We start from the raw sequence: 55265 nt of genomic DNA, 5'->3' as shown, positions 1-55265 counted from the left end.
ACCAGGTTGTGCATCATCTGCGTTGAATGAAGGCGGATATCCTCTGTCCGCCTGAACGTCAAAACCGACTCAAACTCTCCATCGCCACAGCCTTAAACGCCGCAAAATTCTCGCACTGGCACAGGCGCGCCATCGCGCGTTCACGCAGGAAAGTGACAAAGATGTCGTAAATCGCCATTGCCTCTTCGTACTCGCTTTTGCTGATGGCGAGCAGGAAGATGACATGGGCGGTTTCATCTCCCCACTGAATGCCCTGCGGCGCCAGCACGGTGTAGACCACCGTTTTTTGCGCCAGCAGGCCGAGGGAGTGCGGCAGCGCAATGCCGTCGCCGAGCATGGTGCTGACGATGGCTTCACGCTCGATAACCGAATCCAGAAACTCCGCACCGACAAAGCCCTCTGCTTCAAGCTGTTCACACAGCTCGCGGAACAGCGTTTGCTGGTCGACAGGCTTGTCGATAATGCGGAAATGGGCCGCGTCGAAGTATTTTTCCAGCATCCACGGCCGGGTGCGGTCCACCAGCACCAGCTTGCCGATCTGCTCTAACTGATAATCGGTCGGGAACGGGGCGATCATCACCACCGGTTTGGATTTTTCGCTCACGCGGGCGGTGGAGATCACAAAGTCTTCGCCAATGGCATCGGCAAGCTCGTACTCGCGAAGGGTGAGCGTGCGCGTCACCTCAATCTGCGGGTATTTACGCTGAAGTACCGCCTCGATCATGCGCACCATCGCGTTACCTGCGTCGCATACCAGCAGCACCCGCGGCTGGCGCTGGTAGCCGATGTTGTAGTGGCGCTCCAGCCCGACGCCGATATGCAGCACCAGAAAACCAATTTCGTTTTCGCTGATCACATACGGGGTGTATTTTCCCCAGCTCGACACCGCCGCGAGGGTCATATCCCACGCCATCGGGTAGTGCTGCTTGATGTTATCCAGCAGCGGATTGGGGATCATGATTTGATACCGCACGCGGGTAATCATGGTTTTGATGTGCGTGAGCAGATCTGCATGCAGTTGCTCGTCGCTCAACAGGTTGTAGTTATAGTGGGTGTTGATGTAGCGCAGAATGTAGTTGACCAGGGCTTCGTCGTCGTCAGCGTTAATGGCGCTCGGGGCGATCTCCTGGATCTGCCGCGCCGCAATGTGCACGCACAGCCAGCTCTCTTCTGACGGCGACAGCGCTTTGCCCGCCAGCTCCTGGATAGCCACCGCGATATCTTTCGCCGCCTCATGCACGTTCTCTTCCACGTCCTCCGCGTGGAATTCCGGCAGCGGATACCCTTCGCTGATGCGCCGCACCGACACCGCGCAGTACAGGCGCAGGAACAGCTCGCCTTCGTCGGTCAGGCGAATGTGATGGCGCGTCAGCGCATCGTGCAGCACCGGCACCATCTTTTCCGCCACGCCCGCGTTCAGCGCCACGTCGGTCACCAGCGGGTTCAGGCTGTCCTGCTGCGCCAGCTCCCACAGGAGGTCGGTCAGGCAGGCGCGGATCGCCATCTCGCTGCCAAACAGCTTCATGCCGTGGCGAGGGCGGGTTTCCAGCGTCAGGTTGTAACGGTGAAACCACTCGCGCACTTCCACCATGTCGCTCTGCAACGTGGCCCGGCTGACGAACCACTCATCGGCCAGATCCTCCAGCTTGATGGAAAAGGCTGACGTCAGAAAACGCACCACCAGATAGTGCACGCGCTCAGGTCCGGTTCGCGGAATACGCAGCGCGCGCGGGTGGGACGCCTGCAATTGCTGATAGCGCGCCACATCATTAATTTTGAGCTGATAGCCGTTGCCCCGGCTCAAAATGAACTGCGCGCCGTGGCTGGCCAGCAGCGCGTTCAGGGCGGTGATATCCGCCCGGACGGTTCGCGTGGAAACCGACAGCCGCTGCGCCAGCTCGTCCTGCGGCAGCGTCTCGTTTTGCAACAGATCGAAAAGTTGCGCTAAACGTTGGTTCGGAAATCGCACGTCGTTGTCCTCTTACGGCTTAAGGTGAAATGACCATCTGGGATGGGCTGCCGACCGGGGTATAGTCTGGCTCGGCGCTCAGCTTGCCGTCCGGCGCCACGCGGAAACGGGTAATGTTGTCGCTGCGCTGGTTCATGACGTACAGCCAGCGACCCTGCTTATCGAGCGTCAGGGTGCGCGGATAGTCGCCGCGCGTCCAGACATCATCCTGATGCGTCAGCGTACCCTCTGCCGTTACGGTAAAGTGCCCGATGCTGTTATGCAAACGGTTAGCGACATACAGCTGTTTCCCGTCGGCACTTAGCGCCAGCCCGGCAGCAAAACTGGTGCCTTTATAACCGTCCGGCAAGGCTGAAACCGTTTTACCCTCTTTCAGCCTGCCATTACTGTCCAGCGCATAATGGGTGAGCGTAGACGCCTCTTCGTTAATCAGCCACAGGGCATCGCCTTTCGGCGTAAAGACGAAGTGGCGCGGCCCGGCCCCTTTTGAGGAGGCGCTGATAAATGGCGGATCGTTCGGCGTCAGCTTCCCGGTTTGATCGTCAAAACGGTACTGATAGATGCGATCCAGCCCCAGATCGGTGGAAAAAACGTATTTCCCGCTCGGATCGGCGGCGATCATGTGCGCATGCGGGCCGTTATGATCGCTGATGGCGAAACTGCCCTCGACGGCAGCTTCCGGCTTCGCCGCGCCCGGTTCGCCTTTGTCCTGATGGGTGTCCGTAGCATCGCTCAGGCTGCCGTCTGCGTTAACGGGCAGCACCGCGACAGTTCCGCTGATGTAGTTTGCCACCAGCAGATGTTTACCGTTCGGCGTCAGGGAAAGATATACAGGCCCCGCGCCGCCGGAGGCCACCTGATTCAGCTCGCTCAGCGTGCCGTTATCGCCGATGCGCAGCGCCTGCACCACGCCCTGCTCCACTTCGCTTGCCAGATAGAGCGTTTTGCCGTCGTGTGAGACGGTTAACTGCGCGGCGTTCGGCAGCTTGCTCACCAGCGTTTTATCGTTCAGCGCACCGGTTTGCGGGTCGACGGTAAAGCGGTACAGCCCTTCGCCGTTGGGGTTGTAGGTGCCCACCCAGGCGTACTGGTTTTGAGCAATAGCAGAGGTAGCAAGTAAAGAGAGTGAAGCGACAAGCAGGGTACGGGTGTGCATGGTGGCTCCTTCGGGTGTGTGCGGTTTGTTTCCCCTCACCCTAACCCTCTCCCCAAAGGGGAGAGGGGACGATTACACCCTCTCCCCTTTGGGGAGAGGGCTGGGGTGAGGGGCAGGTTTTACTTCACCAGCTTCTTCGTCATCGCCAGCAGCGTGCGCACATCTTCTGGGCGCGTATCACCGCTGGCTTTATCGATAATCGAGCTGTAGATATGCGGGATGATTTTGCTCACGCCCGCATCCAGGGCGATCTGCAAGATCGCCTCGAAGTTCTCCAGATCGATTCCCCCGGTCGGCTCCAGCCAGAAGTCGTGACGGGCGCAAGCTTCCGCCACCGCCTGGTATTCGTCACGGCACTTCAGGCCGCCCATCGGAAAGTACTTGATGGAGCTGCCGCCGAAATCTTTCAGCAGGGCAATCGCCGTTTCAACCGGCACGATGGCGTCCGGCGCGTTGCTGCTCAGCGGGCCGGTGGAGATTTTCACCATCCCGACGGTACCGGTCGGAGAGACCAGACCGTTGACCACGGAGTCATTTTGCCCCAGCAGCGCGCGGCTGGTGGCCACGCCGGTAAAGACCTGGTTAACGTGCTGCGGCTGCACCTGGCGGGAGATTTCACTCACCATCGCCGACTGGTTCGGATCGCCCGCGCCCAGGCCAACGGAGAGCGCGTTATCAATCAGCTTCGCGTATTCACGCATATCCGCGACCGCGCTCGCCACGTCCGGGTAATTTTTGGAGAGCACGCCCACCAGCACGTGGCCTTCCGCCGCCTCATAGATGGCGCTGGCGTTGGCCTTTGAGCCAGCCAGCACGTTCAGACAGACGCGGTCACGGTAAAAGTTGGGGGTCAGTTTCATGCGTTTTTCTCCTGTCCTAATACTTCACTAATGCGGCGGTACACAATGTTCAGCTGGTCAGCGTTTACGCTGCGCACGTCCGCCTCAATAATCCCTTCGTTGGCCTTGTAGCCACGGAAATAGATGGCGTATTCGCCCTGCTTGAGCGCATTCACCAGGTCACCCGTGCCGACGCCCGTGGTGGCTTCGTCGAACTTAATTTCGGTGCGGGCGATGTCGCGTCCGGCGCTGTCCCAGACCACGCGCGCGGTCACACCGTTAAGGGTGTTGAGCGCCTCGATAAACGGCGTCATTTTCGCCACCATCTCGGCGCCGCTCTCCTTGGTGGCCGTCAGGTAGTGTTCGATGGCGCAGGTCAGGCCAAGAATGCCCTCTTTGCCCACCTTCATCGCGCGGCCAATGCCCGCCGTCTGGCGCTTCACCCACTCAACGTACTGGGTTTTGCCAATCACCAGGCCGCTGGTTGGGCCTTCGATCGCCTTCGCGCCGCTGTAGATCACCAGATCGGCGCCGGATCGGTAATAGGTATGCAGATCTTCTTCCGCCGCGGCATCAACGATCAGCGGCAAGTCGTGTTTACGCGCGACAACCGCCGCCTGCTCGACGCTGAGCATGCTTTTCTGCACGCAGTGGTGCGATTTAATGTAGAGGATAGCCGCCGTGCGCGGGGTGATCGCCGCCGCCAGCTGATCGGCGGAACATTCGTTGGCGTAGCCCGCTTCCACCAGCTTGCCGCCGCCAAGCGCCACCATGGTGCCCACCGGCGCGCCAAAATTCACGTTGTGGCCTTTCGGCAGGACGATCTCGTTATTTTCAATCGGTGTGACGTGCAGGTTTTCCAGCAGCCAGTCGCTGTCTTTCACCAGCACAGCCGCCACGGACTGGGCAATGCCCGCCGACGCGCAGGAGACCACCGTCGCCCCTTCCACCTCCAGCAGCTTCGCGATGTATTCCCCGGTTTTATTGACCAGATCCTTCATCTCGAAATAGTGATTCATGCCGTCCATCGCCGCCTGCACCACTTCCGGGCGCGGCGTGGAGACGCCCAGCGCCGTCATGCGGCCAGAGGTGTTGATCACCTGCTTTAAGTTGTACTTCTCATAAATCGAAGGCATGTTCCGTGCTCCCTTGTTCGGTCATGTAGCCCTTGCCCGCGCGGATCGCGGCAAGCGGCACCAGAATGTGTTCAGCCTGTAGGCTGTCGTTTTCGGCATCCGTCAGCACCGTCGGCTGGCGCTTGAGGGTAAACAGCGTCAGATCGGCGTCGAGGCCAGGCTGAATGCGGCCTTTGCGCGTCAGGCGCAGGCCATCGGCGGCGTTGGCGGTGACGCAGTCAATCACCTGCGGCAATGACATGCCGATGGCGAGGAATTTCGACATCACGCTTGCCAGCGAGCCGACCGGACCGTTGATGCGGTTGCGGCAGTAAATATCCGAGCTGATGGTGTGCGGCAGAATGCCCATCGCAATAGCGCGCTTCGCCACTTCAAAGCTGAAGCTCGCCGTACCGTGGCCAACGTCCAGACGCACGCCGCGCTTCAGGGCGGAGGTAATGGAGGCACGCAGCTCGCCGGAGGGCGTCAGGATGCGGTTTGGCTTGCCGTTGTAGCAGTGGGTAATGATGTCGCCGGAGCTCAGCAGCTCGGCGATTTCGTCGAGGTTCGGCGGGTTGTTGCCAATGTGCACCATCAGCGGCAGGTCGCCGTTCTCTTTCTGGATCGCTTTCGCGCGCGCCAGCGGGGTGATGCCGTTGTCACCGACCACGCTGCTGCTCATGCGCGCCTTCAGGCCGACGATAAAATCAGGATGGCGTTTCACCGCCTCTTTCACCGCGTCGGCGTCAATATTGGCCATATTGACCAGCTCGTTCTGGGCGATCAGCCCCACGCGGGAGATGTTCAGCAGGGCAAACACCTCGGTGGAGGCTTTGCGGGTGATGGCGTAGAAATCGTCCACGTCGTCGGCCCCGGTGCTGCCCGCGTCCACCACGGTGGTGACGCCGGTGGCAATGCCCACGCTGTCCGGCTCGTCGTGGTAAATCGGGGAGTTCGGGTAGCAGTGGACGTGGGAGTCAATCCAGCCCGCGCTGACGAACACATCATCGTTAAGCTCAACCGTTTTGCGGGCGGGAGCGTTAATGTCGCCTGTCGCGGCGATCTTCCCGTCCTGAATGGCGATATCGGTCAGGGTATCGTCGGCGAGGCGCGCACGGCGCAGGAGTAGATCAAACATGGGGTTCTCCTGATAAGGCGGGCACCGAAGCGCCCGCGGGTATTAAAGGGCGACCGGGAACAGCCAGCCCAAAATCATTGCGCCGAGGATGGCGCCACCGGTTATCGGCTTCTGCCAGATGTAGAACAGCAACGCGCCTACCAGGGAACCGACGCCGATTGGAATGGAAGCGGTCATGGCGCTGAGGATAATCAACGGCCCGAGGAAGCGGCCGGAGGCGTTACCCGCGCCCATCATCACGTCTGCGCCGTAGGTGGAGTTGCTCTGGTTGATGGTGAACTTACGCGCCAGGATGATGACGTAGCCAATCGCCAGACCAATCACCAGGCCGGTAATCAGCGAGGCAATGAAGTTGGTCACCGGGAACATGATCCCCGCGCCCAGCAGCAGCGCCGGTACGCCGAGGCCCACGCCGGTCTGGATCGCCCCGCCGATATCAAGAATACCTACCAGCGACCCTTCGATAATTCGGGCGAACAGGAAGCTCGCGCCAAATGCCGCCACCGCGCCGTAAACGCCGGTATCAATGCCCGCTTTCAGCATCGCCACGAAGGCCACTTCGTTAAACGCGCCGATGCCGTAGAGGTAGTACATGTGCGTCCCGGCAAACACGCCGGAGGAGAGCAGGCCAACGAAGATCGGGAACGACCAGTCGGCATACCAAAAACCTTTATTCTGTTCCATTTAGAGGCTCCTGTTATTTACCGCTGAGCGAGTTGTGGATCATGTCGAGCCAGTTCGGCACGGTCAGATGGAAGGATTCGATCATCTTCATGTCGAAGCCGCGGAAGAAGCCGCTCAGCACGAAGAGCAGAACGATCGCCGCCATCATCACTTTGGTGACGTGGTTCCAGCCGCTCTCCTCCACGCCTTTACCGATCAGAATACCCAGTACCAGACCCGGTACGGCGTTACCCATGATCAGCTGTGCCGCGCCGCCAAAGATGGTGGCCCAGAAGCCCGATTTTTTACCCGCGTCGATGGCCGCCAGCCAGAAGATCACCGGCATCACGGTGTTGACCAGCAGGTTCGCGGCAGGCACCAGCACCTTCACGGCGGTGACCTGAAGCGCTGCGGGCACGGAGGAGGCGGTCAGGTTAAGGAAGGTCACGACAATCATGCCGATGATGCCGCAGGCAATCGCCATTTTGCGCGGGTCATGCAGCGTTTCACCGACGTTACGGTTTTTGATCATCAGCGCGGCAGCACCCCAGTTTGGGATGATGCGGTGGTCAACGTCCTGTGTGAAGGCACCTGCGGCCACGGAAGAGGCCCAGGCGTTAAAGAAGAAACCTAACCCAAAGGAGAAGTGGGACGCCGGATCCCCTTCGCAGGAGTTCAGTTCCCCCAACGTACGAAACGCGCCCATACCCTGAGTGGTAGGCGCATGAAACATGCGTGCAGCCCCGGCCCCGACACCGACGCCTACCAGGCCGCCGATGATGAGCGATTTTATTAATATAATTAAGAACATCAGTCTGCCCTTTTATGAATAATCAGCGTTGCGTGACGAAATCCACCTGGTCGAGATTGATGGCTGTCACGTTGACGGTCACATCCAGCTCCACGCTGTAGGTGCGTCTTTCCCGGCGCAGAAAGAAGAACAGAAACGCTTCTTTTCGCACCGCTTCTTGCGCCTGAACGACCTGCACATCCTGTGGCTCAATACGCAGTAAGATATGCGGTGAGGCTTTCATCACCGCGGCCTGAACGTGGTTGAGCGCGTCGGCAAAGGCGCGCGCTTTGGCGTCGCCCTTCCCCTTCACTCTCACCGTGGTTGTGAACTGTTCTTTCATGCTTACGCGCCGTATTTCTTCTGCCACGCCTGTACCAGACGCTCGCCCAGCTCTTCTTTATCCATAAAGCCAAAGCCCAGCACGTTGCAGCCTTCGTTGATGGCGGTCACACCCTCATCCACGGAGCGCATTCCGTATTTGGCCTTGTAGCCATATTTGGTCTGAGCGGTGATGGCGCCCGCGCCGCCGCTGCCGCAGAAGGAGATGCCGAAGGTGGCGTTTTCCGCTTTCATCACGTCACCGAGCTTCATATCCGCTGCCATGCCCGGTACGACAACCGCGCGTCCGCCGGCTTTTTCCACACCCGCAGCCACTTTCTGACCTTTACCCAGGCGATCGCCAATCACGACTGTAATCTGTTCCATGTGTTGCTCCTTAAAGGTTGTCTTTCGCGACTTCGAAGTGAACGGAGAGCAGCCAGGCCTCTTCATCAGGAAGGTTGCCGAACTGCGCTACCACTTCACGGGCAAGTTGCATTGAATCTGGTGAAATTTCGTCGAACAGCTCTGCTTCAACCTCCGGCAGCGGCTCGCCGGTCACGGACCGGTGCGCCATTGCGCGAACGTGGGAGGTCAGCATCTGCTCCTGTACCGCGTTGGGGATGATGTTGTGCCGGGCCAGCAGGGCGTAGACCTGCTGAAGCATGGTGTTCGCGAGCTGTTCTGTTTGCACCGCCTGTTCCCCAACGTCGTTCATTACCGCTCCGTTAATCACTCGTCTTACCCCGTTAATGGCTCTGGAATAAAACTAACGTTGGGGGGGAATTGTTTGTAGCGAGTTGTTTTCCACTTCGAAGTGGAAAGGCGAGCAGCGGCAGTGATCTGTGCCACATAAATGCGGTGAATCTGTATAAATCGCTGGATTTACGTGATGAATATCACGCTATTACGCGGTATTAGACTGAAAAGCGGAGTGGAAAAGATTACGAGCAGGCTCGTAGAAATGTGACGTGGATAAGGTTTTCTTATGGAGATTCGCTAGAGTGGCGGCGGGTGCTTGAGACTGACCGTCTCAGGCATGGGACGGAAAGTGGAAAGCCCCGCCTGATAAAAAATCAGGGCGGGGGCTCGAAACGACACGTCACACCGTGGAGTTCGCTACCTCGCCCGCTTTAAAGCAAGGAGGCATCCATGAAACGCAGAAACCCAAGTATCGGGGTTTTGATGATTATTTCTTTGACAATAATCATCTTAACGCTGGTGACGAGGAAAACACTGTGCGAGATCCGTTTTCGTAATGGCTCGCTTGAAGTGACAGCGCGGATGGATTGTCGCTCCGGCAAGTAGGGAGCAACGATGCGGGGGCGCATCATGCGCCTCCGCATACGGAGAGAGGACGTACAGCTCAGGCACCCAATTAACGATACTTTTTGTGATACGCGTTGCGGGTCGCCGCAAACTGATCGGCTGCCGCCTGGGCTTCCTTCACTTTGCCTTCGTTCGCCAGCTTCAGCGCGCCGTCAATCTGGCCGACCAGCACGTCAAAGCCGTGGCGGTAGTCTTTCATCTCGGCGCTGTCTGCCGCTTTGCTTTCCAGCTTCGGCGGCGTCGCTTTTTGCGCATCCAGCGCAGCTTCACGCATCTTCGTCAGTGCGTCTTTCATTTCCGCCGCATTGTCGGTTTTCTGCACCACCTTCAGATTTTGACTGAGGATGTCCATGTTGTCTTCGAGATCGGCAGCAAACGCAGATGAGCCAAGAACCAGCGTTGAAGCCGCGACGCTCGCTAACAGGTGTTTACGCATTGCTCACTTCCTTTTTTATTATTAATCACGCTTTTAAGGGGATTATTGCCCGGCGATTTTCATCTCCGGCAGTAATACAGAACCACACTGAATATTGCTGCGTTTTTCAATATCGTTACCGACCGTAACAATATTGCGCCACATGTCCTTGAGGTTGCCGGCGATGGTGATTTCGCTCACCGGATACTGAATTTCACCGTTTTCGACCCAGAAGCCCGCTGCACCGCGAGAGTAATCGCCGGTGATACCGCTCACGCCCTGCCCCATCAGCTCGGTGACCACCAGGCCGGTGCCCATCTCTTTCAGCATCTGCTCAAAGTTGAGGCCCTGCCCGGCAATGCGCCAGTTGTGAATGCCGCCCGCGTGCCCGGTGCTTTTCAGCCCCAGCTTGCGCGCGGAGTAGTTGGTCAGCAGCCACTGGGTCAGAATGCCGTCTTTCACGATGTCACGACGCTCGGTGCGCACGCCTTCGCTGTCGAACGGCGTGGAGGCCAGCCCTTTCAGCAGGTGCGGATGCTCTTCGATGGTGAGCCATTCCGGCAGGATCTGCTTGCCCAGCGAGTCGAGCAGGAAGGTCGATTTACGGTAAACGGAGCCGCCCGCGATAGCGCCCACCAGATGGCCAAACAGGCCGGTCGCCACTTCGTTGGCAAAAATCACCGGGGCTTTCATGGTGGAGAGCTTGCGCGGCGACAGGCGAGACAGCGTGCGTTCGGCGCACGCTTTACCCACCCACTCCGGAGACTGCAAATCCCCCAGCGCGCGGCCAATGGTATAGGCGTAATCGCGCTCCATGTCGCCGTTTTCTTCGGCGATGACGCAACTGGAAAGCGAGTGGCGGGTTGAGCAGTACCCCTGCAACATTCCATGGGAGTTACCAAACACTTTAATGCCGTAGTGGCTGTTAAAGCTGCCGCCTTCGGTATTGGTGATGCGTTTGTCAGCCTGCAAAGAGGCCTGCTCGGCACGCGCGGCCAGCTCAATGGCTTCATCCGGCGTCACTTCCGCGGGATGGAACAGATCGAGATCCGGCGCGTCAAACGCCAGCAGCTCTTTATCAGCCACGCCAGCGTAAGGATCCGGGGAGGTGTAACGCGCGATATCCAGCGCCGCCTGCACCGTTCGGGCGATGGCATCCGGGCTGAGATCGGTAGACGACGCGCTGCCTTTGCGATTCTGGTGATACACGGTGATCCCCAGCGCGCCATCGCTATTAAATTCTACATTCTCCACTTCGCCATAGCGGGTGCTCACGCTAATGCCGGTGGTTTTGCTGACCGCCACTTCGGCGCCATCTGATTTACCTGAAGCGAGCGTCAGCGCGGTGGAGACGGCTTCTTCCAGAATCTTACGCTGCGCTTCAACTTGTGAGGTTACTTTCATCGCAAATGCCATACTGTAAGAGAGAGTTAAGTGAAGTCTAACAGAGAACCGTTTTTCAGTGCGCGTCTTAACTGGTAACATTAGCCTCTTTTTTTAAGGAGCCTGACATGACTAAGCAGCCCGAAGACTGGCTCGACGACGTTCCCGGTGATGACATCGAAGACGAAGATGATGAGATCATCTGGGTCAGTAAAAGTGAAATTAAACGTGACGCCGAAGAGTTAAAACAGCTTGGCGCAGAAATGGTAGAACTGGGTAAAAACGCGCTGGATAAGATCCCGCTCGACCAGGATCTGCGTGATGCCATTGAACTGGCACAGAAAATCAAGAAAGAAGGGCGTCGCCGCCAGCTTCAGCTTATCGGGAAACTGCTGCGTCAGCGCGACGTGGAGCCGATCCGTCAGGCGCTGGACAAACTGAAAAACCGCCACAACCAGCAGGTTGCGCTGTTCCATAAGCTGGAGCAGATCCGCGATCGTCTGATCGAGCAAGGTGATGACGCGGTACCTGAAGTGCTGAACCTGTGGCCGAATGCCGACCGCCAGCAGCTGCGTTCTTTGATCCGTAACGCGAAGAAAGAGAAAGAAGGGAATAAGCCGCCGAAGTCAGCGCGTCTGATTTTCCAGTATCTGCGCGAGCTGTCTGAGAACGAAGAGTAAACCCCTCACCCCAGCCCTCTCTCCAAAGGGGAGAGGGAGAAGAGATAATGTAGGCCCGGTAAGCGCTAGCGCCACCGGGTCTTTTTTTACTCTGCGGCCGCGGCTTTCTTCGCCAGACCGTCCAGCAGCTTCTGATGGATACCACCAAACCCGCCGTTGCTCATCACCAGAATGTGATCGCCAGGCTGTGCGGCTTTCACCACCATATCCGCTAAGACATCCACGTCCGCACTCCAGTGCGCTGGCTGAATGCAGGCGTCGGCCACTTCGGCCACCTGCCACGGAATATGCTGCGGTTGCAGCAGGAAGACTTCGTCGGCACGCCCTAAGGACGGCGCGAGATCGTCTTTGCAGATGCCCATTTTCATGGTGTTCGAACGCGGTTCCAGTACGGCCAGAATGCGCGCGGTGCCGCCAACTTTGCCACGCAATGCGGCAAGCGTCGCCAGAATGGCCGTTGGGTGGTGCGCGAAATCGTCATACACCGTCACACCGTGGGCTTCGCCACGCAGCTCCAGACGGCGACGGGCGTTGATAAACGTGCCAAGCGCATTGGCGGCATCCGCAGGCAGTACGCCAACGTGACGCGCCGCGGCGATCGCCATCAGGCCGTTGTGCATGTTGTGCTCGCCCACCAGGCCCCACTTCACCTCGCCCACTTTCTCACCGTCGAGCAGCACTTCCCATTCGGAGGCATCCGCGTTGAGCTTTTTCGCCTGCCAGTGCCCCTGCTCGCCAACCAGCTCCTGCTCGCTCCAGCACCCCATTGCCAGGGTCTGCTTCAGGTTGATGTCGTTCTCCGGCAGGATAATGCGGCCCTGACCCGGAACAATGCGCACCAGATGGTGGAACTGTTTCTGAATCGCTTTCAGGTCGTCAAAGATATCCGCGTGATCGAACTCAAGGTTGTTGAGGATCAGCGTGCGTGGGCAGTAATGCACGAATTTAGATCGCTTGTCGAAGAACGCGCAGTCGTATTCATCTGCTTCAATCACAAAGAACGGGCTGTCGCCCAGACGCGCGGAGATGTCGAAATTCCCCGGTACGCCGCCGATCACGAAGCCCGGCTTGTAGCCGCAGGCTTCGAGGATCCAGGTCGCCATACCGGCGGTGGTGGTTTTGCCGTGCGTCCCGGCAACGGCGACAACCCAGCGGTCGCGCAGGACAAAATCATGCAGCCACTGCGGGCCAGACATGTACGGGATATTGCGCTCCAGCACCGCTTCAACGCATGGATTCCCACGGGTCATGGCGTTACCCACGATCACCAGATCCGGCTGCGGCTCCAGCTGGCTGGCGTCATATCCCTGAATCAGAGAAATTCCCTGCTTCTCGAGCAGCGTGCTCATCGGCGGATACACATTGGCGTCCGAACCTGTCACTTCATGGCCCAGCGAGCGCGCCAGCATTGCCAGTCCGCCCATGAAAGTGCCACAAATCCCCAATATATGAATGCGCATACGTCACTATCCTTCTTCAATGTGGCGCACATTTTACTCACATGTCAGCGGCTGTGAAACGCATTTCAGGTAAATCCGTATTTTGCTGGCGCGATTCACCTCTGCGCTAATATTTGAATGTTTGTTAAGATTGTTGGACATCAACCGCTTTACTCAACATAAGATGCAGGGAAAGTGTTATGAAAACGTTAGGTGAATTTATTGTCGAAAAGCAGCACGAGTTCTCTCATGCTACGGGTGAGCTCACTGCTTTGCTGTCGGCAATAAAGCTGGGCGCTAAGATCATCCACCGCGATATCAACAAGGCCGGTCTGGTCGATATCCTGGGTGCCAGCGGTGCCGAGAACGTTCAGGGTGAGGTTCAGCAGAAACTCGACCTGTTCGCCAATGAAAAACTGAAAGCAGCACTGCGCGCGCGCGACATCGTTGCGGGTATCGCCTCTGAAGAAGAAGATGAGATCGTCGTATTCGAAGGGTGTGAACACGCGAAATACGTTGTTCTGATGGATCCGCTGGACGGCTCCTCCAACATCGACGTTAACGTTTCTGTCGGTACCATTTTCTCCATCTACCGTCGCGTAACGCCGGTTGGCACGCCGGTGACGGAAGAAGACTTCCTGCAACCGGGCAGTAAACAGGTTGCTGCCGGTTATGTGGTGTATGGCTCGTCCACCATGCTGGTGTACACCACCGGCTGCGGCGTACACGCCTTTACCTACGATCCGTCCCTGGGCGTGTTCTGCCTGTGCCAGGAGCGTATGCGCTTCCCGGAGAAGGGTAACACCTACTCCATCAACGAAGGCAACTACATCAAATTCCCGAACGGCGTGAAGAAGTACATCAAATTCTGCCAGGAAGAGGATAAAGCCACCCAGCGCCCGTACACCTCACGCTATATCGGCTCGCTGGTGGCGGATTTCCACCGTAACCTGCTGAAGGGCGGTATTTACCTCTACCCAAGCACCGCCAGCCACCCGGACGGAAAACTGCGTCTGCTGTACGAGTGCAACCCAATGGCATTCCTGGCCGAACAGGCAGGCGGCAAGGCGAGCGACGGTAAAGAGCGTATTCTGGATATCGTGCCAGAAAGCCTGCACCAGCGCCGTTCGTTCTTCGTCGGCAACCGCCATATGGTGGATGACGTTGAACGCATGATCCGCGAATTCCCGGACGCGTAACGCACGAAAAGGGGAGCCCGTCAGGCTCCCCTTTTTTTCGTCATGCCGTTTGCGTCGTCAATTTGAAGGAGGCCATCGCTTCCATCAGCTCGCGAGACTGCTCCTCCAGGGAACGTGTTGCCGCAGATGATTGCTGGACCAGCGCCGCATTTTGCTGCGCCGTTTCATCCATCTGATTGACGGCGATATTCACCTGCTCAATACCGCGGCTTTGCTCCTGAGAGGCCGTCGCAATTTCACGCATCAGTTTGGTCATACGCAGTACTTCGGTGGCGATCTCGTCCATCGTCTCACCGGCCTGCTGCGCCAGCTCGCTGCCCTCGTTCACGTGGGTTTGCGAATCGCTGATAAGCGAGCGGATCTCTTTCGCCGCATCAGCACTGCGGCTGGCGAGATTACGCACCTCACCCGCCACGACCGCAAAACCTCGCCCCTGCTCACCCGCACGCGCCGCTTCAACGGAGGCGTTCAGCGCCAGAATATTGGTCTGGAAGGCAATGCCGTCGATGACGCTCAGGATATCGGCGATGCGTGCCGAGCTGCCGGAGATGTCGCGCATCTTCTCAATGACATAGCAGACCATTTCGCTGCCGTGATCGGCGGTATCGGAGACCGACTTCGCCAGCTGGTGCGCCTGCTCGGCGTTATCGGCGTTAAGTTTCACCGTGGCGGTGATCTCTTCCATGCTGGCGGCCGTCTGCTCCAGCGAGGTGGCGGTGGATTCCGTGCGCTGAGCCAGGTTCATATTCCCGGCCGTCAGCTCGCGGCTGCCGGTATCAATCTGCGAGCTGGCGTCACGCACCCGCAGAACGGAGTCCATCAGCGACTGGCGCATCCCTTCGATCGCCGCGTTAAGGCGATTAAATTCCTGGCTCGCCGGCGCGTTCAGGGTATGGGTTAAATCCCCGGCCGCCACATGTTCCAGCTGGGCAATCGAGGCTGAAAGCGGCTTGAGCAGCATATGGCGCAGAACCAGCCAGGCCAGCACGATAATGCCAGCCGTCAGCAGCGCCGCGACGATAATCAGGATCAGCACGCGGGTTTTACTCGCCTGCACGGCGCTCACCTCCGCTTTGCCGCGCGCCTCGCTCCATGCCTGGAACGCCTGCATATCGTTATCAAACTGCTTCGCCACCGGGACCAGCTTGTTTTCCAGCAGATCGTAATAGCTGTCCGCGCTTTGCTCGTTCAGGGCTTTCAGCATCGGGCTGATACCCTGCTGGTTGTACACCGCCAGGCTCGCGGCGACGTTATCCAGCAGCTTTTGCCCCTGCTCATCCGCCACGCCGCTGCCGATCACGCCCTTCAGCGTTTTCTGTGCCAGCGCCACTTCCTGGTTAATGGTTTTGACCGCCCTGGCCGCATCGTCCAGCAGGCCGACCTCCATCATGCGGACGGCCTGCCCCGCTTCGTTACGCGCGCGCAGGATCAGCGTATAGCCGGCATTCAGCTGCACCATCTGTTCACCCTGAAGATGATTGATGCGCTGGAGAGAAGCGGAACTTTGTGTAAGGGCATAAATGCCGATGCCGCTGACAATCAGCAGCAGAAGGGTCATAACGGCCAGTAAAGAGAGCAAGCCGGTACGAATCGATAGCGTTTTAAGCATGATGTTATTTCCGGTAGCGAGATATTTCTGGGCATAAAAAAAGAGTATCGGCCGCTACCGGAAAATGTTTAGAGTTTAAGCAATTTCAGCATGTTATCGCCCTGTTACAGAGGTATTCACCCGGGTAACAGGCGAGCTCTGGCGGTTCTCCCACAGCACCGTCAGGCCGCGCTGGAGCGCGATAAAAATAAACAGCAGAATGCCGATGGCGATTTTGGTCCACCAGGAGCTGAGCGTGCCGTCGAAGTTGATATAGGTCTGAATCAGCCCCTGGATCGCCACGCCAAACAGCGTGCCGAGCACCGTCCCCACCCCGCCGCTGAGCAGCGTACCGCCAATCACCACCGAGGCAATGGCGTCCAGCTCAACGCCCACCCCCGCCAGCGCATAGCCTGCCTGGGTATAAACCGAGAATACAATCCCCGCGAGCGTGGCCAGCCCGGTCGAAAGCATGTAGATGCGGATAGTCGTGCTGCGCGTGGAAATTCCCATCAGGTTCGCGGACGTGGCGCTGCCGCCAATGGCATAAACCTGGTTACCAAACCGGGTACGGTGGGCGAGGAAGATCCCGATCACCACCACGCCCAGCATCAGCAGCCCCATTGCGCTCAGGCGCCCCCCGCCGGGGATTTTCCACGCCAGGCTGGAGAGCGTGTCGTAGATCGGGTGGTTAATGGGAATTGACTCCTCCGACACCAGATAGCTCACGCCGCGCAGGAAGAACATCCCGGCGAGGGTGATAATAAAGGCCGGGATTTTCAGCGCATCGATCAAAAGCCCCATAAAGGCGCCGAACGCGCAGCCCATGACCAGCACCAGCGGAAAAGCCAGCAGCGGCGAAATGCCCCAAAAGCCAATCGCCTTGGCAAGAAACACGCCGGTAAAGGCGATCACCGACCCAACGGAGAGATCGATCCCGCCGGAGAGGATCACAAACGTCATGCCGACGGCGATAATGCCTAAAAAGGCATTGTCGGTCAGGATGTTGCAAATCACCCGCGTGGAGGCGAAGCCCGGGAACTGGGTCAGGCAATAGAGGTACCCCAGCACGAACACGCCCAGCGTGATCATTAACGGCAAATTACGTTTTATCATGACCGCGGTTCCCCTTAATGAGAGTGATAAAGCGCGGCGACTGCACGATAAGCACGATAAGCACCACGACCGCTTTGACGACCTGATTCAGCTCCGGCTGGAACCCGGAGAGCAAAATACCGGTATTCATACCCTGAATAATCAACGCCCCCACCACCGAGAGCAGCAGATTAAAACGTCCGCCCATCAGCGATCCACCGCCGATAACTACCGCAAGGATCGCATCCAGCTCGAGCCAGAGTCCGGCGTTATTGGCATCCGCTCCGCGAATATCGGCGGCCACGATCACCCCGGCAATCGCAGCACAGACGCCGCTCAGCACGTAAGTCAGCATCACCATCAGCCGCGTATTTACCCCGGCGTTTTTCGCGGCCCGAATGTTAATCCCCACCGCTTCGATGAACATCCCGAGCGCCGTTTTGCGGGTGAAAAGCCAGAACACCACCAGCGTCACCAACGCGACGATCACCGGCGTCGGGAAGAACAGAAAATTACCGCTGCCGATCCACGCCAGGCTCGGGGAGTTAAAGGTGACGATTTGACCGGAGGTGATAAGCTGCGCCACACCGCGCCCGGCCACCATCAAAATCAACGTCGCGACAAACGGCTGGATCTTGAGCACCGCGACCAGAATGCCGTTCCATAGCCCGGCTAGCACGCCGGAGCCCAGCGCGGCCAGCAGAACCACCGGCAGGCTGTGCCCGGCGACGGTCATCGAGGCGGCGGTGGCGCCCGCAATCGCCATTACCGCACCGACGGAGAGGTCGATCCCGCCAGTGGCAATGACCAGCGTCATACCAATCGCCAGCAGCGCCACGGGCGCGGCACGATTTAAGATGTCGATCGGGCTACCAAACAGCCGGCCATCCTGCACGACGATCTGGAAAAAATGCGGAGCCACCAGGCTATCCACCAGCAGCACCAGCAGCAGCGCCACGATTTGCGGCGTGCCGGTCGGCCAGCTGAAGCGGCGCTTCGCTTCGCCAGTTTGCGAAAGAGAACGGGACATCACATTTGACTCCTTACGCCGCGATGGCATTCATGATCGCCGGAACCGACAGTTTATCCAGCGGGATCTCTGCCACCTGCCTGCGATCGCGCATGATGATGACGCGATCGGCATAGCCGACCAGCTCCTCCAGCTCAGACGAGATCACCAGCAGCGCCAGACCGTCGGCGCAGAGCGTTTCGATAAGCCGGATGATTTCGGCGTGCGCGCCCACGTCGATACCGCGCGTGGGCTCGTCGAGGATCAGGAATTGCGGCTTGGTGAGCAGCCAGCGCGAGAGCAACACCTTCTGCTGATTACCGCCCGAGAGGAACTCGATGGGCTGTTCCGCGCTCGGGGTACGTATACCGAGCTGGCGGATGAAGCGCTCGGCAATCGCGTTCTGCTCGCGCTTAGGGATCGGACGCAGCCAGCCGCGCTGGGCCTGTAGCGCCAGAATGATGTTTTCCCGCACCGAGGCGGCGGCAATAATACCGTCCGTTTTCCTGTCCTCCGGGCAGAAGCCCACGCCGAGGCACGACGCCTGATGCGGTGAACGTAGCGTTTGTGGTTTGCCTTTGATCAGCGCCGTTCCGCTGTCGGCAGGTTTGATCCCGAAGATGACTTCGGCGGTTTCGGTGCGCCCGGAGCCTAACAGACCCGCCAGTCCCACAATTTCACCGGGGCGTACCTCGAGGTTAAACGGCGCGATGGTCCCTTTTCTGCCGTAATCGTGAAACGCGGCGATCGGTTTTTCGCTCAGCAGCGTACGCCCCGCGCGCTGAAGCGCGTTGGTCTCCAGCTCGCGGCCCAGCATCATTTTGACCAGCTCTATCTGCGGCAGCTCGCGCGTTTCCCGGCAGCCGACAAAGCTGCCGTTGCGCAGCACCGTTATACGGTCGCTCACCTCGTAAACCTGATCGAGGAAATGCGTCACGAAAATCAGGCTAACACCCTGATTACGCAGCTGGCGCATCAGGGTAAAAAGCATCTCCACTTCCTGGGTATCGAGGCTGGCGGTGGGTTCATCGAGGATCAGCACTTTCGCCGAGAGATCGATAGCGCGACAGATCGCCACGATCTGCTGCATCGCCACGGAGAAACGGTTCAGCGGTTCGCGCACGTCGAGAGAGAAGCCATACGATTCCATCAGCTTCGCGGCGCGCGCTTCCATCTCTTTGCGGCGCAGCAGGCCAAAACGTCTGGGCTCGCGGCCAATAAACAGGTTGTCCGCTACCGACATGTTTGGCAGCAGGTTCACTTCCTGGTAGACCGTGCCGATCCCCAGTTGCTGCGCATGCGCGGTGTTTTTGGGCGAAATGGCGTTACCTTCCAGCCAGATAGCGCCGCGATCGGCGTGATAGACCCCGGTCAGGGTTTTAATCAGCGTCGACTTCCCCGCCCCGTTTTCGCCGAGCAACGCCATGATCTCCCCCCGCCGCAGGCTGAAATCAACGTTATCCAGCGCCTTAACGCCAGGGAAAAATTTACTCAGGCCCTCTGTGCGAAGGATTTCCTGGTGTTGTTCGGTGGTCATGGTTTCCCCCTCACCCTGACCCTCTCCCCGGAGGGGAGAGGGGACTATGTCGTGCCCATCTTTAATTTTCTGCCCAACCCGCCCTTTTCCCTCTCCCCTCCGGGGAGAGGGCTAGGGTGAGGGGGCGAGGGCTTAGTAGCCCATATTTTTCTTCTTCTCTAACTCTTCTTTCGCCGTGTCCGGCAGGTAGAGCGTGGATTTGGTGATGGTCAACTTCTCAGGCTGGGTGCCGTCTTTCTTGAATTTCTCCAGCGCATCGAATGCCGGGCCCGCCATATTTGGCGTCAGCTCCACGCTGGCGTTCGCTTCGCCGTCAATCATCGCTTTGTAGATGTCCGGTACGCCGTCGATCGAGCCGGTGAGGATATCTTTGCCCGGCTTCAGGCCCGCTTCTTTGATGGCCTGGATGGCGCCGATCACCATGTCGTCGTTGTGGGCGTAAACCATGCAAATATTTTTGCCGTTATTTTCTGCCTTGATGAAGCTTTCCATGACCTCTTTACCCTTGCTGCGGGTGAAGTCGCCGGACTGAGAACGGATGATTTTGATGTTTGGTGCTTTGGCGATGGCCTCCGCGAAACCTTTCTTACGGTCGATAGCCACGCTCGCTCCGACGGTGCCCTGCAACTCAACCACGTTACACGGCTTGCCATCCACCTGCTTCACCAGCCAGTCACCAATCAGTTTGCCTTCCAGCACGTTATCGGCGGTGACGGTGGTCATATAGAGAGATTTGTCTTTTACGTCGATGGAACGGTCGAGCAGGAAGACCGGAATTTCAGCATCTTTGGCTTCCTTCAGCACCGGCTCCCAGCCCGTAGCGACAACCGGGGCAATAAAGATGGCATCCACGCCCTGAGCGATAAAAGAGCGTACCGCTTTAATCTGGTTCTCTTGCTTTTGCTGACCATCGGCGATTTTCAGCGTAATACCGCGCTTTTCGGCCTCACTTTTCGCCACATTGGTTTCAGCGGCGCGCCAGCCGGATTCAGATCCGACCTGCGAAAATCCCACGGTTAAAGGTGCGGCCATCGCCATAGACGACATGGCTGCCGAAACTGCTGTAACAAGAAGTAAGCGCTTCCACATATGAACGTCCTCGTAGGGTAGGTTATTGTTGGTTAAAAGATGTTCCGCGGATGAACTATAGCCAATGGAATATGTTACGGATTGCGTTACATCACACTTCAGAAAAGTGAATAAAACGTTAATCACAAGTTTGTAATCGCTTTCATTTCAACATTTAAAATGCGACTGAGTTTATGGATTATCCTGTCATGGAAACGGTCTGAAAAGTGAAGGCGCGAGGGAGAGAAGTCGAAAACAGGCGGAGACTTTCAGCGCCAGTTGGCTATAATACCTGCCACTTGTTTACCATCCATTTTAAAGGACACCGACATGAGCTTACTCAACGTCCCTGCGGGTAAAGAACTGCCAGAAGACATCTACGTTGTGATCGAAATCCCGGCCAACGCAGATCCAATCAAATACGAAATCGACAAAGACACCGGTGCGCTGTTCGTTGACCGTTTCATGTCTACCGCCATGTTCTATCCGTGCAACTACGGCTACATCAACCACACTCTGTCTCTGGACGGTGACCCGGTTGACGTACTGGTCCCGACGCCGTACCCATTGCAGCCAGGCTCCGTCATTCGCTGCCGTCCTGTTGGCGTGCTGAAAATGACTGACGAAGCGGGTGAAGATGCGAAACTGGTTGCCGTACCGCACACCAAGCTGAGCAAAGAGTACGATCACATTAAAGATGTGAACGACCTGCCAGAGCTGCTGAAAGCGCAGATCGCCCACTTCTTCGAGCACTACAAAGATCTCGAAAAAGGCAAATGGGTTAAAGTTGAAGGCTGGGATAACGCAGAAGCGGCGAAAGCAGAAATCATCGCCTCTTTCGAGCGTGCTGCTAAGAAGTAATTCTTACTGCTGATACTAAGCCCCGCGCGTCGGGGCTTTTTTGTGCCTTTCGATCCCGGTAACCCGTGCGAATGGGCGCAAAAAAACAACGCCACCTTACGGTGGCGTTGTCGTTTTTCAGAACTGGTCTCTGTCTAACCAGTTACCGCTTTCAATCAGCGTTAACCCGTCGACCGAACGTTGGTACACGTACATCCATGCACTGCCGTAAGGCGTCTGGATCAACTGGCGAGCGTATTCACCGCCCCTGGTGCGCAAGGCATCAAGTTCGGCCAGCGTGGCATTATCAATACGATAAACCTCACCCTGTACCGTTCCGTTCCCCGGAACTGCGCCTGGATAGTGGCCCAGACTGTACAACTGGTAGTTTTCGATTGTGTAATTTCCCAGCAACTGGGCGTTGGTCATCCAGTGGCTGTTGCCTTGCCTGGTTCGTAAACTGCCGTAAACAAATATTCGCATTGCTAAAACTCAAACTGATAGAGCAGATCAAGTGCCTGGTCTACGCCGGACACTGCTTCCAGATATAGCTTAGGCATCAGGCGATAACGTAACGTGAGTGTAGCCAGTGAGTCAAAGATCCCCACGCCATATTTTACCTGTAGACCCGGCAGTACATAGCCGCTGACCACTACCTGCGAAGAGTCACCCACGCCCTGAGTGTCCAGCGCCAGATTGCTTACGCCAAACGTCTCGCCGATTTTACCCACAACCTGACCACTTTGTGCAACCCCCAGACCGACTAACATTGATGTCATTGCCGCACCATCGCCCTGTTGGCTATCCAGACCCTGGCCGCGCAGCAGGTAAGAGAGCGCTTCCTGTTGCGACATGGCCGGGTCAGAGAAGATCTCTGCCTTAGGTTCATCGGCGGAGCCCGTCACGCGCACGCCCGCAATCACATCATCTTCGGTGGCTTCCGGGTTACGTATCGCTTCGATATTGAGTACCGGCTGATCCGGTGGACCGGAGAACAGCAGCTCGCCTTTACGCACAATCAAATCCTGACCGTAGGCATGGAAGCGCCCTTCAGGAATATTGATTTGTCCATTGAGGCCAAGCCCCTGTTGATCCTGCGCCACTTTCAGGTCACCCGTGAGTCTCGCCTTCAGCCCAAACGCGTCCAAACGCACGTTATTCCCCACGTGCACGATAAGATTACTATTGATCGGTATGCCAGCGCTCTTCTGTTCAACAGGTTTCAGATTTTCATTGAGCATAACTTCATCACTGGAGACGCCAACCGCGCTTTCCGGCACTTCGTGAACCACGATGCGCGCCCACGGTACGTCAACACGGCCGTCCAGGGTGAAGAGACTCGGCGTTGCCTCAAAGACCACGTCTGGCGACACGTCCAGGCGCACCATCGGCGGTACCGTGATACGCACCCTGCTGCCCTTGGCCGCAATACGGGCGCGCCAGTTGTCGAGCTGGCTCCAGTCTGCGTCACCGCTCAGGTTGATTTGTCCCTGCTGCGTCAGTACTGAGCCACTGAGGGTTGAGCTTTGGCCGTTAAAGTTCATCGTCAGCTGGCTTGGCTGCATATCGAACGGCATAAAGTTACCGTCAATGTCCACGCCGTTTAACCGCATCTGGCCAAACAGCTGCGGGCTTTGCGCATCCCCCGCCAGACGCAGGTTGGCGCTGAGCATCCCCGCCGCCTTTTCTCCCCGCGAGAAGATCGGATTCACCATCGCCAGGTTGAAGTTGCGAATATTGACGTTGCCGCCGAGATTGCGCCGCCCTTGCGGATCGGTAATTTGCACCTGTCCGTCAAACTGACCGTTGTTGGTCAGGCGGATCAGCCATCCCAGTTCAGCACGATTGTTACGCAGGTCAGCGTTCACATTCAGGGTGTCGAACGCTACCGGCAGCGGCGCGTCATTGACCTCCTGCGTCACCTTCACGTTACGCCCGGAGAGCGTAACGCTGCCCTGCGGCAGCCCCTCTTTGGTGGTGTCCCACGCGACGTCCGCTTTACCGCTGAAGACCCCGCTGGCCTGGGTGGTTTCCGGCATAAACGGTTTCAGCATCGCGAGGTCGAAACGGTTGAGGTTGATCTGCGCGCGTCCTTCCGCGCCCGCATCAATGGTCTGCGGCACGCACAGCTCAGCATTCGGGTTGGTCCAGCAGTGTGGCCCAATGCTTAACTTTTGCTCCGCATTGCGGTAGTCCAGCGCGATGGATCGGGACAGCACCAGCGGGCCGACCGGCGTGCTGAAGCGGGTGTTATCCAGTACGCCCTTCCAGCGCGTTGCCTGGCGGTCAAAACTGCCCGTCAGGTGCAGCTGCCCGGAGACCGGCTCACCCTGCACGCGCAGCTGGAGATCGTGCTGCTTTTCGTTACCTTTTGCCGCCAGCGTGACCAGACTGATGTTCACGTCCGGCTGGGAGATACGCTCCACGCGCAGGTCCAGGTTTCCGCCGATCTGATCGGTGGATTTCACGTCCCCTTCGACGCGCACGCGGGCAATGGAAAGTTCCTGCCAGCGCAGGTTATTAGCGGTAATGTCCGCCAGCAGCTGCGGCGCCTCCACCGTACCGCGAACCTTCACTAACCCCTTCGCCGTGCCGCCAAGACCCGGCAGGGCGTTATCGAGATTTGGCGCGTCGATGGTGGCATCCAGATCGAGATCTTTCACCCCCAGCTCGCCTTTGATATCTGCCGTGTTGCGGCCCAGCGCCACGTGCAGGCCCGGGATCACCCACTGGAGATAGCTGTTGCCCTTAAGCGAGCCCTCTACGTTGACTTTGTTCTGCTTCACGTTGCCGGTGAGCTTGAGTTCCGGCACGTCCATCTGCCAGGTGCCGCCGTACAGGCTACCGCGGGTTTTGATCAGGCCATCCAGTTTTGACGGCCAGTCCGGGACCTCTTTAGCGGTGTTGATCCCGGTCAGCTTCAGCTCGCCGCGCCAGCTGATCGCCTGCTGCCAGTCGAGCAGCGCGGTCAGCTCTGTTTTTCCTTCCAGCGCCGCCACGGTCAGCTTGTCGAGGTTAACCTGCAACTCGTTACCCTTCGCATCCAGGGTGATATCGGCGGGCGGTACCCCCTGCCCCTTCACTGCCGTGCGGAACGACAGCGTGTAGTCGGTCATTTTGCCACTCAGCTTCAGCTTCAGATCGTCAGCCTGGAACTGTTTTTCGCCGGTGAACGGCCAGTAAAGCTGCTTGCTGACAACCTCAAGGTTGAGCGGTAAACCGGCCTCTGCCAGCTGGGTTTGCCCGCGCAGCACCATATCCACCGGTCCGGAAAGGTTCACGCCGAACTCCAGCTTCTCACGCAGCGCGCCGCCGACCTTCACCTTCACCTTTTCGCCCTTCAGCGGATCGATGTTCAGGGCGCTGTTCAGCGTAATATCAACCGGCCAGTTGTCGCGCAGCAGCGCATTGCCTGAGGCGTTCACCGAGCCCTGACTGGAGTCGATATCCAGCGCGTCGAGCTTCATGTTGCCGTCGATACTGCTGACTTTAAGCAGCATGTTGAAGACTGTCAGATCGGTATCACCCGTCAGACGCAGCTGCTCGCCCTTAAACTCTTCGATATTGAGGTTCAGCGGCAGATGCACGTCGGTCATCTCCGGCAGAACCGGTTTCGAGAAGAGATCTTTCAGCGTTTCGCCCAGCGGTTTTTCTTCCGGCTGCGGGTTCTGGATCTTCGGCTCGACGATCTCTTCCTGCGCCACGTCGGCCACCTTCGGCAGCGCAATCAGCAGCCCTTGCAGGGAGGTTGGGGTCAGGGTGAGGTTTTTCTCCTGCCAGCGCAGACCGGAGGTGAAATCCATCACGGATACCGTCGTATCGTCGATTTTGATATTGACGTTATCCAGCGCAACCCGGTAGAGCGCAATCGGGTACGGCGTGGAGAGATTCAGCGGGCCGCTGTCCTCTTCTTCGACAGGCTCAGACTTCGGCATTTTTTTGGAATCTATCGCCACGTTAACGTCTTTTAGCGACAGATCGTTTACGCACAGCTGGCTGTCACGCAGGCAGCCGAGCTTGACCGCCAGATGAAACTCGCCCGCGTTCACCGCCACGCCGGGCTGTTCGTAACGGATATTTTTCAGGCGCAGATCGCGCCAGCCGCCCGTCACCTGGCCGATTTCCAGCCCCGGCACCCAGCGGTTCGCGGCGTTAAACAGCAGATGCAGGCCCGTGGTGGTGCCCACCAGAAACGCCACCGTACCGAGCAGTAATACGATAAAAATCAGCACCCCGAGGCTTATCTTCTTCCATAAACTCATAATTCAGGCCCCAGACCGATGTAAAACTGTAAACCGTGTTCGTCTTTGTCGCCCACCGGAACGGCGAAATCGAGCTTGATTGGCCCGACCGGTGACTGCCAGCGCACGCCTACGCCCGCGCCGGTTTTGAAATCGCTGCGGCGGATATCGTTCACCGCTTCACCGCCGTCAACGAACATCGCCCCCCACCACTTGCCGCTGACGTTGTACTGGTACTCCAGCGAGCCGGTCGCCAGTTTTGACGCCCCGGTCAACTGGCCTTTGTCGTTTTCAGGTGAGATCGATTTGTACTTATACCCGCGAATGCTGCGGTCGCCCCCGGCGAAGAAGCGCAGATCCGGCGGGACGCGTTCGAAATCACCGGTTTCGATCCAGCCGAGATTACCGCGCATCACAAAGCGGTGTTTGTCGTACAGCGTGCGGATCCAGACGTTTTGCGCCTGAAAGACGGAGAAGTCTACGTCGGAGCCCCACGCAGTGTTGGAGTAATCGATGGAGTAGCGCTGAGAGTCGCCCCAGGTCGGCATCAGGCCACCGCGCGAGCGGGTACGGCTGATCATCACGCCCGGATAAAGCAGCATGGTGGTGTTGGTAACGTTTGCCTGGGTAAAGTGGTCGAGGCTCCAGCGCAGGTTAATGGCGCGCTGCCAGCCGCTGGAGAGATCCCAGAAGCGTGATACCGCAAGCGTCGTCGAGTCCTGCTCGGTATCGTTCAAATCGGTACGCTTAAAGCCGCCCTGCACGAGGTAGTATTGCTCAAGCGGATTTTTCAGCAGCGGCATTTTATAGCTGAAGTCCAGCTGCTGTTCAGGCGCAGACAGGCTCACGCTGGTGGTCAGGCTGTGGCCGTAGGAGTTCATCCACGGTTTTTTCCACGAGGCTTTCACGCGCGGGCCGACGTCCGTGGAGTAGCCGACACCGGTCTCAATGGTGTTTTCGGTGCGCGGAGAGACCACGCCATGCAGCGGTAACACTTTCGTTTTACGGGATTTATCAAATTCCGGCGCTACCACCACGGAGTTAAACCAGCCCGTCGCGGACAAACGACGGTTCAGCTCGCCCAGGTCGCTGGACTGGTAGTAGTCGCCCTTTTTAAACGGCACCAGGTTTTGCAGATACTCATCACGGATTTGCGATCCTTCGAAGGTCACATCGCCAAACCGGTAGCGCTCGCCGCTGTCGTAATCGATATCCCAGAATGCCTGACGTCGCTCAAGCGCAACGCCTAGCTGGCTTTTGATGAACTGGCTGTCGAAGTAGCCTTTGCGCAGCGAAACGCTGGTTAATGATTTTTTAAAACGATCGTAATCCCCGTGATTGAGCACAGTGCCCACTTTCGGACGGGTGCTGAGCAGATCCAGGTAGTCACGATCCGTGCGCGCGCCGCCGCGCAGCACCACGTTCGTGCCGCCAATCAGGACGGGTTCGCCCGGCGAGACGCGGGCAATCAACACCTGACGTCCTTTTGCCGGCGGCGGGCGTAAATCGAAATCGATGGTGGGTTCGTAGTACCCCAACGCCTTTAAGCCTTCGCGAATGGCGTCATCCACGCGCGCGCGAAAACGCCGATCCGGCGTGACCTCATCGCTCTGGATAGTAGAAAGCTGCGCACGCACGTTTTTTTCCAGCGCCCCGGATAACCCCTCAACCTGCAAACGGACATTCGCCGCGCTGGCAATCCCGCTGGTCAGCAGTAAGCTGACTAAACATAACTGGCGGATCTTTGTCACGTTTTCTCCTGAATATCCCTGTTTCCACCCTGGAAGCAAATGCAGTGCCGCTCCGCGGCAAAATACGGCCTGAAAGCCAAAAACCCAAATTACGGGTTGAAAAAGGGTGTAACACCCAAATATTTCTTATGATTAAATCTAGACTCATTCATCGCATTTATTGTGTTCAATTAAACGCTTCGTGACAACCTTAACCGAAACAACGCTACCCCGGAGGCCCCACCGTGAGTTTATTTGATAAAAAGCATCTGGTATCACAAGCCGATGCGTTACCGGGACGCAACACCCCTATGCCAGTGGCGACATTACACGCCGTAAACAACCATTCAATGACAAACGTTCCTGATGGAATGGAGATCGCCCTGTTTGCCATGGGCTGCTTCTGGGGCGTAGAACGCCTGTTCTGGCAACTGCCGGGCGTGTACAGCACCGCTGCGGGCTACACCGGAGGATATACGCCTAACCCAACCTACCGCGAAGTCTGTTCCGGTGAGACCGGTCATGCTGAAGCGGTGCGTGTGGTGTATGACCCGAGCGTCATTAGCTATGAACAGCTGCTCCAGGTGTTCTGGGAAAACCATGACCCGGCGCAGGGCATGCGTCAGGGTAACGATCACGGCACCCAATACCGTTCGGCCATCTACCCGCTCACCCCAGAGCAGGAGGCCGCGGCCCACGCCAGCCTGACGCGTTTCCAGGAAGCGATGCAGGCGGCCGGTGATAAACGTCAGGTCACGACGGAAATCGCTACCGCGAAACCGTTCTACTATGCCGAAGACGACCACCAGCAGTACCTGCATAAAAATCCGTACGGCTACTGCGGCATTGGCGGCATCGGCGTCTGTCTGCCTCCACAACAGGACTGATTACGGCTTCAGCGCCACGCGAGCCGCGTGGCGCACAGCCTCTCCCTCCGGCCACTTTTTGCCGAAAACGTGACCTCTGGCAGGTTTACACGTCTTTACGCTATACTACCGCTGAAATAATCGGCTCAACGCTACGAGCTGACTTCAATGTGTCTTCACACGAATGGTATCAACTCCCCTTCTGAGGATCTGGCGAGAAGCCGGATAAACTATGTTAAACAGTATTTTAGTAATACTTTGTCTTATTGCCGTCAGTGCATTTTTCTCGATATCGGAGATCTCGCTGGCTGCCTCCCGTAAAATCAAACTGAAGCTGCTTGCCGACGAGGGCAACATCAACGCATCACGCATTCTGAAAATGCAGGAAAACCCCGGCATGTTCTTTACCGTGGTGCAGATTGGCCTGAACGCGGTCGCCATTCTTGGCGGTATCGTGGGCGATGCAGCGTTTTCTCCGGCGTTTTATGGCCTCTTTGTTAAGTACATGTCCGTAGAGCTGGCCGAGCAGTTGAGCTTCATCCTCTCCTTCTCCCTGGTGACCGGCTTGTTCATTTTATTCGCGGACCTGACCCCGAAACGCATCGGTATGATTGCGCCAGAAGCTGTGGCTTTGCGTATCATCAACCCGATGCGCTTCTGCCTTTATGTCTTCCGTCCGCTGGTGTGGTTCTTTAACGGCCTGGCGAACGTCATTTTCCGCATCTTCAAGCTGCCGATGGTGCGTAAAGACGACATCACCTCCGATGATATTTATGCCGTGGTGGAAGCCGGGGCGCTGGCAGGCGTGCTGCGCAAGCAGGAGCACGAGCTGATTGAGAACGTTTTCGAACTGGAATCCCGTACCGTGCCGTCCTCCATGACCGGCCGTGAAAACATCATCTGGTTCGATCTGCATGAAGACGAGCAGAGCCTGAAGACCAAAGTGGCGCAGCATCCACATTCCAAGTTCCTGGTCTGTAACGAAGATATCGACCATATCATCGGCTATGTGGACTCCAAAGACCTGCTGAACCGCGTGCTGGCAAACCAGAGCCTGGCGCTGAACAGCGGCGTGCAGATCCGCAACACCCTGATTGTGCCGGACACCCTGACGCTCTCCGAAGCGCTGGAAAGTTTCAAAACCGCCGGGGAAGACTTCGCGGTGATCATGAACGAATACGCGCTGGTGGTGGGCATTATCACCCTCAACGACGTTATGACGACCCTGATGGGCGACCTGGTCGGCCAGGGGCTGGAAGAGCAGATTGTTCAGCGTGACGAAAATTCATGGCTCATCGATGGCGGTACGCCGATTGAAGACGTCATGCGCGTGCTCGACATCGACGAGTTCCCGCAGTCCGGAAACTACGAGACCATCGGCGGCTTTATGATGTTTATGCTGCGTAAAATCCCGAAACGTACCGACTCAGTGAAGTTCTCCGGCTTCAAGTTTGAAGTGGTGGATATTGATAACTACCGCATCGATCAGCTGCTGGTAACGCGTATTGATAGCAAACCGACCGTGCTGGTGCCGAAACTGCCGGATGCGGAAGAGAAGGTGTCGGCGTAATCCTTTGTATGCCCTACAAACATCAACGGCTCCCATCGGGAGCCGTCTTTTTAACAACTACTGCATAGCACGTTGGTTAAGCCATCTCAGTTTGCAGACGCATAACCTGACGGTTGACTTCGGACATCACAGACAAGTGCTGTTTGTCCTTCACTTTCGGGATAAGGATTTTGCCCTTATCGAACTCAAAAGCGCCAACATCCTTGATGTACAGCCGTCCACGGAACAGGATCTTCACGTACTTCGCCACCTGAAGCGGGTTGTAGCGTTGGAAAATTTTCATTCTTGTATCTCCTGCGAATCATACGCTCTTGCGGTGCCACAATCGGCCCGACTGTCCTGAGCGCAAATTTTGATGCCCAATGACTATAGACCAGAACCTCGTACTTACCCAGTGTGCATAAGTTTATTTACCGTTTGATTACAATTATTCAGAATAATCTTTGCAAAGCGTGATACAGCGCAGTATATGCCGTCGTTTTTGCATAGATATGTGCGTTCGCCCGCAAACTGGCATCGGGATTGCGGGAAAAGCCTATTGATCGCACTTATGATTAAAAGCGCATGACCAAGTGGTCGGATCACCTGCTAACAATAAGGAAACACCATGACCCTACGTAACCTCCTGGCAGCAGCTTGCCTGTTGCTGCCGCTGATGGCTTCCGCACACAACATTGAAAAAGGACAACGTGTCCCGCCGGTCGGGATTGCTGACCGGGGAGAATTGATTCTCGACAATGATAAGTTTAGCTATAAAGCCTGGAATAGCGCGCAGCTTGCGGGCAAAGTGAGAGTTGTACAACATATTGCCGGACGTACATCCGCTAAAGAGAAAAACGCTACCCTCGTGGAGGCGATCAAGGCCGCAAAACTCCCGCACGATCGCTACCAGACCACCACCATCGTGAACACCGACGACGCCATTCCCGGCTCCGGCATGTTTGTGCGCTCAAGCCTTGAGAGCAATAAGAAGCTCTATCCCTGGTCGCAGTTTATTGTCGACAGCAACGGCGTGACGCGTAAGGCGTGGCAGCTGGAAGAGGAGAGTTCAGCGATTGTCGTGCTGGACAAAAACGGTCGCGTAGAGTGGGTTAAAGACGGCGCGCTGACGCAGGATGAGGTGCAGCAGGTGGTTGCCCTGCTGCATAAGCTGCTGACTCAGTAAAGTGACACCCGGAAGCCCGGATTCAGGAATGACTCGCGCGGGGTGTAGTCCAGTGGCTTACCCTGCCAGTCATGCACATGCGCGCCAGCGGCCGCCGCCACCGCATGCCCTGCCGCCGTATCCCAGACGTTCGTCGGCCCGAAACGTGGGTACAGCTGCGCCTGCCCTTCCGCCACCAGACAGAACTTCAGCGACGAGCCAATCGACGTCGTCTGGTGTTCACCCAGCTGTTGCAGATACTCCTCCAGCTCGCTGTCACTGTGCGAGCGGCTGATCACCACCAGCGGAGGACGGGCATCACGCACCTGGATCTGCTTACGCACGCCGCACTCTTCCTTCCAGGCTTTACCTTCCGCCGCGCTGTACATCACCTTCATCACCGGGGCATAAACCACGCCCAGTGCCGCTTTCCCGTTTTCAATCAGAGCGATGTTGACGGTGAATTCACCGTTACGCTTGATAAACTCTTTCGTGCCGTCCAGCGGGTCGACAAGCCAGTAACGCTGCCAGTGCTGACGTTCATCCCAGCTCTGGGGCGCTTCTTCAGAAAGGACCGGAATATCCGGCGTCAGGGCCTGCAAACCTTTCAGGATCACCGCATGCGCCGCGATATCCGCCGCCGTCACCGGGGAGTCATCCGCTTTGCTGACAACATCCATCGGTTTCGCACCGTCGTACACCTGCATAATGGCATCACCCGCATCCCGTGCGAGCTGACAAATTTTATCTAACATTCTCCACCTCTTCGTTAACGCAGTGGGCATAACTTATTGTTTTAGTTATATCGTAATGTGAACAATTCCGCTATCTGTGAAGCAATTCTGGTTTCAGCGCCCTTTTTTCTGGCAGCATTCACACTTCTGTAAGCAACAAATACTACATACATATTCTTTTGTGGCTTGGATCGAAAAAAGGACTCCTCAAATGATTAAGTTTAGCGCAACGCTCCTGGCAACGCTGATTGCGGCAAGCGTTCAGGCAGCGACGGTGGATCTCCGTATTCTGGAAACCACCGATCTGCACAGCAATATGATGGACTTCGATTACTACAAAGATACCCCTACGGAAAAATTCGGACTGGTACGCACGGCAAGTTTGATCAACGCCGCCCGCGGTGAAGTGAAAAACAGCGTGCTGGTCGATAACGGGGACTTAATTCAGGGCAGCCCGCTCGGCGACTACATGGCGGCGAAGGGGCTGAAAAAAGGCGAGATCCACCCTGTCTATAAAGCGATGAACACCCTGGATTATGCGGTTGGCAACCTGGGCAACCACGAATTTAACTACGGTCTGAAATACCTGCACGACGCGCTGGCAGGGGCAAAATTCCCGTACGTTAACGCCAATATCATCGACGTTAAGACGAAGAAGCCGCTCTTCACCCCTTATCTGATTAAAGAGACCGAGGTTGTCGACCAGGACGGTAAAAAACAGACGCTGAAAATCGGCTATATCGGTTTTGTACCGCCGCAGATCATGACGTGGGATAAAGCCAACCTCGACGGGAAAGTAACCGTCAACGACATTACCGAAACCGCGCGCAAATACGTGCCGGAGATGCGGGCGAAAGGGGCGGATGTGGTGGTCGTCGTGGCCCACTCCGGCCTCTCGGCCGACCCGTATCAGGTGATGGCTGAGAACTCCGTGTACTATCTCAGCCAGGTGCCGGGCGTGGATGCGATCCTGTTTGGTCACGCCCATGCCGTCTTCCCGGGCAAAGATTTCGCTGATATCAAAGGCGCGGACATCGAAAAAGGGACGCTCAACGGTGTGCCATCGGTGATGCCGGGCATGTGGGGTGACCACCTTGGCGTGGTGGATCTGGTGCTGAATAACGACAGCGGAAGCTGGAAAGTCACGCAGTCGAAAGCGGAAGCGCGTCCGATCTACGACGCTGCGGCCAAAAAATCTCTGGCAGGGGAAGATAAAAAGCTGGTCGACGTCCTGAAGCATGACCACGACGCGACGCGTGAATTTGTCAGCAAGCCGATCGGTAAATCGGCTGATAAAATGTACAGCTTCCTCGCGCTGGTACAGGATGACCCGACCGTGCAGGTAGTCAACATGGCGCAGAAAGCCTATGCGGAGCACTATATTCAGGGCGATCCGGATCTGGCAAATCTGCCGGTACTGTCTGCCGCGGCGCCATTCAAAGTGGGCGGACGTAAGAACGATCCGGCCAGCTACGTTGAGGTGGAAAAAGGCCAGCTGACCTTCCGTAATGCCGCCGATCTCTACCTCTATCCCAACACACTCGTGGTGGTGAAAGCCACCGGGAAAGAGGTGAAGGAGTGGCTGGAGTGCTCTGCCGGACAGTTCAACCAGATCGATCCGCACAGCAGCAAACCGCAGTCGCTGATTAACTGGGACGGTTTCCGCACCTACAACTTCGACGTGATCGACGGCGTGGATTATCAGATTGACGTTACCCAGCCCGCGAAATATGACGGCGAATGTCAGGCCATTAATCCGCAGGCAGAACGCATCAAAAACCTGACCTTCAACGGCAAAGCGATTGATCCTAATGCCACTTTCCTGGTGGTGACCAACAACTACCGCGCCTATGGCGGCAAGTTTGCCGGTACGGGTGACAGCCATATCGCCTTTGCCTCACCGGATGAGAACCGTTCGGTGCTGGCGGCGTGGATCAGCGCGGAGTCGAAAAAGGCGGGTGAAATTCATCCGGCGGTGGATAACAACTGGCGTCTGGCACCGATCCACAGCGACACTAAGCTGGATATTCGCTTTGAGACATCTCCGTCCGATAAAGCAGCCGCGTTTATCAAGGATAAGGCGCAGTATCCGATGCAAAAGGTCGCGACGGATGATATTGGGTTCGCGATTTATCAGGTGGATTTGAGCAGGTAGCGATGATTGTGCCGGGTGGCGGCTTCGCCTTACCCGGCCTACCCGCAATCCTCGATCCCGTAGGCCGGGTAAGCGCAAGCGCCACCCGGCATTTCATGCCGCACGCTCGTCCCTATTCGCCATCACCTGCGGCGTATTGACCTCAATCCAGTCGGCCAGCGCGGCCACCTTCTCGCTTACCTCCCGCCCCAGCGGCGTCAGGCTATACTCCACATGCGGCGGCACGACCGGATACGACACGCGATCGACAAACCCGTCATGCTCCAGCGCCTGTAAAGACTGAGCCAGCATCTTCTCGCTGACGCCGCCCATCTTGCGGCGCAGATCGCTGAAGCGATGCGTCCCCTGACGTAACGCCACCAGGATCAGCACGCCCCAGCGGCTGGTTACGTGTTTGAGCACCTCCCGTGACGGGCACTCTTCCGCAAAGAGGTTGCCATCGCGCATTTGCTCGCTGAGCGTTGGTATTGTTGTTTTCATACTTACCTTTTTGTACGTACTTACTAAAAGTTAGTTATGGTGATAGTGTGCCACAACACCAGACAAACACGAAGGAGATTCATCATGATCGCGATTACCGGCGCAACCGGCCAGCTTGGCCAACACGTTATTGAAGAACTGCTGAAAACCGTTCCGGCCAGCCAGATCGTGGCTATTGTGCGTAACCTGGCGAAAGCCGAAGCGTTGCGTCAGCAAGGGGTCGTTGTGCGTCAGGCGGATTACACCGATGAAGCCGCATTTACCACCGCACTGAACGGCGTGGATAAACTACTGCTCATCTCCTCCAGCGAAGTGGGCCAGCGCGCCGTACAGCACCAGAACGTGATAAACGCCGCCAAAGCCGCCGGGGTGAAATTCATCGCCTATACCAGCCTGCTGCATGCTGACAAATCCCCGCTGGGTCTGCACGTTGAGCACGTCGAAACCGAAAATGCCTTGGCGGCCTCCGGCGTGCCTTACGCCCTGCTGCGCAACGGCTGGTACACCGAAAACTACCTGGCAAGCGCGCCGCCAGCGCTGGAACACGGCGTGTTTATGGGGGCCGCAGGCGAAGGCAAAATTGCCTCTGCGACCCGTGCGGATTACGCGGCGGCGGCAGCGAAAGTGATTTCTGAAGAGGGTCATGCCGGCAAGGTGTATGAACTGGCGGGTGATAATGCCTGGACGCTGAGCGAACTGGCTGCGGAACTGAGCAAGCAGAGCGGTAAGCCGGTAACGTATCAGAACCTCAGCGAAGCCGATTTCGCCGCTGCGCTGAAGGGCGTTGGTCTGCCTGCCGGGCTGGCGGAAATGCTGGCGGACTCCGACACCGGCGCGTCCAAAGGCGGCCTGTTCGACGACAGCCATACCCTGAGCAAGCTCATTGGCCGCCCAACCACACCGCTGGCGGAAAGCGTCAAAGCCATCCTGTAGTTGTTAAAAATTGGTTATTTTTTGTGGCGTCCCCTCGGGTCATCTCTGATAATGAAGCGATGACCCACAAGGAGGCTCACCGTGCAAGGCGTACCGGAACAGTTCACTGATGAGAGAGACAGCGCGCGCTTTCGCCATCTGGCGCAGCTGCCGGGCCTGGAGCTTTATCACGCCCATATCTCTGACTACGCCTTCGAGCCGCACACTCATGAAGCCTTCGGTATCGGCACCATCGAAACCGGTGCCGAACGCTTCCGCTATCGCGGTACCCAGCATCTTGCCGCGGAAAAATCCGTCGTGACCATGAACCCGGACGAGATCCACACCGGGGAATCCGCCACTGAAGGCGGCTGGCGCTACCGGATGGTCTACATCGAACCCGACCTGCTGGAAGAGGTCACTGGCCTGCGTCACTGGTGGTTTAGCGACGTCACGCGTCACGATCCGCTGCGCTCGCAACAGATAGGCCAGTTGATTTATGGCCTGTGGCACACGGACGATCCGCTGGCGCAGAAGGGGCTGCTACTGGATTTGATTCAGACTTTTCAGCCGCTGGCCCACCATGCGCCGGTGGTGCAGGAGGCCACGCACCGCTTCGAACGCGTTCGCGACTACCTGCACGACAACTATATGCGCTCGCTGACCCTGGACGAGCTGGCTAACGTTGTCTCGCTCAGCCCGTACCATTTTCAGCGCCAGTTCAAAGCCCATTTCCACGTTACGCCCCACCAGATGCTGATGGCCATCCGGCTGTGGCGCGCCAAAGCATTCCTCACCCATGGCATGCCTGCCGCCGAGGTGGCCGCCGCGACCGGGCTGACCGATCAGTCGCACCTGACCCGCGCCTTCACCCGTCGCTACGGCATCACACCCGTGCGCTACCAGAAACAGGTTATGCCGCGCTAATGCGCAACCTCATACAATACGCGCCCGTTTTGCCCTTCTACACTGAGCGCAAAGTGAATCAAGATGGATGGAAAAATGATTAGCGGCGTGTTGTATGCCCTGCTTGCGGGTTTGATGTGGGGGCTGATTTTTGTCGGCCCGCTGATTGTGCCGGAGTACCCGGCAATATTGCAGTCGACCGGACGTTACCTGGCGCTGGGGCTGATTGCCGTGCCGCTGGCGTGGCTGGGGCGCACGCGTCTGCGTCAGCTGGGCCGCCAGGACTGGCTCACCGCGCTGGCGCTGACCATGATGGGTAATCTGATCTACTACGTCTGTCTGGCGAGCGCCATTCAGCGCACCGGTGCGCCGGTGTCGACCATGATTATCGGCACGCTGCCGGTGGTCATCCCGGTTTTCGCGAACCTGCTTTACAGCCAGCGTGACGGCAAACTGGCGTGGTCAAAAATGGCGCCGGCGCTGGTCTGCATTGCCGTGGGGCTGGTGTGCGTGAATATTGCCGAGCTTCGCCACGGCCTCGAAAACTTCAGCTTGTGGCGTTACGGTTCAGGGATCTTTCTGGCGTTTATTTCGGTTGTCTGTTGGGCCTGGTATGCCCTGCGCAACGCACGCTGGCTGCGGGAAAACCCGGATAAGCATCCGATGATGTGGGCCACGGCGCAGGCGCTGGTCACCCTCCCTGTCTCGTTGCTGGGCTATGTGGGCGCGTGTGTCTGGCTGGGTAGCCAGCAACCGGCATTTACCCTGCCCCTCGGACCGCGCCCGTGGGTATTCGTCGGGTTAATGGTCGCCATTGCCGTGCTCTGTTCGTGGGTGGGCGCGCTGTGCTGGAACATTGCCAGCCAGAAGCTGCCGACGGTGATATTAGGGCCGCTGATTGTCTTTGAGACACTGGCCGGGCTGCTCTATACCTTCCTGATGCGCCAGAGCGTGCCGCCGTTGCTAACGGCCTGCGGGATCGCGCTACTGGTCGTTGGGGTGGTGATTGCGGTGAGAGCGAAGCCGGAAAAACCGATGGTCGTTCCGGCGTCGGAGGGGTGAGCTTTTCGCCCGGCGGCGCTTCGCTTGCAGGGCCTACAAAACCGTAGGCCGGGTAAGCGTCAGCGCCACCCGGCACAGTATCAGAACGTTTCCCAGTTCGCTTCAGACGCCGCCGCGACGGGCTGCGCTTTAGGTGCATAGGTCTTTACCGGCGCGGCTTTCACCGCCTGATTGCGGGTGATCTTAAACACCGCCACCGCGTCGTTCAGGCGTGCAGCCTGATCTTCCAGCGCCGCCGCTGCCGCCGCAGACTCTTCCACCAGTGAGGCATTCTGCTGGGTGACGCGATCCATCTCCGCCACCGCCTGACCCACCTGGTCGATACCGCGGCTCTGTTCGTCGGAGGCCGACGCAATCTCACCCATGATGTCCGTCACGCGCGTAACCGCATTGACGATCTCCGCCATCGTCGCGCCCGCCTCATTCACCAGCTGAGAGCCCGCGTTAACACGCTCGCCGGAATCATCGATCAGCGCTTTGATCTCTTTCGCCGCCTGCGCACTGCGCTGGGCAAGGGTACGCACCTCGCCCGCGACAACCGCGAAGCCACGTCCCTGCTCGCCCGCGCGCGCCGCTTCTACCGCCGCGTTCAGCGCCAGAATATTGGTCTGGAAAGCAATGCCGTCGATCACGTTAGTAATTTGCGCGATTTTGCTGGAACTGGTGGCGATTTCGTCCATCGTCCGCACCACGCCTTCCACCACGTTACCACCCTTCTTCGCGGTGGAGGAGGCGTCCAGCGCCAGGCGTGACGCCTGACGCGCGTTATCGGCGTTTTGCTTCACGGTAGCGGTTAACTGTTCCATGCTGGCTGCCGTCTCTTCCAGAGAAGCGGCCTGCTGCTCGGTACGGGAGGAGAGATCGTTGCTGCCCGCCGAGATTTCACCCGCGCCGGTGTAGATGGTATCTGCGCCTTCACGCACCACGCCCACCGTGTTGGCCAGCGCAGTCTGCATCTCCTGAACGTTGCGCGCCAGGATCGCCATTTCATTTTTACCCTCAGCCTGAATCGGCTGGGTTAAATCCCCTGCGGCAATGGCGCGGATATGGTTGATCACCTCTTCCAGCGGCAGCAGCAGCACGCGGCGCATCGCAATCCAGCTGGAAATAATCACCGCGATCACCAGCAGCATCACCGCAGAAAGGATCCACAGAATGCGTTTGTAGTCGCTTTCATTGTCCTGGATACCTTTGGCGGTCAGCGCGGCCTGCGCCTCACGCCACTCGCGATAAACCTTTTGCATCGCGGTCTGCTTCTGTTCGGCATTTTGTTTGAACATATCTTCCAGATTGCCCTGCCCCAGCAGAACGTTCATTTGCGTCAGCGTGGCGGAGTAGACGCGGTACTGCTCTTCCAGGCGATCGGCCAGGTGCTCGTCCATACCCGGCGTTTCCGGCAGCGCATAGTATTTATCGTAATGGGTCTGGGCATCGGCCAGCAGGTTTTTCGCGGTATTGACCAGCTCGTTCAACTGCCCGCCGTTAATCTGCGACGCCATGCTGCTTTGCAGGCGCAGCATGCCGCGGTTGAGGGTGACGCGCGCCTGGTTCAGGCTGATCCAGGCGTCGGTAAACTCCGCAACGTTCTGGCTGGAAAGCTGAGAAACGGTGAAGTTCTCTTTATCGTTATTGAGTGCATTAATGAAAATGCCAGCGGAGATCAGCTGCATGATGCCGAGCACAAGCAGCACCGAAATCAAAAGAGTAATGACTTTTATACGTTTAAACATGCGTTGCCTTATTTATATACAGGTATTGTCTGACCTGTATCTATCGGCACGCGCGGCAGGTTGTTTACTGTTTCTCCACCTTTAAAAACTTTCGAAAGCCCTTTTCTGCATTCAATCAGCAAGTTAAAAGCATGCTTTTTTTGTGATCCCTTTCTCGTTTTCACCCTTGCCTCTAAAGGGTTATAGTATCCACTTAAAGATGCATTTAAAATGCATCTTATATTTCTGATGATGAGGTAACTGCTATGGCCTTCCGCGACCAACCCTTAGGCGAGCTGGCGCTCTCCATCCCTCGCGCTTCTGCGCTGTTCCGTAAATATGATATGGATTACTGCTGCGGCGGTAAGCAAACGCTGGCGCGCGCAGCGTCGCGTAAAGAGCTGGATGTAGAGGCTATCGAAGCGGAGCTGGCTCAGCTGGCTGAACAGCCCGTCGACAAAGACTGGCGCACTGCGCCGCTGGCTGAAATCATCGACCATATCATTGTGCGTTACCACGATCGTCACCGCGAGCAGCTGCCGGAGCTGATTTTACAGGCGACCAAAGTTGAACGCGTTCATGCCGATAAACCTTCCGTACCGCGCGGCCTGGCGAAATACCTGACCATGCTGCACGAAGAACTTTCCAGCCACATGATGAAAGAGGAGCAGATCCTCTTCCCGATGATCAAACAGGGCATGGGCAGCCAGGCCATGGGGCCCATCAGCGTGATGGAAAGCGAACATGATGACGCCGGCGAACTGCTGGAAGTGATTAAACACACCACCGACAACGTCACACCGCCGCCAGAGGCGTGCACCACCTGGAAAGCCATGTACAACGGCATTAACGAGATGATCGACGATCTGATGGAACACATCAGTCTTGAGAATAACGTTCTGTTCCCGCGTGCATTAGCGGGGGAATAAAAAAGCCCGGCGGCGCTAGCGCTTACCGGGCCTACAACGTCCGCGAACGTAGGCCGGGTAAGCGTCAGCGCCACCCGGCAACATGCTTAACGCATGCTCGCCATACGTTTCTTACCGATAAACAGCCAGCCCAGCCCCAGCGCAATAAACCACAGCGGCGTGACGATCAGCGCCTGGCGGGTATCTTCTTCCAGCGTCAGCAGCACCAGCACGAAGACGAAGAACGCCATGCACACCCAGCACATCAGCTTGCCCAGCGGCATCTTGTAGATCGACTTCTCATGCAGGTGTGGACGCTGTTTGCGGTACACCAGGTATGAGCAGAGGATAATGGTCCAGACGAACATGAAGAGGATCGCCGACACCGTAGTGATCATGGTGAACGCGCCGATTACGCTCGGGTTGACGTAGAGCATCACCACACCGCCCAGCAGACAGATGCAGGAGAAGGTCAGCCCTTTCGCCGGTACCGCGCGTTTAGACAGTTTGGCAAACGCGCTCGGAGCAACGCCCTCCTGCGCCAGACCGAACAGCATACGGCTGGTGGAGAAGACGCCGCTGTTCGCGGAAGAGGCCGCAGAGGTCAGCACCACGAAGTTAATCAGGCTCGCGGCAGCAGGCAGTCCCACCAGCACGAACAGCTCGACGAACGGGCTCTTGGTTGGCACCACCGAACTCCATGGCGTCACGGACATAATGACGATCAGCGCGAACACGTAGAACATGATGATACGCAGCGGAATGGAGTTGATCGCGCGCGGCAGGGATTTCTCCGGATCTTTGGTTTCCGCCGCCGTGGTACCGACCAGCTCAATCCCGACAAACGCGAACACCGCAATCTGGAAGCCGGCAAAGAAGCCGCTGATCCCTTTCGGGAACCAGCCGCCGTCATTCCACAGATGGGCAAACGACGCCTGTACGCCGGTTGGCGACTGGAAGTGCGTCAGCACCATCACCAGCCCGACGACAATCAGCGCGATGATGGCGACGATTTTGATCATCGCGAACCAGAACTCCATCTCACCGAACATTTTAACGGTGGCGAGGTTCAGGCTCAGCAGCAGGACAATCACCGCCAGCGAAGCCACCCAGTCCGATAGCCCTGGGAACCAGAATTGCGCGTACGCCGTGATGGCCACAACGTCAGCCATGCCGGTGACCACCCAGCAGAACCAGTAGGTCCAGCCGGTAAAATAGCCCGCCCACGGGCCGAGCAGGTCTGACGCGAAGTCGCTGAAGGATTTGTATTCAAGATTCGAGAGCAGCAATTCACCCATTGCACGCATCACGAAAAAGAGCATAAAACCGATGATCATATAAACGAAGATGATCGACGGGCCGGCAAGACTGATGGTTTTGCCCGAGCCCATAAACAGCCCTGTGCCGATGGCTCCGCCAATGGCAATAAGCTGAATGTGACGGTTCGTGAGATTTCGCCGTAGCGACTGTTCAGACGTCGCCTCTTCTGCGGCGGCGACTTTGACCTGATCTACCATGTGATATTTTCCTGTTTATGCCTGTCTGTGTTGTTAAGGCTCTTCTGGCCTTTATTTACGCCAAATAAATGACGGCCCCTGTGTAAGGACTAATCGATAGTAGGTAAGAATCGGCGGGATGAATACTATGATTTGAATATTATGTTAATAATATGTTGAAAGTGAGTGTCATATCACTCATACAGCGCGAAACAGCTCACAAAAATACACGTAACAGTTTCGTTTGCAATACAAAATGTTGATTCCGTCGTAACTCCGGGTTTTATCGCTATTTTCCTCTCCCCGATCGGAGAGAGGAAAATAAGAAAAACCGATTACAGGATTTCCAGCAGCTCGACTTCAAACACCAGGGTGCTGAATGGCGGAATGGACGCGCCAGCGCCACGCTCGCCGTAAGCCAGGTTGTGCGGGATAGTCAGTTCCCATTTGGAACCTACTGGCATCAGGGTCAGGGCTTCGATCCAGCCTGCGATAACGCCGTTGACCGGGAACTCAGCCGGTTCGCCACGCGCGACGGAGCTGTCGAACACGGTACCGTCGATCAGCTTACCGGTGTAGTGTACGCGAACGTGGTCGGTACGCGCCGGGATTGCGCCATCACCCTGATTGATTACGCGGAACTGCAAGCCGGACTCGGTGCTGTTCACGCCTTCACGCTCACGGTTCTCTTCCAGATATTTCACGCCTTCTGCCGCCATCTCTTCGAAACGCGCGCGACGCACGGCGTCAGCACGTTCGTGGATTTCACGCAGCGCACGGTGCACAACGTCAACCGGCACAGCGGGCTGCTTGCCTTCCAGCGCGTCAGCGATACCCGCCACCAGCGCTTCCGGTAACAGACCTTCCAGGCCGGATTCGCTCAGCTGCTGTCCTACCTGCAAGCCGATGCCGTAGCTTGCCTGCGCTTCGATAGTGTCAAAAGTCGGGGTGGTCATGGGTTTTCCTTCCATCACATTTAAAGTAGCGGGCAGCATATCAGCCATGCCCTTATGGGTAAAACTTTGTCTTAAGTAAAGGTGACAAACTGCGACGAAACGGAAACAATAGTAGCCGTCAGGATTTTCCCTAATATATGTCACGAAAGCTGGCTTTGTTACGCCCATCAGGCAGTTAGCAAACTACACTTCTCAGGACAGGATAAAAAGACGCGGAGCAGGAGGAGAGCCATGCCCGGGCGATTTGAACTGAAACCTACCCTGGCGAAAATCTGGCATGCGCCGGATAACTTTCGCATCATGGACCCGCTGCCGCCTTTGCATCGCAGAGGCATTATCATCGGCGCGTTGCTGATCGTCATCGGCTTCCTGCTTCCTTCCGGCAGTGACAACGTTGATACCGCGCCGGTCAGCCGGAATGCTGAGCTGGATATCCAGTCGCAAAGCCAGCCGCAGCCTGGTTCACAGCCGATGCAGACGCAGCTGGTCACACCGTCTAACGATCCGGGCCAGGTTGCGCCGGTTGAACCTGAACCTGTTCAGGAAGATCAGGAGCAGGCCGCCGCCCCTTCAGAGCCACAGGCGCAACAGCCCACCGGCATTGAGCAGCAGTGGCGTTCGTATCGCGTAGAGCCTGGGAAAACTCTTGCCCAGCTGTTCCGCGACCACAATTTGCCCGCAACGGATGTGTATGCCATGGCGCAAGTCGAGGGGGCAGGCAAGCCGCTCAGCAACCTGCAAAATGGTCAGATGGTGCAGATCCGTCAGAATGCCAGCGGCGTGGTGACCGGGTTAACGATCGATACCGGAAACGGGCAGCAGGTACTGTTTACCCGCCAGCCGGACGGCAGTTTCATCAGAGCACGTTAATGGCCCAGGCCGGGTAAGGCGATGCCGCCACCCGGCACTTTTGTTCTCAGGCACGCCGTTTATTCACCCACCAGATCCCCGAGCAGACCAGCACCAGCGCAATCGCGTATTTGATGTCCAGAATGTTTTCGCCGAGGAAGATGGCGGAGAGCACCGTCCCTGCTACAGGTATGACAAAGTTGAACGGGGCAATCATACTCACGCGGTTTACTTTCAGCAGCGCGCTCCACAGGGCGAACGCCACGGATGAGAGCAGCGTCAGATACCCCAGCACGGCGACGGCTTTCATGCTGTGCACCTCCAGCGTCCCGCCCGTGGCATAGCCTCCCGCAACCAGTGCCGCCCCGCCTATCCCCAGCTGCCATCCCGTCATCACCGTCGGGTCAACGGTCTGGGAAATGCGTTTCCCGTAAAGCGTGGCCGCAGAGAGAATAAAGGCGGCCAGCACCACAAATCCGTCACCTTTCCACACAAACTGGAACTCACTTAACCCGCTGTGGAAGTTCACCAGCATCACCCCGGCAAAGCCCAGAACACACCCCAGCGTTTTGTTATAGCTGAGTTTGTCGTTGTGGTAGATAAAGTGCGCCAGCAGCACGCTGAAGAAGGTCCCGGTGGCATTCATGATGGAGCCGTTCACCCCGGTCGTGTAGGCCAGGCCGATATAAAAGAAGGTGTACTGGAGGGAGGTCTGGGTCAGTCCGAGGATCGTGAGCTGGCCAAACTGCGTGGGCGTGAGCCTGCCAATCGGTTTTCGCTGGGCCAGGGCAAAAAGCAGCAGCAACGCGCCGGCAAACAGAAAACGGTATCCGGCAAAGACGACTTTGGAGGGGATATCATCGGTCGCGATCTGAAAGAGTTCGTAGCCACTTTTAATGGCCGGGTACGAGCTTCCCCAAAGCAGACAGCAGAGCGTGGCGCAGGCATAGGCCACATTTCGACGGGCAAAGACGGGCGTGGGCAGAGCAGTATCCATGACAAATCTCATAAATAAAATTGCGTTTCAATTTATTATTAGAGAATGCGTCAGGAATAGCGACCTTACAAGAGCAAAAGATAACGTAGGGTCATGCTAAAAAGCAAAACGCCGGCACAAGGCCGGCGCTTCGACGCGAGCAGAGTAAAAAATTACTCTGCTACTACGTTAACAACCAGTTTAGCGAATACTTCGCTGTGAACCTGGAAGTCAACTTCGTGCTCACCAGTGGTACGCAGAACGCCGTTCGGCAGACGAACTTCGCTCTTAGCCACTTTAACGCCTGCCGCAGTAACTGCATCAGCGATATCGCGGGTACCGATGGAACCGAACAGTTTACCTTCGTCGCCAGCTTTGGACGCGATGGTAACGGTGCCCAGTGCGTTGATTGCTTCAGCGCGAGCGTTAGCAGCCGCCAGAACGTCAGCCAGTTTGGCTTCCAGTTCAGCACGACGTGCTTCGAAAAACTCTACGTTTTTCTTAGTAGCTGGAACAGCTTTACCCTGTGGAACCAGGAAGTTACGAGCGTAACCCGCTTTAACGTTTACCTGATCACCCAGGCTGCCCAGGTTTGCTACTTTATCAAGCAGAATAACTTGCATTACCTTATCCTCTTAAAGTCGTATTAATGGACCGTGCCCGATTACTGATGACGATCAGTGTACGGCAGCAGAGACAGGTAGCGAGCGCGTTTGATAGCGCGAGCCAGCTGACGCTGATATTTTGCACGAGTACCGGTGATACGGCTTGGGACAATCTTACCGCTTTCGGTGATGTAGTTTTTCAGCGTTGCGATATCTTTATAGTCGATCTCTTGAACGCCTTCCGCGGTGAAACGGCAGAACTTGCGACGACGGAAATAACGTGCCATATGGCTAGTCTCCAGAATCTATCAAATCAATCTGCTCGGCATGCAGAACCATTTTGCTCAGGCCGTTCTTTGCCTTGTGGCAAGAAATGAACCCCTGAACGATTACTGCGCTACCGACCGTTAAACTGTGAGTAATGGCCTGGTTTTCGTGTCCGCTAATAATTACGGGCATTTGGCACCACGCCTGCCGGTGAAACCCGGCTTCCTCTTGCACAGAACGATGCTCAAGCACGAACTGGCAATGCGGAATTCCTGATGGGCTGACCTTTCGAAGGGGGGTCCTGCACACGGTGCCGGACAACACCAGACGGTTGGTCATCAGAAATTACTCTTCAGAATCCCCAGCATCAGAATCATCTGCGGTTTCGTTTGCGAAATCATCGCGACGCTCACGGCGCTCGTCTTTCGCTTTAACCATCGGAGATGCTTCGGTCACTGCGTGTTTGGTACGCATAACCATGCTGCGGATAACGGCATCGTTGAAGCGGAAGGTAGTTTCCAGCTCATCGATCACTTCCTGCGGAGCTTCAACGTTCATCAGAACGTAGTGTGCTTTGTGCAGTTTGTTGATCGGGTAAGCCAGCTGACGGCGGCCCCAGTCTTCCAGACGGTGGATCGTGCCTTCTGCACCAGTGATGGCAGCAGAGTAACGCTCGATCATGCCCGGAACCTGTTCGCTCTGGTCAGGGTGGACCATAAAAACGATTTCGTAATGACGCATCGAATTGCTCCTTACGGATTATTCAGCCTCCTGTCTGGGTCAGCCGAGGCCCGGGGAGGCAAGGAACGTGTTAAAGGTCGGCTGAAAAATTGACGCGTCATAATACTTGCGCCCCCCAGGAAACTCAAGCTGATTGCACAAATAATTCGCACAAAGGGTAAAGCTGTTCTAAGTGGGTGATTTAAAATCGCACTCATCAGAAGCGCTGTTTTTTTGAACAACATCATCAGAAATGGTCACCCATCCCAACCCGGGTAGCGATTACACTTTAATCAGAAACCCTGAACAGAGAAGGAGAGCATTCCCCCGTATCACAGCACGCAGTCGTGGAGCGCATATCATGAAAAGAATCGCAATCGCCATTTTGGCTGCGCTTTTGCTCAGTGCAAACGCGATGACAGCCATCAGAATAGACAGCCAACAGGCCAGAAACATGGATGATGTGCAGAGCTTAGGCGTTATTTACATCAATCATAACTTCGCCACTGAAAGTGAAGCAGATCAGGCGCTTAATGAAGAAACCGATGCGCAGGGCGCAAAATACTATCACGTCATGCTGACACGTGAGCCCGGCAGCAACGGTAATATGCACGCCAGTGCAGATATTTACCAGTAACGCTTTATCGCTAGCACCAGGAAAGCCAAAGAAAATCAAAGCCATATATAATTTGCCCCTGCCCGGGGGCTTTTTTTATAAATGGCTCCGGAATACCACCGGTTACAACTGTTTCGGTATTCCAGAGCACTTATTCACTTCTGCCCGTAATAAGCATTCGGGCCGTGCTTACGCATGAAATGCTTGTTCATCAGATAATCATCAATGCCCTGAAGCTGTGGGTTAATGCCGCGCGCAATCCACGCCATTCTGGCCACCTCTTCCATCACCACCGCGTTATGCACGGCGTCATGCGCATCTTTACCCCAGGAGAATGGACCATGCTGGTACACCACAATACCCGGCGTATGCAGTGGTTCCGTCTCACCCAGCGTTTCGATAATGACCCTGCCGGTGTTAAGTTCGTACTCGCCTTCGACCTCAGTCTGCGTTAACGCCCGCGTGCAGGGAATATCACCGAAGAAGTAGTCCGCGTGCGTTGTACCCAAAGCAGGGATCGCCAGCCCGGCCTGTGCCCAGGCGGTGGCGTGCGTGGAATGGGTATGTACAATCCCCCCCAAGGACGGGTAACGCTGGTACAGCGCCAGATGGGTTGCCGTATCAGAAGAAGGACGCCATTTGCCTTCAACGACCAGTCCTTCCAGGTCAACCACCACCATATCGTCCGCTTTCATGGCGTCATAGGCCACGCCGCTCGGCTTAATCACCACCAGCCCCTGCTCGCGATCGATGGCGCTTACGTTGCCCCACGTAAACGTCACCAGTCCATAGCGCGGGAGATCCATATTGGCTTCAAAGACCTGCTGTTTCAGCTTAAGCATGTTCCGCCTCCATCAGTCCTGCCCGCGCCATGCGCTCGCACACCCAGTCCCGGGCTTTCGCCACTTCTGCCGCCGGATCGTCCGCGGTTTCGCTCCACATCTCAATCAGGTAAGGCCCGCAATAACCTGTCTGTTTGAGCGTCTGGAAGCACCGTTCGAAATCCACCACCCCGGTGCCGAACGGTACGTTTTTAAACACGCCGGGACAGGTATCTTTAACGTGCACCGCCACGATATGCCCGATGCCCGCCTGAAGCTCCATCTGTACGTCGTTATCCCATGCCGACAGGTTGCCGATATCCGGATAAAGCTGGAACCACGGGTTATTCAGATAGTGCGCGTAGCCCAGCGCCTTGCTGATGGAGTTCATCAACGGATAATCCATGATCTCCATCGCCAGCGTCACCTGCGCACGGCTTGCCATCTCAACGCTCTCTTTCAGGCCGTCACGGAAACGACGGCGCGTTTCATCATTGGCTTCCTGATAGTAAACATCATAACCCGCCAGTTGGATCACGCGGATGCCGACATCCTGTGCGAAGCGAATAGCTTTACGCATGATCTCCAGCCCTTCGGCGCGTACGGCATCATCTTCGCTGCCAAGCGGAAAACGACGATGAGCGCTCAGGCACATGGATGGCACGCGCACGCCGGTTTCGGCAATGGCGCTCACCAGCGCCAGACGCTGGTCGCGGCTCCAGTCCAGGCGAGCAAGACGCTCGTCCGTCTCATCCAGCGACATTTCGACAAAATCGAAACCCAGCTGCTTCGCCAGCTGTAACCGCTCCAGCCAGCACTTCCCCGCAGGGAGTGCCTTTTCATAGATGCCAAGCGGGACCTGTTTTGACAACATACCCGCTCCTTAACCCCAAAGCTGAGCGATTGAGCGTTTAAACTGACGCGCAGCTTCCACCGGAGATTCCGCATCGCGAATGCTACGACCGGCAATAAAGACGTGAATTGGAATCCCCTTGAACAGCGGCAGATCTTCCAGCGCCAGGCCACCGGTTACGGTCACTTTGAAGCCCATATCGGCCAGACGTTTGATCGCGCTGATATCGGCTTCACCCCACGCCACGCCTGCGGCCTGCGCATCACGGCTGCGGTGATAAACCACCTGCTGGATACCTGCTTCGCGCCACTCCTGCGCCTGCTCCCAGGTCCAGAAACCGGTCAGTTCAATCTGCACGTCGCCATTGAACTCCTTCGCCACGTCCAGCGCGCCTTTCGCAGTGTTGATATCCGCACAGCAGATCACGGTGACCCAGTCGGCGTTGGCTTCAAAGCACATGCGAGAGAGAATTTTGCCCGCATCGGCGATTTTGGCATCCGCCAGCACGATTTTATGCGGATAGAGCGCCTTCAGGTCACGAACCGCACGAACGCCTTCGCCCACGCACAGAATGGTGCCGACTTCGATGATGTCCACTTCTTCCGCAATCAGACGGGTGGTTTCGTAAGCGTGAGACAGAGTCTGGTTATCCAGCGCGACCTGCAACATTGGTAATGACATTTTAAATTCCTCTTAAACGGCCGCCGCAGTGGCGTTATCAATTAAATCCAGCACGTCCTGCGCGGTACGGCAGGCGCGTAAACGGTCAAAATTAGCTTCATCATCAAACAGATTGACGATCTGCATGATGCCCACCTCCTGGTGGGTATTGGCATCGACAGCCGCCATAGTGATAAGGATGTCGACCGGGTCGTTATCTTCGTGGTTAAACACCAGCGGCGTTTTCAACGTCACCAGCGCGAAGCCGGTTTTCTTGACGCCCTCTTCCGGGCGGCCATGCGGCATCGCCAGGCCTGGCGCAATCACAAAGTAAGGGCCATGCTGCGCCACGCCATCCAGAATCGCCTGGTAGTAACGCGGCTCGACAACGTCAGCCTTAACCAGCAGATCCACGCTCAGCTTCACCGCTTCCTGCCAGGTGCTGGCTTCGGCCTGTAAAAGGATGGAGTTATTCTCTGCCAGCGAATCACGTAGTTTCATGTGGCATCCTTACTTCACGTCTTGTGGGAAGTGTTCTTTGATCACTTCCAGCAGCTTTGGTCCGAAATCCGCAGGCGACAGCATGTTGCGTACGCCTACCACGTATTTGTTGCCCGACACGCTAATCTCGCCGGCAATGTGCGTTGAGGCGATGATGATGTCCGCGCCGTTCAGTTCACTTTTGTATTCACCCACTGCGCAGCTGTTCACCGTGTGGTCAATGTTTGACTGGGTTAAAAACTGGTCCACTTTCATCTTCATGATCATGGAGCTACCTTGCCCATTGCCACACACAGCCAGGATACGTACGGTCATAATCGAAACTCCTTAATGAGCAGACACTTCTGCTGTTTGTTTTTCCGCATCTTCTTCAGCCCGCAGCGAACGGCCAGCGAAGAACATATAAGCCAGGGCAATCAGGATGATGACGGCCATAAAGACCAGCCCGACGGACGCAAAGCCCTGCATCATCGGCGGCGCCAGAATTGACCAGTCCGCCATGCCCATCCAGGCGCTCATGCCGGTGAGCTTGACCGCCCACACGCACCCGAAGATTTCAACCATGCCCATCACCAGGCAGATCTTGAGCGCTGCGCGCCATCCGCCGAAGTGGTTAGCAAACACGCCGATAGTGGCGTTGGAGAAGAACATCGGGATAAAGCCAGGAATAATCAGGATTGAGGAGCCACAGCCCACCAGGATGCCGACCGCAATCAGCTGGCCGATGGTGCCCCACATAAAGCCCCAGACGACGGCGTTTGGCGCAAAGCTATAGATAGCCGCACAGTCAATCGCCAGCACCGCGCCAGGGATCAGGCGCTGGGAGATGCCGTTAAACGCTTCCGACAGTTCGGCGACGAACATACGCACGCCCTGGGTGATGATGAAAATAGCAACAGCGAAGGAGAAACCGGTTTGCAGGATATAGACCGTCCAGTGGGTTTTACCCGCCATCGCCTGCACCACGTCAATGCCAAAGGAGAGCAGGATGGCGCCGAAGAAGATGGTCATCACAATTGCCGTGGAGACGATGTTGTCGTGGAAGATATTCAGCCAGCCAGGCAATTTGAGATCTTCAACACTCTCCTCTTTTTTGCCCAGGTACGGCGCGACTTTGTAAGCAATCCAGGAGGCGAACTGCTGCTGGTGACCGATGGAGAAACCGCAGCCGTCCGTAACGTCCTGCGTTGGCTTATACATCATGTTGGAGGTGATGCCCCAGTAAAGTGAGACCAGCACTGCCGTGCAGATGACCGTGGTCCACATTGGGTAGCCGAAGATATAGAGAGAAACGGCAATCAGACCCGCCTGCTGGAACATGATGTGCCCGGTGAGCATGATGGTGCGAATACCGGTGATACGGCGCAGGAGCACGTAAATGATGTTCAGCGCCAGCGCGAGCAGTACCGCATACCCAACCCAGCTGTATGCATCTCCCATGCGATCGATGGTGGCCATCATGGACGCGTAAGTGTCAGAGATGGCGCCGTTAATGCCGTACACCTCTGACATTTTGGCAACAACCGGCTTAAACGTGCTGGTCAGAATGCCAGACCCCGCCTGCAACAGCATAAAACCAATGATGGTTTTGATGGTGCCTTTGATAATCACGCTGACGCTTTTGCGCAGCAGGATGTACCCCAGGCACGTCACGATACCCAGCAACAGCGGGGCGTTGGTCATTACCTGATTAAAGAAAACGGTAAAGACGTTGTAGAGGATCTCCATAACTCTCTCCAGAAAATGAGAACACGAGGGGCAATCCCTGTGTGGTTAGTGTCATCACTCTATTAATCACAAATAATCATCACAAGATTGCATTTGATTATTTGTGACGGATCACGCAATTTATTTCCATGGCGTTAGTAATGATTTTCACTACCGAACCAATCCAATAAATAAATTCTTAATTTTCAGTATATTAATCATTTATAGCGGTTATCTTATCAACGTCATGATGTTTTTTCTGTGATGTGGCGAGGGGAAGTTTCCGTAAATAAGCCATTGCAAATCGGTTTAAACAGTGCCAGCATTAATCACAACAAGTCACTGTATGATTACTTTTGATTAAAACCAGGAGTCAAACGATGAGTAAAGTGAAAACCATCACCCGTGAATCATGGATTCTGAGTACCTTTCCGGAGTGGGGTAGCTGGCTGAACGAAGAGATCGAGCAGGAACAGGTTGCTCCTGGCACATTTGCGATGTGGTGGCTGGGCTGCACCGGGATCTGGCTGAAATCAGAAGGCGGCGCCAACATTTGTGTTGATTTCTGGTGCGGCACCGGCAAACAGAGCCACGGCAATCCACTGATGAAAAAAGGCCACCAGATGCAGCGTATGGCCGGCGTTGAAAAGCTCCAGCCGAACCTGCGCACCACGCCTTTTGTGCTTGATCCTTTTGCCATTCGCCAGATCGACGCCGTTCTCTCTACCCACGATCACAACGATCATATCGACGTGAACGTGGCGGCAGCGGTAATGCAAAACTGCGCGGACGACGTACCGTTTATCGGGCCGCAGACCTGCGTGGATTTGTGGATTGGCTGGGGCGTGCCAAAAGAGCGCTGCATCGTGATGAAGCCGGGCGACGTGGTGAAAATCAAAGACATTGAGATTCACGCGCTGGATGCCTTTGACCGCACCGCGCTGATCACCCTGCCTGCCGACCAGAAAGCCGCAGGCGTACTGCCAGACGGGATGGATGAGCGCGCGGTGAACTACCTGTTCAAAACGCCTGGCGGTTCCCTGTATCACAGCGGTGACTCCCACTACTCCAACTATTACGCGAAGCACGGTAACGAGCATCAGATTGACGTGGCGCTTGGCTCTTACGGTGAAAACCCGCGCGGGATCACCGACAAAATGACCAGCGCGGATATGCTGCGTATGGCCGAAGCGCTGAAAACCAAAGTGGTGATCCCGTTCCACCATGATATCTGGTCAAACTTCCAGGCCGATCCGCAAGAGATCCGCGTCCTGTGGAAGATGAAAAAAGACCGCCTCAAGTATGGCTTCAAGCCGTTCATCTGGCAGGTTGGCGGCAAGTTCACCTGGCCGCTGGATAAAGACAATCTTGAGTATCACTACCCGCGTGGTTTCGATGATTGCTTTACGATTGAACCCGATCTGCCGTTCAAGTCCTTCCTCTGATACCGAGGCCCTATCGCCAGACCCTGCGTCTGGCGATGTCATTTTTATTTTAGTAATTTCACGCTATTTCAAATATCATCTTTTCAAATCAATTCTTATCGGAATAGCTCATGACGGAAGCGCAACGGCATCAAATTTTACTGGAACTCCTGGCGCAAACAGGGTTTATCACCGTCGAGAAAGTGATCGAACGTTTAGGGATCTCCCCCGCTACCGCGCGACGGGATATCAACAAGCTGGATGAGAGCGGCAAGCTGAAAAAAGTCCGCAATGGCGCAGAGGCCATCAGCCAGCAGCGTCCACGCTGGACGCCGATGAACATCCACCAGGCGCAGAATCACGATGAAAAGGTGCGAATTGCCAGAGCGGCGTCACAGCTGGTGAATCCCGGGGAGAGCGTGGTGATCAACTGCGGTTCGACGGCGTTTCTGCTGGGCCGTGAAATGTGCGGCAAGCCGGTGCAAATCATTACCAACTATCTGCCGCTGGCCAATTATCTCATTGACCAGGAACATGAAAGCGTTGTGATCATGGGCGGCCAGTATAACAAGAGCCAGTCCATCACCCTGAGCCCGCAGGACAGTGAAAACAGCCTCTACGCCGGGCACTGGATGTTTACCAGCGGCAAAGGTCTGACGGCGGATGGCCTGTATAAAACCGATATGCTCACCGCAATGGCAGAGCAGAACATGCTTAACGTGGTGGGCAAGCTGGTGGTGCTGGTCGACAGCAGCAAGGTCGGTGAACGCGCCGGCATGCTTTTCAGCCGCGCCGAGCAAATCAGCATGGTGATCACCGGCAAAAACGCCAACCCCGAGATCCTCAGCAAGCTGGAGGATCAGGGTGTCACGGTGCTGCGCGTTTAAAGGTGCTGGCGGAAAAACGCCACGGTGGCTTCCAGCGCCTCCGGGGTAATACGGTGCCGGACACCCGCTCCCCACAGGCAGGTCAGATTGCTGTCCAGCCCTTCGCGCTGTAGCGCCTGTTGCAGGCGGAAAGTTTCACCGGTCGGTACGACGTCGTCGGCATCCCCATGCCACAGCAGCAGCGGACGATCGGCCAGCTGCGAAAGCGCATGGCTGACGTCCCATTCAGACAACAGGGTCTCAATCTCCTGAGGGGCCTGCGGCGGGAACAGCGTCTTTGCCAGCGACGTAAAGTAGCCCGATCCCATCAGGCAAGCCACGGACGTCACCTCCGGATGCCTGGCCATGATCCCCAGCGCCGTCATTCCGCCCATTGATGCGCCTGCGACCGCCAGCCGTTTCCCCTCCACCAGCCCGGCCTGCAAGAGCGCGTCACGCAGCCCGGCGAACTCGGTCAGATTGCCGTGCAGCGTTTGCCAGAACAGCCCCAGCCGCGCCTGCTCATCGCCCGTAAAGCGTGCCCCATGATTCGGCGCATCAGGCATGACCACCCGGAAACCGGCCTGCGCCAGCGCGACGGCAAAATAGCTGTAGACCAGCTTCGAGGAGAGAAAGCCATGATAGAAAACTACCGTCGGCAGCGGCTGTTCACCTTTACCAGCCGGAAAAGCATGGATGATTTCATGCTCACTCAGCTGGCGAGTTTCAATTTCAATCATTGTCGATCCTGTGCTGATGAATGATTCATAATGTTGAGAGCTGGATTACGGTTTCACGATATTTTCATTCGAAATCTACGTCCCAGATAACACTTCGGGAACATTCCCCCAAAACTAAATTCGCAGACAACTACACTATGGCTATCAGGAAAAGAGACAGGTTTATGCGCAGGCTTACCGCTTTATTGCTGGTCTCGCTGCTCAGCGGATGTTCCGTATTGCAGGGTACGCCAGAACCGGCGCCGCCGGTTACCGATCATCCTCAGGAAATTCGTCGTAATCAGACGGAAGGATTACAACGCCTGGGTACCGTATCCGCGATGGTTCGTGGTTCCCCGGATGATGCAGAAGACGCAATTGAAGCGCAGGCCGTTGCCGCAAAAGCAGATTATTACGTCATCACGATGCTTGATGAAACCATTATTACGGGACAGTGGTATGCCCAGGGCATTTTGTACCGTAAGTAAGCATCATCATTTGAACGACTTTTACACTGCTTTGCGTCCGTAGACATTTTCCTGTCCACAATAAACTCCATGCCAGCAACAATGGAAATGAGTTTATTCGCGAAGGATTGCCCGGCGGATACCGGAGACACGTGAAAAGGAGCTGACGATGAAACGAACCCTTGCTTTAACGACGCTATTGCTTTCAGCGGGCCTGCTGAGCACCACGGCGCAGTCGGCCGAATTTGCCAGCGCGGATTGCGTCACGGGCCTGAACGAGATTGGTCAGATCTCCGTCAATAATATCACGGGGAGTCCGCAAGACGTTGAACGTGTCGTCGCTCTGAAGGCCGATGAACAGGGCGCATCCTGGTATCGCATCGTCCAGATGCAGGAAGATCACCATGTTAATCACTGGCGCGTGCAGGCCATTCTTTATGCCTAATCCCTTCCGATAAAAGCCACTTAATTTTAGTGGCTTTTCACTTTTGCAAATTTTTTATCTTTCCCAAAACCTAACGAAAACAAACATGTAACATTAGGTTACATTAAAAAGGTAAACGTTATCTCTGCTCTGCCGTTGAACAGCCATCACTTTTCAATAATGAGCAATTTATGATCACCTTTTTCCGCCGGGCAGGTCTGGGCACGAAGCTATCGCTGCTAACAGGTGCCAGTGTCGCCACGCTTTTTTTGCTGTTCACTTTTCTGTTGAGCCACAACGCCAGCCAGCAGCTTGAAGATCTTGCGATTGAAGACCTACATAACCAGT

The 55265-nt window shown here is 56.6% G+C and carries 59 protein-coding genes (2 of these 59 running past the window's edge); 20 read left to right on the top strand and 39 right to left on the bottom strand.

Translation table 11 applies throughout. The annotated features are described in order from the left end of the window. On the top strand, positions 1-26 hold the 3' end of the coding sequence (gene nrdG, locus ACOTX4_RS18560; RefSeq protein WP_003856093.1) for an anaerobic ribonucleoside-triphosphate reductase-activating protein. The gene continues 439 nt to the left of window position 1, outside the view; only the last 26 of its 465 coding nucleotides appear in the window; the start codon falls outside the window, past its left edge; it ends in the stop codon at positions 24-26. Between the two features lie 32 nt (positions 27-58). On the opposite strand, the gene ACOTX4_RS18555 is transcribed toward nrdG, so the two are convergent. The 10 genes from ACOTX4_RS18555 to ACOTX4_RS18510 form a co-directional block, all read right to left on the bottom strand. Next, complete coding sequence (locus tag ACOTX4_RS18555; protein ID WP_032608374.1) at positions 59-1969, bottom strand: BglG family transcription antiterminator; 1911 nt, start codon at positions 1967-1969, stop codon at positions 59-61. A gap of 19 nt (positions 1970-1988) precedes the next feature. Then, entirely contained in the window at positions 1989-3125 is a 1137-nt protein-coding gene (locus ACOTX4_RS18550) for a lactonase family protein (protein ID WP_023324063.1), read from the bottom strand. Between the two features lie 119 nt (positions 3126-3244). After that, the gene (gene dagF, locus ACOTX4_RS18545; protein WP_032661318.1) at positions 3245-3985 is read right to left on the bottom strand and encodes a 2-dehydro-3-deoxy-phosphogluconate aldolase; all 741 of its coding nucleotides are present in this window, start codon (positions 3983-3985) and stop codon (positions 3245-3247) included. Next, the gene (locus ACOTX4_RS18540) at positions 3982-5100 is read right to left on the bottom strand and encodes a DgaE family pyridoxal phosphate-dependent ammonia lyase (RefSeq protein ID WP_032608372.1); all 1119 of its coding nucleotides are present in this window, start codon (positions 5098-5100) and stop codon (positions 3982-3984) included. Before ACOTX4_RS18540 ends, dagF begins: the two co-directional genes overlap by 4 nt. After that, positions 5084-6217 carry an amidohydrolase/deacetylase family metallohydrolase gene (locus ACOTX4_RS18535; protein ID WP_421635412.1) on the bottom strand — a complete coding sequence of 378 codons (1134 nt, stop codon included), beginning with the start codon at positions 6215-6217 and terminating at the stop codon, positions 5084-5086. Before ACOTX4_RS18535 ends, ACOTX4_RS18540 begins: the two co-directional genes overlap by 17 nt. Positions 6218-6259: 42 nt before the next feature. Beyond that, on the bottom strand, positions 6260-6901 hold the full coding sequence (locus ACOTX4_RS18530; RefSeq protein ID WP_003856081.1) for a DUF4310 family protein: 642 nt from the start codon (positions 6899-6901) through the stop codon (positions 6260-6262). Positions 6902-6914: 13 nt separating this feature from the next. Next, positions 6915-7691 (bottom strand): DUF4311 domain-containing protein, encoded by a 777-nt coding sequence (locus ACOTX4_RS18525; RefSeq protein WP_006810337.1) that lies wholly within the window; start codon positions 7689-7691, stop codon positions 6915-6917. A 22-nt stretch (positions 7692-7713) separates the two neighbouring features. Beyond that, positions 7714-8013: a DUF4312 family protein gene (locus ACOTX4_RS18520; RefSeq protein ID WP_006810338.1), complete on the bottom strand. Its 300-nt coding sequence runs from the start codon at positions 8011-8013 to the stop codon at positions 7714-7716. Between the two features lie 2 nt (positions 8014-8015). Next, positions 8016-8378 (bottom strand): SFCGS family glycine-rich protein, encoded by a 363-nt coding sequence (locus ACOTX4_RS18515; protein WP_006810339.1) that lies wholly within the window; start codon positions 8376-8378, stop codon positions 8016-8018. Between the two features lie 10 nt (positions 8379-8388). Then, positions 8389-8727 carry a PRD domain-containing protein gene (locus ACOTX4_RS18510; protein ID WP_026080657.1) on the bottom strand — a complete coding sequence of 113 codons (339 nt, stop codon included), beginning with the start codon at positions 8725-8727 and terminating at the stop codon, positions 8389-8391. A gap of 416 nt (positions 8728-9143) precedes the next feature. On the opposite strand from ACOTX4_RS18510, the gene ACOTX4_RS18505 reads away from it, so the two are divergent. Continuing rightward, positions 9144-9299: a Hok/Gef family protein gene (locus ACOTX4_RS18505; RefSeq protein ID WP_017383916.1), complete on the top strand. Its 156-nt coding sequence runs from the start codon at positions 9144-9146 to the stop codon at positions 9297-9299. Between the two features lie 70 nt (positions 9300-9369). Here ACOTX4_RS18505 and cybC read toward each other — a convergent pair whose 3' ends face one another. Together cybC and pmbA are read right to left on the bottom strand one after the other, a co-directional pair. Continuing rightward, a complete protein-coding gene (gene cybC, locus ACOTX4_RS18500; RefSeq protein ID WP_063938077.1) occupies positions 9370-9756 on the bottom strand; it encodes a cytochrome b562 in 387 nt (128 codons plus the stop codon). Positions 9757-9798: 42 nt separating this feature from the next. Further along, positions 9799-11151 carry a metalloprotease PmbA gene (gene pmbA / locus ACOTX4_RS18495; RefSeq protein ID WP_022650279.1) on the bottom strand — a complete coding sequence of 451 codons (1353 nt, stop codon included), beginning with the start codon at positions 11149-11151 and terminating at the stop codon, positions 9799-9801. A 95-nt stretch (positions 11152-11246) separates the two neighbouring features. Here pmbA and yjgA point away from each other — a divergent pair, with 95 nt between their 5' ends. After that, positions 11247-11798, top strand: a complete 552-nt coding sequence (gene yjgA, locus ACOTX4_RS18490; RefSeq protein ID WP_003856072.1) for a ribosome biogenesis factor YjgA — start codon at positions 11247-11249, stop codon at positions 11796-11798. 86 nt (positions 11799-11884) lie between these two features. Here the strand turns inward: yjgA and mpl are convergent, their stop codons facing one another. Next, positions 11885-13258 carry a UDP-N-acetylmuramate:L-alanyl-gamma-D-glutamyl-meso-diaminopimelate ligase gene (gene mpl / locus ACOTX4_RS18485; protein ID WP_045330794.1) on the bottom strand — a complete coding sequence of 458 codons (1374 nt, stop codon included), beginning with the start codon at positions 13256-13258 and terminating at the stop codon, positions 11885-11887. A gap of 179 nt (positions 13259-13437) precedes the next feature. Here mpl and fbp point away from each other — a divergent pair, with 179 nt between their 5' ends. Beyond that, positions 13438-14436, top strand: a complete 999-nt coding sequence (gene fbp, locus ACOTX4_RS18480; protein WP_003856070.1) for a class 1 fructose-bisphosphatase — start codon at positions 13438-13440, stop codon at positions 14434-14436. Positions 14437-14476: 40 nt separating this feature from the next. Here the strand turns inward: fbp and ACOTX4_RS18475 are convergent, their stop codons facing one another. From ACOTX4_RS18475 to ytfQ, 5 genes are all read right to left on the bottom strand, one after another. Continuing rightward, positions 14477-16045, bottom strand: a complete 1569-nt coding sequence (locus ACOTX4_RS18475; RefSeq protein WP_044704215.1) for a methyl-accepting chemotaxis protein — start codon at positions 16043-16045, stop codon at positions 14477-14479. 93 nt (positions 16046-16138) lie between these two features. Further along, positions 16139-17140, bottom strand: coding sequence for a galactofuranose ABC transporter, permease protein YjfF (gene yjfF / locus ACOTX4_RS18470; RefSeq protein ID WP_023302976.1), 1002 nt, complete (start codon positions 17138-17140; stop codon positions 16139-16141). Then, a complete protein-coding gene (gene ytfT / locus ACOTX4_RS18465; RefSeq protein WP_160863346.1) occupies positions 17127-18152 on the bottom strand; it encodes a galactofuranose ABC transporter, ATP-binding protein YtfT in 1026 nt (341 codons plus the stop codon). Before ytfT ends, yjfF begins: the two co-directional genes overlap by 14 nt. 10 nt (positions 18153-18162) lie before the next feature. Beyond that, the gene (gene ytfR, locus ACOTX4_RS18460) at positions 18163-19665 is read right to left on the bottom strand and encodes a galactofuranose ABC transporter, ATP-binding protein YtfR (RefSeq protein WP_017383923.1); all 1503 of its coding nucleotides are present in this window, start codon (positions 19663-19665) and stop codon (positions 18163-18165) included. 132 nt (positions 19666-19797) lie between these two features. Then, a complete protein-coding gene (gene ytfQ / locus ACOTX4_RS18455; protein ID WP_017383924.1) occupies positions 19798-20754 on the bottom strand; it encodes a galactofuranose ABC transporter substrate-binding protein YtfQ in 957 nt (318 codons plus the stop codon). Between the two features lie 309 nt (positions 20755-21063). Here ytfQ and ppa point away from each other — a divergent pair, with 309 nt between their 5' ends. After that, positions 21064-21594 carry an inorganic diphosphatase gene (gene ppa / locus ACOTX4_RS18450; protein WP_006810347.1) on the top strand — a complete coding sequence of 177 codons (531 nt, stop codon included), beginning with the start codon at positions 21064-21066 and terminating at the stop codon, positions 21592-21594. A gap of 117 nt (positions 21595-21711) precedes the next feature. On the opposite strand, the gene ACOTX4_RS18445 is transcribed toward ppa, so the two are convergent. Genes ACOTX4_RS18445 through tamA form a run of 3 tightly spaced genes read right to left on the bottom strand, consistent with a single transcriptional unit; the run spans position 21712 to position 27565 of the window. Continuing rightward, positions 21712-22056 (bottom strand): gamma-glutamylcyclotransferase family protein, encoded by a 345-nt coding sequence (locus ACOTX4_RS18445; protein WP_017383925.1) that lies wholly within the window; start codon positions 22054-22056, stop codon positions 21712-21714. Between the two features lie 2 nt (positions 22057-22058). Next, positions 22059-25835: an autotransporter assembly complex protein TamB gene (gene tamB / locus ACOTX4_RS18440; protein ID WP_023315277.1), complete on the bottom strand. Its 3777-nt coding sequence runs from the start codon at positions 25833-25835 to the stop codon at positions 22059-22061. Next, on the bottom strand, positions 25832-27565 hold the full coding sequence (tamA, locus tag ACOTX4_RS18435; protein ID WP_421635411.1) for an autotransporter assembly complex protein TamA: 1734 nt from the start codon (positions 27563-27565) through the stop codon (positions 25832-25834). The genes tamB and tamA overlap by 4 nt, the downstream gene beginning before the upstream one ends. A 224-nt stretch (positions 27566-27789) precedes the next feature. On the opposite strand from tamA, the gene msrA reads away from it, so the two are divergent. Further along, a complete protein-coding gene (gene msrA, locus ACOTX4_RS18430; RefSeq protein WP_003856057.1) occupies positions 27790-28431 on the top strand; it encodes a peptide-methionine (S)-S-oxide reductase MsrA in 642 nt (213 codons plus the stop codon). Between the two features lie 211 nt (positions 28432-28642). After that, positions 28643-29980 carry a hemolysin family protein gene (locus tag ACOTX4_RS18425; protein ID WP_022650272.1) on the top strand — a complete coding sequence of 446 codons (1338 nt, stop codon included), beginning with the start codon at positions 28643-28645 and terminating at the stop codon, positions 29978-29980. 76 nt (positions 29981-30056) lie between these two features. On the opposite strand, the gene ACOTX4_RS18420 is transcribed toward ACOTX4_RS18425, so the two are convergent. After that, a complete protein-coding gene (locus tag ACOTX4_RS18420) occupies positions 30057-30263 on the bottom strand; it encodes a DUF1107 domain-containing protein (protein ID WP_003856054.1) in 207 nt (68 codons plus the stop codon). A gap of 324 nt (positions 30264-30587) precedes the next feature. On the opposite strand from ACOTX4_RS18420, the gene ACOTX4_RS18415 reads away from it, so the two are divergent. After that, complete coding sequence (locus tag ACOTX4_RS18415) at positions 30588-31145, top strand: YtfJ family protein (protein ID WP_022650270.1); 558 nt, start codon at positions 30588-30590, stop codon at positions 31143-31145. On the opposite strand, the gene cysQ is transcribed toward ACOTX4_RS18415, so the two are convergent. Then, a complete protein-coding gene (cysQ, locus tag ACOTX4_RS18410) occupies positions 31139-31879 on the bottom strand; it encodes a 3'(2'),5'-bisphosphate nucleotidase CysQ (protein ID WP_045330807.1) in 741 nt (246 codons plus the stop codon). The genes ACOTX4_RS18415 and cysQ overlap by 7 nt on opposite strands. Positions 31880-32069: 190 nt before the next feature. Between cysQ and ACOTX4_RS18405 the strand changes: the two genes are divergently transcribed. Further along, entirely contained in the window at positions 32070-34013 is a 1944-nt protein-coding gene (locus ACOTX4_RS18405) for a bifunctional 2',3'-cyclic-nucleotide 2'-phosphodiesterase/3'-nucleotidase (protein ID WP_045330809.1), read from the top strand. Positions 34014-34106: 93 nt separating this feature from the next. On the opposite strand, the gene ACOTX4_RS18400 is transcribed toward ACOTX4_RS18405, so the two are convergent. After that, positions 34107-34493, bottom strand: a complete 387-nt coding sequence (locus tag ACOTX4_RS18400; protein ID WP_063938074.1) for a winged helix-turn-helix transcriptional regulator — start codon at positions 34491-34493, stop codon at positions 34107-34109. Between the two features lie 84 nt (positions 34494-34577). Here ACOTX4_RS18400 and ACOTX4_RS18395 point away from each other — a divergent pair, with 84 nt between their 5' ends. The 3 genes from ACOTX4_RS18395 (at position 34578) to ACOTX4_RS18385 (ending at position 37373) form a co-directional block, all read left to right on the top strand. Continuing rightward, positions 34578-35426 (top strand): SDR family oxidoreductase, encoded by an 849-nt coding sequence (locus ACOTX4_RS18395; protein ID WP_022650267.1) that lies wholly within the window; start codon positions 34578-34580, stop codon positions 35424-35426. Between the two features lie 81 nt (positions 35427-35507). Then, a complete protein-coding gene (locus tag ACOTX4_RS18390; RefSeq protein WP_023315272.1) occupies positions 35508-36332 on the top strand; it encodes an AraC family transcriptional regulator in 825 nt (274 codons plus the stop codon). A 75-nt stretch (positions 36333-36407) separates the two neighbouring features. Further along, complete coding sequence (locus tag ACOTX4_RS18385) at positions 36408-37373, top strand: DMT family transporter (RefSeq protein ID WP_047054035.1); 966 nt, start codon at positions 36408-36410, stop codon at positions 37371-37373. A gap of 80 nt (positions 37374-37453) precedes the next feature. On the opposite strand, the gene ACOTX4_RS18380 is transcribed toward ACOTX4_RS18385, so the two are convergent. Next, entirely contained in the window at positions 37454-39103 is a 1650-nt protein-coding gene (locus tag ACOTX4_RS18380; RefSeq protein ID WP_003856047.1) for a methyl-accepting chemotaxis protein, read from the bottom strand. A 245-nt stretch (positions 39104-39348) separates the two neighbouring features. Here ACOTX4_RS18380 and ytfE point away from each other — a divergent pair, with 245 nt between their 5' ends. Continuing rightward, a complete protein-coding gene (gene ytfE / locus ACOTX4_RS18375) occupies positions 39349-40011 on the top strand; it encodes an iron-sulfur cluster repair protein YtfE (protein WP_003856046.1) in 663 nt (220 codons plus the stop codon). Positions 40012-40097: 86 nt separating this feature from the next. Here ytfE and cycA read toward each other — a convergent pair whose 3' ends face one another. Next, positions 40098-41507: a D-serine/D-alanine/glycine transporter gene (gene cycA / locus ACOTX4_RS18370; protein WP_003856045.1), complete on the bottom strand. Its 1410-nt coding sequence runs from the start codon at positions 41505-41507 to the stop codon at positions 40098-40100. A gap of 314 nt (positions 41508-41821) precedes the next feature. Continuing rightward, positions 41822-42442 carry an FKBP-type peptidyl-prolyl cis-trans isomerase gene (gene fklB / locus ACOTX4_RS18365; protein ID WP_008502892.1) on the bottom strand — a complete coding sequence of 207 codons (621 nt, stop codon included), beginning with the start codon at positions 42440-42442 and terminating at the stop codon, positions 41822-41824. Between the two features lie 231 nt (positions 42443-42673). On the opposite strand from fklB, the gene ACOTX4_RS18360 reads away from it, so the two are divergent. Next, on the top strand, positions 42674-43312 hold the full coding sequence (locus ACOTX4_RS18360; protein WP_045330822.1) for an OapA family protein: 639 nt from the start codon (positions 42674-42676) through the stop codon (positions 43310-43312). A gap of 46 nt (positions 43313-43358) precedes the next feature. On the opposite strand, the gene ACOTX4_RS18355 is transcribed toward ACOTX4_RS18360, so the two are convergent. The 5 genes from ACOTX4_RS18355 to rpsF form a co-directional block, all read right to left on the bottom strand. Next, positions 43359-44288: a DMT family transporter gene (locus ACOTX4_RS18355; protein WP_017383942.1), complete on the bottom strand. Its 930-nt coding sequence runs from the start codon at positions 44286-44288 to the stop codon at positions 43359-43361. Positions 44289-44440: 152 nt separating this feature from the next. After that, positions 44441-44890 (bottom strand): 50S ribosomal protein L9, encoded by a 450-nt coding sequence (gene rplI / locus ACOTX4_RS18350; protein WP_003856039.1) that lies wholly within the window; start codon positions 44888-44890, stop codon positions 44441-44443. A gap of 41 nt (positions 44891-44931) precedes the next feature. Beyond that, complete coding sequence (gene rpsR / locus ACOTX4_RS18345; RefSeq protein WP_000135199.1) at positions 44932-45159, bottom strand: 30S ribosomal protein S18; 228 nt, start codon at positions 45157-45159, stop codon at positions 44932-44934. 4 nt (positions 45160-45163) lie between these two features. Continuing rightward, on the bottom strand, positions 45164-45478 hold the full coding sequence (gene priB / locus ACOTX4_RS18340; RefSeq protein WP_003856035.1) for a primosomal replication protein N: 315 nt from the start codon (positions 45476-45478) through the stop codon (positions 45164-45166). Positions 45479-45484: 6 nt separating this feature from the next. Next, the gene (gene rpsF / locus ACOTX4_RS18335) at positions 45485-45880 is read right to left on the bottom strand and encodes a 30S ribosomal protein S6 (RefSeq protein ID WP_003856034.1); all 396 of its coding nucleotides are present in this window, start codon (positions 45878-45880) and stop codon (positions 45485-45487) included. Between the two features lie 340 nt (positions 45881-46220). Between rpsF and yjfY the strand changes: the two genes are divergently transcribed. Then, positions 46221-46496, top strand: coding sequence for a DUF1471 family protein YjfY (gene yjfY / locus ACOTX4_RS18330; RefSeq protein ID WP_045330827.1), 276 nt, complete (start codon positions 46221-46223; stop codon positions 46494-46496). A 134-nt stretch (positions 46497-46630) separates the two neighbouring features. Here yjfY and ACOTX4_RS18325 read toward each other — a convergent pair whose 3' ends face one another. The 6 genes from ACOTX4_RS18325 to ulaA are packed head-to-tail and all read right to left on the bottom strand — an operon-like array spanning position 46631 to position 51038. After that, entirely contained in the window at positions 46631-47317 is a 687-nt protein-coding gene (locus ACOTX4_RS18325; protein WP_003856029.1) for an L-ribulose-5-phosphate 4-epimerase, read from the bottom strand. Then, positions 47310-48170 (bottom strand): L-ribulose-5-phosphate 3-epimerase, encoded by an 861-nt coding sequence (locus ACOTX4_RS18320; protein ID WP_421635410.1) that lies wholly within the window; start codon positions 48168-48170, stop codon positions 47310-47312. The genes ACOTX4_RS18325 and ACOTX4_RS18320 overlap by 8 nt, the downstream gene beginning before the upstream one ends. Before the next feature lie 9 nt (positions 48171-48179). Then, positions 48180-48830 carry a 3-keto-L-gulonate-6-phosphate decarboxylase UlaD gene (gene ulaD, locus ACOTX4_RS18315; RefSeq protein ID WP_003856025.1) on the bottom strand — a complete coding sequence of 217 codons (651 nt, stop codon included), beginning with the start codon at positions 48828-48830 and terminating at the stop codon, positions 48180-48182. A gap of 12 nt (positions 48831-48842) precedes the next feature. Beyond that, a complete protein-coding gene (ulaC, locus tag ACOTX4_RS18310) occupies positions 48843-49310 on the bottom strand; it encodes a PTS ascorbate transporter subunit IIA (RefSeq protein WP_003856024.1) in 468 nt (155 codons plus the stop codon). 9 nt (positions 49311-49319) lie between these two features. After that, positions 49320-49625 carry a PTS ascorbate transporter subunit IIB gene (ulaB, locus tag ACOTX4_RS18305; RefSeq protein ID WP_003856022.1) on the bottom strand — a complete coding sequence of 102 codons (306 nt, stop codon included), beginning with the start codon at positions 49623-49625 and terminating at the stop codon, positions 49320-49322. Positions 49626-49637: 12 nt separating this feature from the next. Next, on the bottom strand, positions 49638-51038 hold the full coding sequence (gene ulaA / locus ACOTX4_RS18300) for a PTS ascorbate transporter subunit IIC (protein ID WP_003856019.1): 1401 nt from the start codon (positions 51036-51038) through the stop codon (positions 49638-49640). Between the two features lie 359 nt (positions 51039-51397). On the opposite strand from ulaA, the gene ulaG reads away from it, so the two are divergent. Both ulaG and ulaR read left to right on the top strand, forming a co-directional pair. Further along, on the top strand, positions 51398-52462 hold the full coding sequence (ulaG, locus tag ACOTX4_RS18295; RefSeq protein WP_045330831.1) for an L-ascorbate 6-phosphate lactonase: 1065 nt from the start codon (positions 51398-51400) through the stop codon (positions 52460-52462). Between the two features lie 110 nt (positions 52463-52572). Beyond that, the gene (gene ulaR, locus ACOTX4_RS18290; protein WP_003856014.1) at positions 52573-53328 is read left to right on the top strand and encodes an HTH-type transcriptional regulator UlaR; all 756 of its coding nucleotides are present in this window, start codon (positions 52573-52575) and stop codon (positions 53326-53328) included. Here ulaR and yjfP read toward each other — a convergent pair. Further along, a complete protein-coding gene (gene yjfP, locus ACOTX4_RS18285) occupies positions 53325-54047 on the bottom strand; it encodes an esterase (RefSeq protein ID WP_003856013.1) in 723 nt (240 codons plus the stop codon). The genes ulaR and yjfP overlap by 4 nt on opposite strands. A gap of 137 nt (positions 54048-54184) precedes the next feature. On the opposite strand from yjfP, the gene bsmA reads away from it, so the two are divergent. The 3 genes from bsmA to ACOTX4_RS18270 form a co-directional block, all read left to right on the top strand. Further along, complete coding sequence (gene bsmA / locus ACOTX4_RS18280; RefSeq protein ID WP_063938072.1) at positions 54185-54514, top strand: biofilm peroxide resistance protein BsmA; 330 nt, start codon at positions 54185-54187, stop codon at positions 54512-54514. A gap of 148 nt (positions 54515-54662) precedes the next feature. Next, positions 54663-54938 (top strand): DUF1471 family protease activator YjfN, encoded by a 276-nt coding sequence (gene yjfN / locus ACOTX4_RS18275; protein WP_003856009.1) that lies wholly within the window; start codon positions 54663-54665, stop codon positions 54936-54938. A gap of 170 nt (positions 54939-55108) precedes the next feature. Continuing rightward, positions 55109-55265, top strand: partial view of a methyl-accepting chemotaxis protein gene (locus tag ACOTX4_RS18270; protein ID WP_045330834.1) — the start only. The gene runs 1775 nt beyond the window's last position; only the first 157 of its 1932 coding nucleotides appear in the window; its start codon is at positions 55109-55111; the stop codon falls past the right edge of the window.

It is taken from the genome of Enterobacter cloacae complex sp. IR5459 (assembly GCF_049238005.1).
Taxonomy (GTDB): domain Bacteria; phylum Pseudomonadota; class Gammaproteobacteria; order Enterobacterales; family Enterobacteriaceae; genus Enterobacter; species Enterobacter hormaechei_C.
Note: the sequence above shows the minus strand (reverse complement) of the source record. Positions and strands in the feature narration are given on the sequence as shown.

Coding starts and splice junctions, on each gene's coding strand:
- ulaB (WP_003856022.1), bottom strand. CDS start 49,625: ATGACCGTACGTATCCTGGCTGTGTGTGGCAATGGGCAAGGTAGCTCC.
- yjfF (WP_023302976.1), bottom strand. CDS start 17,140: ATGATAAAACGTAATTTGCCGTTAATGATCACGCTGGGCGTGTTCGTG.
- ACOTX4_RS18535 (WP_421635412.1), bottom strand. CDS start 6,217: ATGTTTGATCTACTCCTGCGCCGTGCGCGCCTCGCCGACGATACCCTG.
- rpsF (WP_003856034.1), bottom strand. CDS start 45,880: ATGCGTCATTACGAAATCGTTTTTATGGTCCACCCTGACCAGAGCGAA.
- ulaR (WP_003856014.1), top strand. CDS start 52,573: ATGACGGAAGCGCAACGGCATCAAATTTTACTGGAACTCCTGGCGCAA.
- ACOTX4_RS18525 (WP_006810337.1), bottom strand. CDS start 7,691: ATGTTCTTAATTATATTAATAAAATCGCTCATCATCGGCGGCCTGGTA.
- ytfR (WP_017383923.1), bottom strand. CDS start 19,665: ATGACCACCGAACAACACCAGGAAATCCTTCGCACAGAGGGCCTGAGT.
- ACOTX4_RS18320 (WP_421635410.1), bottom strand. CDS start 48,170: ATGTTGTCAAAACAGGTCCCGCTTGGCATCTATGAAAAGGCACTCCCT.
- ACOTX4_RS18425 (WP_022650272.1), top strand. CDS start 28,643: ATGTTAAACAGTATTTTAGTAATACTTTGTCTTATTGCCGTCAGTGCA.
- ACOTX4_RS18520 (WP_006810338.1), bottom strand. CDS start 8,013: ATGAAAGAACAGTTCACAACCACGGTGAGAGTGAAGGGGAAGGGCGAC.
- rpsR (WP_000135199.1), bottom strand. CDS start 45,159: ATGGCACGTTATTTCCGTCGTCGCAAGTTCTGCCGTTTCACCGCGGAA.
- ACOTX4_RS18355 (WP_017383942.1), bottom strand. CDS start 44,288: ATGGATACTGCTCTGCCCACGCCCGTCTTTGCCCGTCGAAATGTGGCC.
- ACOTX4_RS18550 (WP_023324063.1), bottom strand. CDS start 3,125: ATGCACACCCGTACCCTGCTTGTCGCTTCACTCTCTTTACTTGCTACC.
- yjfN (WP_003856009.1), top strand. CDS start 54,663: ATGAAACGAACCCTTGCTTTAACGACGCTATTGCTTTCAGCGGGCCTG.
- ACOTX4_RS18360 (WP_045330822.1), top strand. CDS start 42,674: ATGCCCGGGCGATTTGAACTGAAACCTACCCTGGCGAAAATCTGGCAT.
- tamB (WP_023315277.1), bottom strand. CDS start 25,835: ATGAGTTTATGGAAGAAGATAAGCCTCGGGGTGCTGATTTTTATCGTA.
- dagF (WP_032661318.1), bottom strand. CDS start 3,985: ATGAAACTGACCCCCAACTTTTACCGTGACCGCGTCTGTCTGAACGTG.
- ACOTX4_RS18415 (WP_022650270.1), top strand. CDS start 30,588: ATGACCCTACGTAACCTCCTGGCAGCAGCTTGCCTGTTGCTGCCGCTG.
- ACOTX4_RS18400 (WP_063938074.1), bottom strand. CDS start 34,493: ATGAAAACAACAATACCAACGCTCAGCGAGCAAATGCGCGATGGCAAC.
- ACOTX4_RS18475 (WP_044704215.1), bottom strand. CDS start 16,045: ATGCTTAAAACGCTATCGATTCGTACCGGCTTGCTCTCTTTACTGGCC.
- yjfP (WP_003856013.1), bottom strand. CDS start 54,047: ATGATTGAAATTGAAACTCGCCAGCTGAGTGAGCATGAAATCATCCAT.
- fbp (WP_003856070.1), top strand. CDS start 13,438: ATGAAAACGTTAGGTGAATTTATTGTCGAAAAGCAGCACGAGTTCTCT.
- ACOTX4_RS18405 (WP_045330809.1), top strand. CDS start 32,070: ATGATTAAGTTTAGCGCAACGCTCCTGGCAACGCTGATTGCGGCAAGC.
- mpl (WP_045330794.1), bottom strand. CDS start 13,258: ATGCGCATTCATATATTGGGGATTTGTGGCACTTTCATGGGCGGACTG.
- ACOTX4_RS18395 (WP_022650267.1), top strand. CDS start 34,578: ATGATCGCGATTACCGGCGCAACCGGCCAGCTTGGCCAACACGTTATT.
- ytfE (WP_003856046.1), top strand. CDS start 39,349: ATGGCCTTCCGCGACCAACCCTTAGGCGAGCTGGCGCTCTCCATCCCT.
- ulaA (WP_003856019.1), bottom strand. CDS start 51,038: ATGGAGATCCTCTACAACGTCTTTACCGTTTTCTTTAATCAGGTAATG.
- priB (WP_003856035.1), bottom strand. CDS start 45,478: ATGACCAACCGTCTGGTGTTGTCCGGCACCGTGTGCAGGACCCCCCTT.
- rplI (WP_003856039.1), bottom strand. CDS start 44,890: ATGCAAGTTATTCTGCTTGATAAAGTAGCAAACCTGGGCAGCCTGGGT.
- ACOTX4_RS18325 (WP_003856029.1), bottom strand. CDS start 47,317: ATGCTTAAGCTGAAACAGCAGGTCTTTGAAGCCAATATGGATCTCCCG.
- ACOTX4_RS18540 (WP_032608372.1), bottom strand. CDS start 5,100: ATGCCTTCGATTTATGAGAAGTACAACTTAAAGCAGGTGATCAACACC.
- yjfY (WP_045330827.1), top strand. CDS start 46,221: ATGAAAAGAATCGCAATCGCCATTTTGGCTGCGCTTTTGCTCAGTGCA.
- ulaD (WP_003856025.1), bottom strand. CDS start 48,830: ATGTCATTACCAATGTTGCAGGTCGCGCTGGATAACCAGACTCTGTCT.
- ACOTX4_RS18420 (WP_003856054.1), bottom strand. CDS start 30,263: ATGAAAATTTTCCAACGCTACAACCCGCTTCAGGTGGCGAAGTACGTG.
- yjgA (WP_003856072.1), top strand. CDS start 11,247: ATGACTAAGCAGCCCGAAGACTGGCTCGACGACGTTCCCGGTGATGAC.
- ACOTX4_RS18515 (WP_006810339.1), bottom strand. CDS start 8,378: ATGGAACAGATTACAGTCGTGATTGGCGATCGCCTGGGTAAAGGTCAG.
- cybC (WP_063938077.1), bottom strand. CDS start 9,756: ATGCGTAAACACCTGTTAGCGAGCGTCGCGGCTTCAACGCTGGTTCTT.
- ACOTX4_RS18530 (WP_003856081.1), bottom strand. CDS start 6,901: ATGGAACAGAATAAAGGTTTTTGGTATGCCGACTGGTCGTTCCCGATC.
- cycA (WP_003856045.1), bottom strand. CDS start 41,507: ATGGTAGATCAGGTCAAAGTCGCCGCCGCAGAAGAGGCGACGTCTGAA.
- ACOTX4_RS18380 (WP_003856047.1), bottom strand. CDS start 39,103: ATGTTTAAACGTATAAAAGTCATTACTCTTTTGATTTCGGTGCTGCTT.
- ACOTX4_RS18385 (WP_047054035.1), top strand. CDS start 36,408: ATGATTAGCGGCGTGTTGTATGCCCTGCTTGCGGGTTTGATGTGGGGG.
- ppa (WP_006810347.1), top strand. CDS start 21,064: ATGAGCTTACTCAACGTCCCTGCGGGTAAAGAACTGCCAGAAGACATC.
- ACOTX4_RS18505 (WP_017383916.1), top strand. CDS start 9,144: ATGAAACGCAGAAACCCAAGTATCGGGGTTTTGATGATTATTTCTTTG.
- ACOTX4_RS18445 (WP_017383925.1), bottom strand. CDS start 22,056: ATGCGAATATTTGTTTACGGCAGTTTACGAACCAGGCAAGGCAACAGC.
- pmbA (WP_022650279.1), bottom strand. CDS start 11,151: ATGGCATTTGCGATGAAAGTAACCTCACAAGTTGAAGCGCAGCGTAAG.
- ytfQ (WP_017383924.1), bottom strand. CDS start 20,754: ATGTGGAAGCGCTTACTTCTTGTTACAGCAGTTTCGGCAGCCATGTCG.
- fklB (WP_008502892.1), bottom strand. CDS start 42,442: ATGACCACCCCGACTTTTGACACTATCGAAGCGCAGGCAAGCTACGGC.
- cysQ (WP_045330807.1), bottom strand. CDS start 31,879: ATGTTAGATAAAATTTGTCAGCTCGCACGGGATGCGGGTGATGCCATT.
- ulaC (WP_003856024.1), bottom strand. CDS start 49,310: ATGAAACTACGTGATTCGCTGGCAGAGAATAACTCCATCCTTTTACAG.
- bsmA (WP_063938072.1), top strand. CDS start 54,185: ATGGCTATCAGGAAAAGAGACAGGTTTATGCGCAGGCTTACCGCTTTA.
- ulaG (WP_045330831.1), top strand. CDS start 51,398: ATGAGTAAAGTGAAAACCATCACCCGTGAATCATGGATTCTGAGTACC.